The sequence below is a fragment of the Lactiplantibacillus sp. 3062 genome (assembly GCF_055413545.1).
On record NZ_JBVAYE010000002.1, the window covers coordinates 460819 to 518489 of the forward strand.

59 protein-coding genes and 1 other annotated feature (2 of these 60 only partly in view) are annotated in these 57671 nt (G+C 45.9%); of the genes, 17 read left to right on the forward strand and 42 right to left on the reverse strand.

All coding sequences use genetic code 11. The features are described 5' to 3' along the window. Together ACWQAU_RS05200 and gndA are read right to left on the reverse strand one after the other, a co-directional pair. Window positions 1-1319 carry the 5' portion of a replication-associated recombination protein A gene (locus ACWQAU_RS05200; protein ID WP_027822053.1) on the reverse strand. The gene continues 31 nt to the left of window position 1, outside the view, so 1319 of the gene's 1350 nt are visible here — the first part of the coding sequence; the start codon lies at window positions 1317-1319; its stop codon lies off the left edge, out of view. A gap of 168 nt (window positions 1320-1487) precedes the next feature. Beyond that, window positions 1488-2924 carry an NADP-dependent phosphogluconate dehydrogenase gene (gene gndA, locus ACWQAU_RS05205; protein WP_003645183.1) on the reverse strand — a complete coding sequence of 479 codons (1437 nt, stop codon included), beginning with the start codon at window positions 2922-2924 and terminating at the stop codon, window positions 1488-1490. Between the two features lie 394 nt (window positions 2925-3318). On the opposite strand from gndA, the gene ACWQAU_RS05210 reads away from it, so the two are divergent. Then, on the forward strand, window positions 3319-4281 hold the full coding sequence (locus ACWQAU_RS05210) for a cation diffusion facilitator family transporter (RefSeq protein ID WP_015380252.1): 963 nt from the start codon (window positions 3319-3321) through the stop codon (window positions 4279-4281). Between the two features lie 114 nt (window positions 4282-4395). Here ACWQAU_RS05210 and ACWQAU_RS05215 read toward each other — a convergent pair whose 3' ends face one another. The 12 genes from ACWQAU_RS05215 to ACWQAU_RS05270 form a co-directional block, all read right to left on the reverse strand. Continuing rightward, a complete protein-coding gene (locus tag ACWQAU_RS05215) occupies window positions 4396-4644 on the reverse strand; it encodes a PepSY domain-containing protein (protein WP_228403018.1) in 249 nt (82 codons plus the stop codon). Continuing rightward, entirely contained in the window at window positions 4599-4985 is a 387-nt protein-coding gene (locus tag ACWQAU_RS05220; protein ID WP_228403020.1) for a PepSY domain-containing protein, read from the reverse strand. The genes ACWQAU_RS05215 and ACWQAU_RS05220 overlap by 46 nt, the downstream gene beginning before the upstream one ends. A gap of 288 nt (window positions 4986-5273) precedes the next feature. Then, window positions 5274-5453, reverse strand: coding sequence for a 50S ribosomal protein L32 (gene rpmF, locus ACWQAU_RS05225; RefSeq protein ID WP_003638547.1), 180 nt, complete (start codon window positions 5451-5453; stop codon window positions 5274-5276). Window positions 5454-5512: 59 nt separating this feature from the next. After that, window positions 5513-6067, reverse strand: a complete 555-nt coding sequence (locus tag ACWQAU_RS05230) for a YceD family protein (protein WP_003640295.1) — start codon at window positions 6065-6067, stop codon at window positions 5513-5515. 124 nt (window positions 6068-6191) lie between these two features. Continuing rightward, window positions 6192-7343: a nucleotidyltransferase gene (locus ACWQAU_RS05235; RefSeq protein WP_027822054.1), complete on the reverse strand. Its 1152-nt coding sequence runs from the start codon at window positions 7341-7343 to the stop codon at window positions 6192-6194. 14 nt (window positions 7344-7357) lie between these two features. Beyond that, a complete protein-coding gene (locus tag ACWQAU_RS05240; RefSeq protein ID WP_027822055.1) occupies window positions 7358-8092 on the reverse strand; it encodes a class I SAM-dependent DNA methyltransferase in 735 nt (244 codons plus the stop codon). Continuing rightward, the gene (rsfS, locus tag ACWQAU_RS05245) at window positions 8089-8445 is read right to left on the reverse strand and encodes a ribosome silencing factor (RefSeq protein WP_003645187.1); all 357 of its coding nucleotides are present in this window, start codon (window positions 8443-8445) and stop codon (window positions 8089-8091) included. Before rsfS ends, ACWQAU_RS05240 begins: the two co-directional genes overlap by 4 nt. A 17-nt stretch (window positions 8446-8462) precedes the next feature. Further along, window positions 8463-9080: a bis(5'-nucleosyl)-tetraphosphatase (symmetrical) YqeK gene (yqeK, locus tag ACWQAU_RS05250; protein WP_003640291.1), complete on the reverse strand. Its 618-nt coding sequence runs from the start codon at window positions 9078-9080 to the stop codon at window positions 8463-8465. After that, a complete protein-coding gene (locus ACWQAU_RS05255) occupies window positions 9064-9699 on the reverse strand; it encodes a nicotinate-nucleotide adenylyltransferase (protein ID WP_003640290.1) in 636 nt (211 codons plus the stop codon). The genes yqeK and ACWQAU_RS05255 overlap by 17 nt, the downstream gene beginning before the upstream one ends. A 12-nt stretch (window positions 9700-9711) precedes the next feature. Beyond that, window positions 9712-10026, reverse strand: a complete 315-nt coding sequence (gene yhbY / locus ACWQAU_RS05260; RefSeq protein ID WP_003640289.1) for a ribosome assembly RNA-binding protein YhbY — start codon at window positions 10024-10026, stop codon at window positions 9712-9714. Between the two features lie 70 nt (window positions 10027-10096). Continuing rightward, window positions 10097-11233 carry a ribosome biogenesis GTPase YqeH gene (yqeH, locus tag ACWQAU_RS05265; RefSeq protein ID WP_003640288.1) on the reverse strand — a complete coding sequence of 379 codons (1137 nt, stop codon included), beginning with the start codon at window positions 11231-11233 and terminating at the stop codon, window positions 10097-10099. Continuing rightward, on the reverse strand, window positions 11230-11760 hold the full coding sequence (locus ACWQAU_RS05270; RefSeq protein ID WP_027822056.1) for a YqeG family HAD IIIA-type phosphatase: 531 nt from the start codon (window positions 11758-11760) through the stop codon (window positions 11230-11232). Before ACWQAU_RS05270 ends, yqeH begins: the two co-directional genes overlap by 4 nt. A gap of 688 nt (window positions 11761-12448) precedes the next feature. Here ACWQAU_RS05270 and ACWQAU_RS05275 point away from each other — a divergent pair. After that, window positions 12449-12931, forward strand: coding sequence for a hypothetical protein (locus ACWQAU_RS05275; RefSeq protein ID WP_003645189.1), 483 nt, complete (start codon window positions 12449-12451; stop codon window positions 12929-12931). 3 nt (window positions 12932-12934) lie between these two features. Next, window positions 12935-14248, forward strand: coding sequence for a glycosyltransferase family 2 protein (locus tag ACWQAU_RS05280; protein WP_027822057.1), 1314 nt, complete (start codon window positions 12935-12937; stop codon window positions 14246-14248). Between the two features lie 224 nt (window positions 14249-14472). Here the strand turns inward: ACWQAU_RS05280 and ACWQAU_RS05285 are convergent, their stop codons facing one another. Next, on the reverse strand, window positions 14473-15219 hold the full coding sequence (locus ACWQAU_RS05285) for an aspartate/glutamate racemase family protein (protein WP_003640284.1): 747 nt from the start codon (window positions 15217-15219) through the stop codon (window positions 14473-14475). Window positions 15220-15594: 375 nt separating this feature from the next. Further along, window positions 15595-15942 carry a winged helix-turn-helix transcriptional regulator gene (locus tag ACWQAU_RS05290; protein ID WP_027822058.1) on the reverse strand — a complete coding sequence of 116 codons (348 nt, stop codon included), beginning with the start codon at window positions 15940-15942 and terminating at the stop codon, window positions 15595-15597. A 164-nt stretch (window positions 15943-16106) separates the two neighbouring features. On the opposite strand from ACWQAU_RS05290, the gene ACWQAU_RS05295 reads away from it, so the two are divergent. Beyond that, complete coding sequence (locus ACWQAU_RS05295; RefSeq protein ID WP_003644290.1) at window positions 16107-17138, forward strand: zinc-binding alcohol dehydrogenase family protein; 1032 nt, start codon at window positions 16107-16109, stop codon at window positions 17136-17138. Window positions 17139-17546: 408 nt separating this feature from the next. Then, window positions 17547-18809: a replication-associated recombination protein A gene (locus ACWQAU_RS05300; protein ID WP_027822059.1), complete on the forward strand. Its 1263-nt coding sequence runs from the start codon at window positions 17547-17549 to the stop codon at window positions 18807-18809. A gap of 171 nt (window positions 18810-18980) precedes the next feature. Here ACWQAU_RS05300 and ACWQAU_RS05305 read toward each other — a convergent pair whose 3' ends face one another. The 19 genes from ACWQAU_RS05305 to sufC form a co-directional block, all read right to left on the reverse strand. Then, window positions 18981-19292 carry a hypothetical protein gene (locus ACWQAU_RS05305; protein WP_003645192.1) on the reverse strand — a complete coding sequence of 104 codons (312 nt, stop codon included), beginning with the start codon at window positions 19290-19292 and terminating at the stop codon, window positions 18981-18983. Between the two features lie 243 nt (window positions 19293-19535). Beyond that, window positions 19536-19892 carry a 50S ribosomal protein L20 gene (gene rplT / locus ACWQAU_RS05310; protein ID WP_003640279.1) on the reverse strand — a complete coding sequence of 119 codons (357 nt, stop codon included), beginning with the start codon at window positions 19890-19892 and terminating at the stop codon, window positions 19536-19538. A 36-nt stretch (window positions 19893-19928) separates the two neighbouring features. Continuing rightward, window positions 19929-20123, reverse strand: a complete 195-nt coding sequence (gene rpmI, locus ACWQAU_RS05315) for a 50S ribosomal protein L35 (RefSeq protein ID WP_003638526.1) — start codon at window positions 20121-20123, stop codon at window positions 19929-19931. A 21-nt stretch (window positions 20124-20144) separates the two neighbouring features. Next, window positions 20145-20645, reverse strand: coding sequence for a translation initiation factor IF-3 (infC, locus tag ACWQAU_RS05320; protein ID WP_003640278.1), 501 nt, complete (start codon window positions 20643-20645; stop codon window positions 20145-20147). 44 nt (window positions 20646-20689) lie between these two features. Further along, window positions 20690-20813: a sequence feature (ribosomal protein L20 leader region), on the reverse strand. Window positions 20814-20887: 74 nt separating this feature from the next. Beyond that, window positions 20888-22852 (reverse strand): threonine--tRNA ligase, encoded by a 1965-nt coding sequence (gene thrS / locus ACWQAU_RS05325; protein WP_003644287.1) that lies wholly within the window; start codon window positions 22850-22852, stop codon window positions 20888-20890. A 332-nt stretch (window positions 22853-23184) separates the two neighbouring features. Beyond that, complete coding sequence (gene dnaI, locus ACWQAU_RS05330) at window positions 23185-24120, reverse strand: primosomal protein DnaI (protein ID WP_003644286.1); 936 nt, start codon at window positions 24118-24120, stop codon at window positions 23185-23187. Between the two features lie 3 nt (window positions 24121-24123). Then, on the reverse strand, window positions 24124-25527 hold the full coding sequence (locus tag ACWQAU_RS05335) for a replication initiation and membrane attachment family protein (protein WP_027822060.1): 1404 nt from the start codon (window positions 25525-25527) through the stop codon (window positions 24124-24126). Window positions 25528-25548: 21 nt separating this feature from the next. Continuing rightward, a complete protein-coding gene (gene nrdR, locus ACWQAU_RS05340; RefSeq protein WP_003640274.1) occupies window positions 25549-26064 on the reverse strand; it encodes a transcriptional regulator NrdR in 516 nt (171 codons plus the stop codon). Window positions 26065-26105: 41 nt separating this feature from the next. Then, a complete protein-coding gene (gene coaE / locus ACWQAU_RS05345; protein ID WP_011101452.1) occupies window positions 26106-26699 on the reverse strand; it encodes a dephospho-CoA kinase in 594 nt (197 codons plus the stop codon). Between the two features lie 9 nt (window positions 26700-26708). Next, the gene (gene mutM, locus ACWQAU_RS05350) at window positions 26709-27533 is read right to left on the reverse strand and encodes a bifunctional DNA-formamidopyrimidine glycosylase/DNA-(apurinic or apyrimidinic site) lyase (protein WP_003640272.1); all 825 of its coding nucleotides are present in this window, start codon (window positions 27531-27533) and stop codon (window positions 26709-26711) included. A gap of 11 nt (window positions 27534-27544) precedes the next feature. Continuing rightward, window positions 27545-30193 (reverse strand): DNA polymerase I, encoded by a 2649-nt coding sequence (polA, locus tag ACWQAU_RS05355; RefSeq protein ID WP_027822061.1) that lies wholly within the window; start codon window positions 30191-30193, stop codon window positions 27545-27547. A gap of 262 nt (window positions 30194-30455) precedes the next feature. Beyond that, window positions 30456-31172 (reverse strand): Bax inhibitor-1/YccA family protein, encoded by a 717-nt coding sequence (locus ACWQAU_RS05360; RefSeq protein WP_003640270.1) that lies wholly within the window; start codon window positions 31170-31172, stop codon window positions 30456-30458. Window positions 31173-31711: 539 nt separating this feature from the next. After that, window positions 31712-32599: a helix-turn-helix domain-containing protein gene (locus ACWQAU_RS05365; protein ID WP_027822062.1), complete on the reverse strand. Its 888-nt coding sequence runs from the start codon at window positions 32597-32599 to the stop codon at window positions 31712-31714. A 23-nt stretch (window positions 32600-32622) separates the two neighbouring features. Beyond that, window positions 32623-32961, reverse strand: coding sequence for a metal-sulfur cluster assembly factor (locus ACWQAU_RS05370; RefSeq protein WP_003640268.1), 339 nt, complete (start codon window positions 32959-32961; stop codon window positions 32623-32625). 293 nt (window positions 32962-33254) lie between these two features. Next, window positions 33255-34661 carry a Fe-S cluster assembly protein SufB gene (sufB, locus tag ACWQAU_RS05375; protein WP_027822063.1) on the reverse strand — a complete coding sequence of 469 codons (1407 nt, stop codon included), beginning with the start codon at window positions 34659-34661 and terminating at the stop codon, window positions 33255-33257. Next, a complete protein-coding gene (gene sufU, locus ACWQAU_RS05380) occupies window positions 34658-35125 on the reverse strand; it encodes a Fe-S cluster assembly sulfur transfer protein SufU (RefSeq protein ID WP_003640266.1) in 468 nt (155 codons plus the stop codon). The genes sufB and sufU overlap by 4 nt, the downstream gene beginning before the upstream one ends. Beyond that, a complete protein-coding gene (locus ACWQAU_RS05385) occupies window positions 35112-36350 on the reverse strand; it encodes a cysteine desulfurase (protein ID WP_003645198.1) in 1239 nt (412 codons plus the stop codon). Before ACWQAU_RS05385 ends, sufU begins: the two co-directional genes overlap by 14 nt. Further along, window positions 36334-37635, reverse strand: coding sequence for a Fe-S cluster assembly protein SufD (sufD, locus tag ACWQAU_RS05390; protein ID WP_027822064.1), 1302 nt, complete (start codon window positions 37633-37635; stop codon window positions 36334-36336). Before sufD ends, ACWQAU_RS05385 begins: the two co-directional genes overlap by 17 nt. A 12-nt stretch (window positions 37636-37647) precedes the next feature. Further along, complete coding sequence (gene sufC, locus ACWQAU_RS05395) at window positions 37648-38445, reverse strand: Fe-S cluster assembly ATPase SufC (protein WP_003640263.1); 798 nt, start codon at window positions 38443-38445, stop codon at window positions 37648-37650. A gap of 255 nt (window positions 38446-38700) precedes the next feature. Here sufC and ACWQAU_RS05400 point away from each other — a divergent pair, with 255 nt between their 5' ends. The 3 genes from ACWQAU_RS05400 to ACWQAU_RS05410 are packed head-to-tail and all read left to right on the forward strand — an operon-like array spanning window position 38701 to window position 41096. Further along, a complete protein-coding gene (locus ACWQAU_RS05400) occupies window positions 38701-38925 on the forward strand; it encodes a FeoA family protein (RefSeq protein ID WP_003640262.1) in 225 nt (74 codons plus the stop codon). A 1-nt stretch (window position 38926) separates the two neighbouring features. Further along, the gene (gene feoB / locus ACWQAU_RS05405) at window positions 38927-40915 is read left to right on the forward strand and encodes a ferrous iron transport protein B (RefSeq protein ID WP_003640261.1); all 1989 of its coding nucleotides are present in this window, start codon (window positions 38927-38929) and stop codon (window positions 40913-40915) included. 16 nt (window positions 40916-40931) lie between these two features. Beyond that, on the forward strand, window positions 40932-41096 hold the full coding sequence (locus ACWQAU_RS05410) for a FeoB-associated Cys-rich membrane protein (RefSeq protein WP_003640260.1): 165 nt from the start codon (window positions 40932-40934) through the stop codon (window positions 41094-41096). A 288-nt stretch (window positions 41097-41384) separates the two neighbouring features. Here the strand turns inward: ACWQAU_RS05410 and murC are convergent, their stop codons facing one another. The 3 genes from murC to ytpR form a co-directional block, all read right to left on the reverse strand. Then, entirely contained in the window at window positions 41385-42695 is a 1311-nt protein-coding gene (murC, locus tag ACWQAU_RS05415; protein WP_003640259.1) for a UDP-N-acetylmuramate--L-alanine ligase, read from the reverse strand. A gap of 62 nt (window positions 42696-42757) precedes the next feature. After that, window positions 42758-45655, reverse strand: a complete 2898-nt coding sequence (locus ACWQAU_RS05420) for a DNA translocase FtsK (protein ID WP_027822065.1) — start codon at window positions 45653-45655, stop codon at window positions 42758-42760. A 32-nt stretch (window positions 45656-45687) separates the two neighbouring features. Then, window positions 45688-46329, reverse strand: coding sequence for a YtpR family tRNA-binding protein (gene ytpR, locus ACWQAU_RS05425; protein ID WP_013355484.1), 642 nt, complete (start codon window positions 46327-46329; stop codon window positions 45688-45690). A 168-nt stretch (window positions 46330-46497) separates the two neighbouring features. On the opposite strand from ytpR, the gene ACWQAU_RS05430 reads away from it, so the two are divergent. Beyond that, complete coding sequence (locus ACWQAU_RS05430; RefSeq protein WP_003640256.1) at window positions 46498-46821, forward strand: PepSY domain-containing protein; 324 nt, start codon at window positions 46498-46500, stop codon at window positions 46819-46821. A 143-nt stretch (window positions 46822-46964) separates the two neighbouring features. Here ACWQAU_RS05430 and trmB read toward each other — a convergent pair whose 3' ends face one another. The 4 genes from trmB to ACWQAU_RS05450 all read right to left on the reverse strand — a co-directional run bounded on the left by trmB (window position 46965) and on the right by ACWQAU_RS05450 (window position 50534). Then, window positions 46965-47609 carry a tRNA (guanosine(46)-N7)-methyltransferase TrmB gene (gene trmB / locus ACWQAU_RS05435; RefSeq protein WP_003644279.1) on the reverse strand — a complete coding sequence of 215 codons (645 nt, stop codon included), beginning with the start codon at window positions 47607-47609 and terminating at the stop codon, window positions 46965-46967. 85 nt (window positions 47610-47694) lie between these two features. Then, a complete protein-coding gene (locus ACWQAU_RS05440; RefSeq protein WP_003640254.1) occupies window positions 47695-48480 on the reverse strand; it encodes a phosphotransferase family protein in 786 nt (261 codons plus the stop codon). A 118-nt stretch (window positions 48481-48598) separates the two neighbouring features. Further along, window positions 48599-49804, reverse strand: a complete 1206-nt coding sequence (locus ACWQAU_RS05445; protein ID WP_003644278.1) for an ABC transporter permease — start codon at window positions 49802-49804, stop codon at window positions 48599-48601. After that, complete coding sequence (locus ACWQAU_RS05450; RefSeq protein ID WP_003644277.1) at window positions 49797-50534, reverse strand: ABC transporter ATP-binding protein; 738 nt, start codon at window positions 50532-50534, stop codon at window positions 49797-49799. Before ACWQAU_RS05450 ends, ACWQAU_RS05445 begins: the two co-directional genes overlap by 8 nt. 199 nt (window positions 50535-50733) lie before the next feature. On the opposite strand from ACWQAU_RS05450, the gene ACWQAU_RS05455 reads away from it, so the two are divergent. From ACWQAU_RS05455 to ACWQAU_RS05490, 8 genes are all read left to right on the forward strand, one after another. Continuing rightward, window positions 50734-51186: an HIT family protein gene (locus tag ACWQAU_RS05455; protein ID WP_003640251.1), complete on the forward strand. Its 453-nt coding sequence runs from the start codon at window positions 50734-50736 to the stop codon at window positions 51184-51186. A gap of 10 nt (window positions 51187-51196) precedes the next feature. After that, window positions 51197-51538: a YtxH domain-containing protein gene (locus ACWQAU_RS05460; protein WP_003640250.1), complete on the forward strand. Its 342-nt coding sequence runs from the start codon at window positions 51197-51199 to the stop codon at window positions 51536-51538. Window positions 51539-51770: 232 nt separating this feature from the next. Then, a complete protein-coding gene (locus tag ACWQAU_RS05465; RefSeq protein ID WP_003640249.1) occupies window positions 51771-52667 on the forward strand; it encodes a peptidylprolyl isomerase PrsA in 897 nt (298 codons plus the stop codon). A 473-nt stretch (window positions 52668-53140) separates the two neighbouring features. Then, window positions 53141-53845, forward strand: a complete 705-nt coding sequence (locus ACWQAU_RS05470; protein WP_003640248.1) for a WxL domain-containing protein — start codon at window positions 53141-53143, stop codon at window positions 53843-53845. Between the two features lie 18 nt (window positions 53846-53863). Then, the gene (locus ACWQAU_RS05475; RefSeq protein WP_003640247.1) at window positions 53864-54544 is read left to right on the forward strand and encodes a WxL domain-containing protein; all 681 of its coding nucleotides are present in this window, start codon (window positions 53864-53866) and stop codon (window positions 54542-54544) included. A gap of 9 nt (window positions 54545-54553) precedes the next feature. After that, window positions 54554-55600, forward strand: a complete 1047-nt coding sequence (locus ACWQAU_RS05480; RefSeq protein ID WP_003644276.1) for a DUF916 and DUF3324 domain-containing protein — start codon at window positions 54554-54556, stop codon at window positions 55598-55600. Between the two features lie 59 nt (window positions 55601-55659). Beyond that, entirely contained in the window at window positions 55660-56031 is a 372-nt protein-coding gene (locus ACWQAU_RS05485) for an LPXTG cell wall anchor domain-containing protein (RefSeq protein ID WP_003640245.1), read from the forward strand. Window positions 56032-56036: 5 nt separating this feature from the next. Continuing rightward, window positions 56037-57671: the 5' end (the start) of a WxL domain-containing protein gene (locus ACWQAU_RS05490; protein WP_027822067.1), read on the forward strand. Its footprint extends 1653 nt past the window's final position; the window shows 1635 of its 3288 coding nt (coding positions 1-1635); the start codon lies at window positions 56037-56039; its stop codon lies beyond the right edge, outside the window.

Here is a 57671-nt window from a genome sequence, read left to right on the forward strand (position 1 = left end):
GGATGTTGCTGGTGCCACTGGCGAATAGCAGCTAGGCGCTGTTGCCAGGCTTTCTCCTGTCCCTGGCTAGTCGGCTCATAGTACCGGTGCTGTTTTAACTCAGGTGGCATCGTCGTCATCGTGGTTAATTTGGCCGCTGTATCATGGGCATATTTGTAATCAGAACCATAACCTAAATCTTTCATTAATTTTGTCGGTGCGTTGCGAATCTGTAAGGGGACCGGTAAATTACCCGTCGCTTTGATATCTGCTTGCGCTGCCGATTTAGCCGCGTATAATGCATTGGACTTCGGTGCTAAGGCTAAATAAGTCACTGCTTCCGTCAAATTCACGTCACACTCAGGCATACCGATCAACTGGCACGCCTGAAAGACTGCTACCGTCAGTGGCAATGCCTGCCGGTCAGCTAGCCCAATGTCCTCACTCGCAAACCGAATCAAACGCCGAGCGATATACAGCGGATCTTCACCGCCGGCTAGCATCCGCATCAACCAGTAAATCGCCGCGTCAACATCACTATTACGCATTGATTTATGTAACGCGGAGATAATATTATAATGCTCCTCGCCATGCTTATCGTAGCGCAACGACTTAGTATTGATCAGTTGCGATAACCCGGCCGTAGTAATCGTAACGTGCTTGCCATCGCGGTCACCGTTCAAAACAGCCATTTCTAACGTATTGAGCGCCATACGAGCATCACCATTAGCAAATTCTGCGATCAATCTTAGTGTATCAGGCTGCATCGTAATCTCAATATCCGGAAACCCCTTCGGATTCTGCAAAGCGCCCTGCAAGACAGCTTCTAACGCATCAGGCGTCAATGCCTTTAAAACCAATACTTTGCACCGTGATAATAGGGCCGCGTTAATTTCAAATGAGGGATTTTCCGTCGTCGCACCAATTAACGTGATACTGCCGCGCTCAACATACGGTAAAAAGGCATCTTGTTGGGCCTTATTAAACCGGTGAATTTCATCAATAAAAACAATGGTCTTTTCACCAAAATCTCGATTAGCCTCCGCTTCATCCATGATTTGCCGAATTTCTTTAATGCCACTCGTCACCGCGCTAAACGTAATAAAGTGCGACTGGGTCTGTTGCGCAATAATTTCGGCTAGCGTGGTCTTACCGACTCCCGGTGGTCCCCAAAAAATCAGGGATGGTAACTGATCTTCTGCGATTAATTGTCGTAATAGTTTACCCGGGCCAAGTAGATGCTCTTGGCCCTTGAAATCCGCCAGCGTCACTGGCCGGACCCGGTAAGCCAACGGACTACTACTAGATTTATCCGGGTTAAATAATGATTCTTGTCGCATGGCGACCCCCACTTTCGCGTTTATTCATTACTCTCAATTTTAACGCAAACGTACGTTCTAATCCACTCAAACCAACGATCATTACCGCACAGCCACCCACAGCACAAAAAAACTGCGCCTAATCACGCGTAACGTCATTAGCCACAGTTTAGTTCATTCAAAATGATTTTATTGTTCTTCGTACCAACTGTAATGGTATAACCCTTCACGGTCAGTCCGTTCATACGTATGCGCACCAAAGTAATCCCGTTGCGCTTGCAACAAGTTAGCAGGTAACACTTCGGCCCGGTATGAGTCGTAGTATGACAATGCCGCACTAAATGATGGTACCGGTACACCAGCTTGGATTGCTAAGCTAAGCACTTCACGTGTTGATTGTTGATACTTGGCGGCGATGTCGGCAAAGTAGTCGTCCATCAATAAGTTATTTAAATCAGGCTTCTTATCAAAAGCATCCGTGATGTTTTGTAAGAATTGGGCCCGGATGATACAACCAGCACGCCAGATTTGGGCAAGTTCACCGAACTTCAAGTCCCAACCATAATGTTCAGAAGCGAAACGAAGTTGTTCGAAGCCTTGCGCATAACTCATAATCTTACTGAAGTAGAGGGCTTGACGAATCTTCTCAACCAATTCTTCCTTGGCTGGCAAGTCAACGTCAGCGGTTGGGCCAGCTAATTTCTTAGAAGCGGCAACCCGTTCGTTCTTCATCATTGAGATGTAACGCGCATAGACCGCTTCCGTAATAACGGATTGTGGCACTTGAACGTTCAAGGCATCTTCGGAACTCCACTTACCAGTTCCTTTGTTGTTCCCACGGTCTAAGATCATGTCAACGATTGGCTTAGTCTTATCCGCACCTAAATCATCCTTACGTGACAAAATGTCAGCGGTGATTTCGATCAAGTAACTGCTCAATTCGCCTTTGTTCCAGTCCGTAAAAATATCGGACATTTCATCAACGGACAAGCCCGCGACGTTGCGCATGATATTGTATGATTCATCGATTAACTCTTCATCACCGTATTCAATCCCGTTGTGGACCATCTTAACGTAGTGACCAGCACCGTTCGGGCCGATGTAAGTCACACATGGTGCACCGTCTTGAGGCGCTTTAGCAGAAATCTTTTCCAAGATTGGGGCAACTAAATCATAAGCTTCCTTTTGACCACCAGGCATCAATGAAGGGCCTTGTAAGGCACCTAATTCACCACCGGAAACACCCATACCAATAAAGTTGATTCCGGATTTATCTAAGCGGGCGTTACGCGCCATCGTGTCATTAAAGTTGGTGTTCCCACCATCAATCAAGACGTCGCCTTTATCTAATAGTGGTAATAATTCATCGATAACGGCATCGGTTGGCTTACCAGCCTTAACCATCATGATAATCCGTCGTGGCGTTTCAAGTGAAGCCACGAAGTCTTCGATCTTATAACTTGGTACTAATTGCTTGTCAGCATGGTCCTTAACGACCTTTTCAGTTTTGGCACCAGTCCGATTAAAAATCGCAACCTTGTAGCCGCGGCTTTCGATGTTCAACGCCAGGTTCTTACCCATGACGGCCATCCCAATGACACCAATTTGTGGTTTTTCATTACTCATTAGTTTATTGCCTCCCAATTTTTAATACGCAACTATCGTACCAAAAAACACGCTGTTAATAAAGTAAATGACCGCAAATTTTAAAATTAATTTCATATAATTTATCGCGGGAAGAAATTAATTTTCATAGAACCATCCAAAAAGGTTACTTGCCTTTCAAACAGCACCAACTGACAAAGTTAAAAACACCGTGCTAGGCTTACAGTAAAATAAACGGATAACCTTCATAGATCGGTTCGTGGTGTTTAGGCTAGTGTCCTCATTGTTATTATGACGTTCCGCACTTTTTTTATTCGTACATGCCCGCTGGTGGCCACTTTTACCAGAGAGACACCCTAGCACCACTAATCCTGACCAGCAGTCCAATTCAAGATGCGTAAGGAGGCCCCTAATCATGTCTATCCAACGACTGCCAGATTGGCATCAAATTGAACAACCCGTTGTTATTTCGCTTAAAACGGCCCGTCACCATCTCTGGGGCAACGTGGCCGTTTATTTGGGCTTATTTATTATCGAGCTTCTAGGGGCACGCTGGGGCCACTCACAGGCCCTACGTGCGGATGCCTTTAATAATTTATCTGGAATTTTTTCGACCGGGCTACTCATGACTGGTCTATTCATCGCCAGTCGCACGCACGATGACGATTTATTTGGCGCACCCATCGCACCCGCGGAGCAGCAGCAATTAGGACCCCGAATCCAGCAATCCCGCTTTCGTTTTGAGACGATTTTTAATTTACTAGCCGGCACCATCATGGCTGCCATTGGAATCGACATTATTATCAAAGGCGTAATGACATTCGCCACCCGTACCCCCTTCAAAAACCTCAGCAGTATCGCCGGCTTGGCCGCCGGGTTTTCCTTCGTGGTGCTACTGGTTTTATGGGCCTTCAATCATTATTGGAGTCGCAAACTTAACAATGCTGCCCTGACCGCAGCGAGCCGTGATACCTTCACGGACGCGTTGACCAGTCTGACTACCGTTCTTACGATCCTTGTCACGGTCAAGCTCCACCTTCAGTGGTTCGATAACCTGATTAGTATCGGCTTAGGGCTATACATCCTCAATACTGGCACCAAAATTTTTCGAGAAAGTAGTCTGAACCTAGTTGACTATTTCGATCCTTACCTTGAAGATCGCTATCAACGGCGAATTGCTGATTTAACTAGTGTCCGCAAAGTCATTTTTCTCAAGGCTCATTATGATGGTAATCTCATCATGCTGCGAGCCACGATCGGTGTGCCACCTCGGATGACGGCGATTGAAATCACACGTCTGATCGAAACCATCAATCAAATCATGTGGCAAGAATTCGGTGTGATGGAAACGGACGTGATGATTACAACTAACTATTGATCAAATCAATGATTTACAAAATAGGCGATACGTTTAGCCGGCTGACCATTTCAAGACTAGTTGCTGACAAAATGAGGCTACTTACCGCCCCTTTTCACCAGCAACCACATGGTACTAATCGTCGTGCTCAGTTTCCAAAATATGACCTTCATAGGCATCAATCTTAATATCGACTTGCTGCTTTCCTTGATGTACCTGGACCTCCCAGTAAGTGGTGCCATTGTCCTTATCGAGCTTGAGTTCGCTAGCATAGCCACCGTTACGATCATGGATGGCAATCGCCACCGCTTTACTAGGACTGATTACCTTGTTAAGATTCAGCCGGTCACCCTCAGCGTCAGCTTGATCATCTTGATCCAGCATCTCAGACTGCTTACTGATGACCTTCCCGGTTCGGTTCGCCCATTGAGTTGTAATTCATGTTCCTGGGTGCCGCCAACGCCTTCCAGCGTGTAAACCGGTCGACCGAGTTGGTCTTCTAACTCAATACTCGTCACACTGGCGTCTGGATATTGTTGCTGAAACTTTTTGATGGCTGCGGCTAATGACACTTTCGTTTTGGCTGTCACACTTTTGGTCGAATTACTTTGGCTGCTAGTTGATTGGCTTGTCGCCTTATTTTGCGTCGACTGTCGGGTGCCACATCCAGCTAACAGAACCACGGTGAGTAGTGCTAACCCGATCCCATATTTTTTGCTCATCATCTCCATAACCCCCTTGTCGCTGCGTCAGTAACACTTATTATGAATCCGTACCCATATTTGATAGTCTTAGTATACGGAAGGGAGACGCCTCATCGCAATCAATATGCAAAGCCACTCGCTTGACCGCGCTGGCAGCTCAGTCAAACCTTATTTCAAGAAGTGCTGGTCCCAACTCAAACTTAATTGAAGACAACAAAAAAGCCCACCTAAGCGGGCTTTTTGATCGTATTATGGTAACGAAAAGTTCCATGCGCCATGGCCGCAATGCAACTTTTCACCAACTAACAATTAGTTGTTTACTTTTACGACTTGCTTGCCGTTGTAGTATCCACAACTTGGGCAAACACGGTGTGATACACGTAATTCGCCACAATTTGGGCATGGTGCCAAATTTGGTGTAGCCAATTTAATATGACCACGACGGTTGCGTTTACGCATCTTAGATGTTCTTCTTGCTGGTACAGCCATCAACCTACACCTCCTTCAAGTGAATTCACATAATGTGTGTTTTGATACGCCTAGTTAACTTAATCCTTGTCTTCCTGATCAGGGAACAGGTTTTTTAACTTAGCTAAACGCGGATCAACAGTTTTAAGTTCTGCAGCTTGCAACGCTTGGTCGTCCTCGGAGAGAACTTCCCAGCCCTTACCAGTTGGCATCGGGGCACCGTCTTGTTCAGCTTCAGAAAGAATCTGCATGGGGATGTGAATTAAAATATTATCCTCCACAGCGACATCAAAATCTAAAATATCATCTTCAGGTAAAATAATTACCGTGTCAGTTTCTTCGTCAAAACGACTCAGATCGGTTCCCTGAGGAACATAATATTCCGTCATTTGAAAAGCCAATGGGACATCCACTGGCGTCAGCGAGCGACTAGACGGCAATGTTAACATTGCGTCAATCTTCGCCGTGATTAACACATTATCCTTATCATAACTCGCTAATCCAGTTGCGTGAACTGACTTAACATCGATAATTTCTGGATAACGGCTCATCAAGGAGTGTTTTAAATCCAATGCTTCATCAAACTGAAGTGGCGTTTCACGGTATGTTTTAAGCTGTGAAAGTGACCATTTCATTTAAAAACCTCCTAATGCAACGTGATAAATTATACCTGTGTAAAAATCCTTTGTCAATGTTTTTTCCTTGACAGTCCAAAATGCCCGTCATTAGACCTAACCATATCAAGAAAGCCCGCCGCGGTCAACCAATTGTTACCGGTAACCGCCATGGTTGTCGATATAAATCTTGCGATTGCCCATTAATTAATTGATAGACGCGCCCCGCCCGATAATCGAGATTCAGAGCATGCTGGCGTAAGTCTTGATTGATTTTCGTATACAGCGGCAACGGGAGCTGTTTCTTCACTTGATGCAAATAAGCCTGCCCCTTAGGTGTGAAGCCTAAGACGCGCAGATAATTATGTGCCTGTGCTTTCTGGACTTCTGCCTGAGTAAGTTGTAGTAGTGCGGCTGTCGCCACCCGCTGCAATCGTGTATACGTATAGCGTTTTGACTTGACCTGATGAATAAAGTCATCAAAAGTCGTGGCGTGTTGGGCCATCGCCTGCATCCGGTATTCCAAGCCTTCCGCCATCTGATCATACTGTCCACTACGGGCAACGTCAACGGTCAGCAATTGATACTGTAAAAACGGCCAAAAGTCGCTCCAGCGCTGCAGTCGTTGCGTAGTCAGCGCCGTGAACGTGTCGGCCGGGACAACTGGTTTCAGCGCCGCCCAATCCTGTGCAAGTGCCGCTTGGCGCACCGCTGTCCCACTGGCGTAGCGACTATCGGCCGCAATTGTCGCCGTCGCGTGATCCGCTTGGCAGCGTTTGATCGGCAGTAACTGCATCGGATGTGCCAGGGCCTGATTGGCAGCGTAATAACAGAAGCTCAGCATATCATTGGCTGCCGTCAACGTCACGCCCGTGGCAGCTTGCAAGGCCGCGTTAAACTGAGTGGCAAAAGTCGCATTATAATGGGTAAAGTCGCCCTGTTGCGCCGCAATTGCCGTGGTCAACCGCTGAAAGTCTAACTCAGGATGTTCCGCACCAAAAACAACACTCGTGCAGTCCAGTGCACTGAGCAATTCAATACCGCCCCGGGCAAATAAATGGGCTGGTTGGGTCGCAAAAAACACGGGCAATTCGATCACTAGATCCGCCCCGTTTTCCAAAGCCAGCTTCGCACGTGTCCACTTGTCTAAGATGGCCGGCTCCCCGCGTTGTAGCCAATTACCGCTCATCACAACCACGACACAGTCCGCATTGGTCAACTGTTGTGCTTGCTGCAAGTGGTAGCGATGCCCATTATGCAACGGATTGTATTCAGTTATTAACCCGACTGCTTGCATTCTTGTTCCTCCTACTACTTACGACACTTGAAGAACCACCGCGTGGTCTGATCATCCGGTTGTTGGCGGCCAAAATTGGCGCTGACCGTGACATGATTAAAACCGGCTGCCTGCAGAGCTTGTTGATAATCAGCCAACACATAAGTTTGTTCTTGATGTAATTCACTGACCTCGTCGAAGGCCTGCTTATCATCATTATAAATAAAGAACGTTAAATCGTGCTCAGCACTGTGCGGCTGTTCACCGGCATAGCTTGTCCACATAAAAGCCCGATCCTCATCGCGATAATTGTACATATAACCAGGATAGACCTCATCCGTCTGATAAGGTGTAATGACGTCGAATAAAAATTCGCCGGCCGCTGTCAAATGTTGAGCCACTTGTTCAAATGCACGTTGGACTGTCGTAATATCGGGCAAATAGCAGAACGAATCAGCAAAACAGGTAACCGCATCAAAGGTCCCAATTTCAGATAAATCGAGCATATCCCCTTGTAATAGCGGTAAGGTCACGGCTGCCTCGTCCGCATGGCGCTGTGCCAGTGCTAACATGTTCTCCGACAAATCTAAACCGGTGACCTGATAGCCGGCTTGGGCTAACAACACCCCTAAGCGTCCCGTCCCACAAGCTAATTCGAGCAACTGACCATCTTGGTTAGGATACTCACGACGGACAAAATCCAGCCATTGCTGGTACATGGCTGGATCAAAAAGTTCGTCATAAAGTTCGGCAAACGTCTGATAAATCATGCGTTTACCCATTGTGCAACGTCGACGATAGGCGCATCAGACCATAATTTTTCCAAATTATAGTGTGCCCGCGCATCCTTTTGGAAGACGTGCACGATGACATCACCGGCATCGATCAAGACCCATTCGCCCGCAGTCCGACCTTCGACGCTCTTAACGTCCGAACCGGCCTTGCGCACAAAGTCCACGATATTATCAGCAATCGCTTGAACTTGGCGCTTGGAATCCGCGGATAAGATGACAAAATAGTCCGCCATCAAACTGACTTCCGCAACGTCTAAGGCTACGATATCGTCGGCACGCTTATCGTCAGCGGCCTCAACAGTTAATTGTAAAAGTTCCTTGCTATCCATAAAACTCTCCCTTAAATTTAATTGGCAAATTGAGGGGCCACACCACCGACCCACGCGTTATAGGTTGCTAACGTTTGTGGGTAGACTGGCGCACCCTTCTGAATCAGATAATCTAGTGTATGTTGAATCTGGAAACGAACACCGTCAGCCAACGACTTGGCCGTCGCTTCACGAGCCGCTTCAACACCGGGGAAGTCCCGGGCTGGTTCAATAAAATCGGCCATGAAGATGATTTGGTCCAGTTTAGTCATATAAGGCGCACCGACCGTGTGTAACCGCACCGCATTCAAAATTGGCTCATTGTAGATGTGCAACTCATCTTTGATCAGTTCAGCGCCAACATAGCCATGCCAGACCCCGTTCCCATACGAAACCAGGTTGGGGTCCATGCCATGCGTCTTAATGAGCTGAATAAATGTTTGATCATCGCGTTGCTTGGCGTAGTCGTGTAATAACCCCGCAATTCCAGCTAACTCGACATCAACACCGTTGTCAGCAGCTAACTGCCGCGCAGTCTCCTCGACCCGTAAGCAGTGTTGATAGCGTTTGTCAGTCAACTGGGCGGCAACTTTTGCCATTAGCTCCTCGTGACGATATGGAACAATCGCTTCAGTATACTCAATCGTTTTGCTCATACAAATGATGCTCCTTAATATAAGCGGCCACGGCTTCCGGAACCAGATAACGGACCGAATGCCCATGGCTGATTTTTTGACGAATCTGAGTGGAACTAATATCGATCAACGGTGCGTCGACCCAAATAACCGGATATTGACTCGTCGTTGGGTACCCGGTTCGTTTGATACCAACAAAGGTGACTAATTTAACTAGCTCGTCAATGTGATACCAAGTATGCAAATAATCGACCATGTCGCCGCCAATGATGAAATAGTACTGCGTGTCCGGATGCTTAGCTTTCAAAAACTTCATCGTTTCGTAAGTATAGCTTTTGCCACCCCGCTCGATTTCCGCCGTCTCCAACCGAAATAGTGGATTATCAACAATGGCTTCTTGGACCATATTCGCACGATCTTCCACCGCAATCGTCTTCTTTTCGTCGACATGCGGTGGTTGAGCGTCCGGCATAAAGCGGACTTCATCCAAACCCAGTTGATCACCAACTTGCTGGGCCATGATCAAATGTCCCAAATGCGGTGGGTTAAACGTGCCACCTAAAATACCAACACGGCGATGCGGAATTGCCGTCACCGTTTCCGTCAGAACTTTTGTCGCTGTTTGATTAACCGTCTGCACCCGTCATTCCTCCTATAACTTAGCAACTTCCAATGAATAGTGCTGGTCTTCTTCATGACTAGCTGGCAAGTATAAGACTAACACCCGGCCAATTGTTTGAACGACCGTAATCGCGGTTTTCTGTTCAATTGCAGCTTTAACTTCAGCCGTTGTCACATCAGCATTTTGTAAAATGTTGACTTTAATTAATTCTCGCTTATCCAGCGCACCCGTTAATTGGGTCAACCATTCGTCAGTCAAGCCGTTTTTCCCGACAGCAAATAGTGGCCGCATGTGGTGGGCTTCACCACGTAAATAGTGTTTTTGTTTTCCACGTAAGTTTTCCATTAAGTTTGATTTACTCCTATAATTTTCTGTTTGATAATCGCGAATCAGATTCTACTCCGACCACAACTCATCAACGCTTGTTGATCATAGCTGGGCGCGTCAAGACTGCAACACCCTTTGGTGCCCAGGCTGCTACACGCGTATCCGCAGCCACCGTGACCCATCCGAGGCCTTCAAAGACAATATCACTGATTTCCGTCACTTTGAATTCGTGGCGAACTAGTGGTGGAAAGTCAGCGACAGCATCGCCAGTTGGGGGGGTAATCAGTTCACCCACATGCTTGGTATAAAAGTTGTCCGCATTCTCGGTCCGGGTTCGGTGCAAGGTCAAGTTATTATCAACGTAGACCGTCCCAGTTGCTTTTAACGTATCAACAATATCTAACCGTGCCACCCCACCTAAGAACAAAGTTTGACCGTTACCTAATTGGAAGCCCTTTGGTCGAATCTCGCGTTGTGGTGAGACTAACTTCAGGTCATCGCCTGATAACACGTGGGCCATCTGTTCAGGATGAATAATTCCGGGTGTATCAACCATCATATGACCATCATCCAACGGAATTTCAATCTTGTCTAACGTGGTCCCTGGGAACCGGGATGTCGTGATCAAGTCCTTCAAACCAGTATTGTTGGCAATAATCCGATTGATCAACGTTGACTTACCAACGTTCGTGACCCCTACGACATAAACATCGCGGCCACGACGATATTTTTCAATCATCGCCAAGAGCTCATCAATGGAATGCCCCTTCTTGGCACTCGTTAACGCAACGTCGACCGGTTTGATTCCCTGTGCACGAACTTGTTGATTCATCCATTCCCGCAATTTCGTCCGGCGTAACTGACGTGGCAACACGTCTTCCTTATTACCGACTAACAAAACGGGATTATCCCCAACAAAGCGCTGGAGACCAGGAATGATGCTTCCATTCAAATCAAAAATGTCGACAACGTACACAACCAGTGCGTTCGCATCTCTAATCGTGGCTAACAAATGACGAAAATCATCATCCGTTAAGCCAACCGGCACGATTTCGTTATAGTGCCGAAGCCGAAAACAACGTTGACAGTATAAATCCTGTGCGTCACTAGCTAATGATTTTTGTAACGCACTGTTCGGTGTGTAGCCGGCCGCCTTAGGATCGGTCGTTTGAATCGCCGCACCACACCCAATACAGTATAAAGTTTCTTCTGATGTTTCACTCACTTATTAAGGTCCTCCTGAAAATGCATTTCTGGATAAACATGTGCTAATCGTAATTTGATAAATCGTTCAAAGAAACGGTTTATCCGGGTATTCCACGCGTCCGTCTTCACGATTGGCTGTACTAAGATACTGGGCACGCCCGCAAGATGGGCCGCCCACATGTCGGTGATATACTGATCGCCAACCATGACCACTTCATTTTTGTGTAAGCCCAGGTCATGACGCGCCTTACTGATCCCCAGCGGTAGTGGTTTCAGTGACCGCGAAACAAATGGCAGTTCCAGGCTTTGCAGCGCCTTAACAATTCGCGCTTCGGAATTGTTCGACACCACCACTAACGGAATGCCCGCGTCTTGTAACGCGTGCAGCCACTTTTTCAGTTCCGGGGTGCCATCCGGATTGTCCCATGCGATCAACGTGTTATCAAGGTCGGTAAATACCGCCTTAATGCCCTGTGCTCGTAACTGCGCCGGTGTCACATTGTAGATTGCTGGTATCATCCAAGTTGGTTTAAATTGCTTAATCATCGTTATCCCCTTCGCTTCTCGCTGGATTTTTTGGTTATTGGCATAACCCCACTAGCCCATTTTATCATACTATTGGTGAAATACCGGACTAAATCAGGTCTGGAGCCGGATTTCACTAGGCAATTGTGCTAAATTTTAGTCATCATTATATAATAATTTGTTTTTTGAAAATAAGCAACGAAAATCCTTCCAAGTTGTCGTAACTTGATGACACCACCTGGATCAAATTTGACTAAGTTGATCGCACCCGCATTTATTTGATAGGTTGGGGCCCGAGTAAGACATTGAAAATAGCACTAAAAGTCGCCAGTAAATTCAGCGATGTTTTGCCGGTTGCCCTTTTCTCGCCAGTTTATTTGCAATGGCTAAACCACAATCTGACAATTGGCGCACTGACAATTTTGTCAAATTAGATTAACAAAGTATCCCATTAAGTGTATATTGATTAAAGATACGTTGCTTTTACTTATATCATGATACCGATATGTATATTGATTGCACATCAATGCAATCCTCATGTAAGCTTATTGGCATGGTTAAACGTTCAGATCGTTCTAAAACTGTTCATCGCAGTTAACGTTAGGCACCCTGGTGTTGTTCTATGTCGATAAACTGACAACATCAGTAATGATATAAACTATATGATCCGCACGATCACTAAACAATATGTCATCTCGGAGGTTCGTTTATGGAGAAAAAAGATGTTATGAAACAATACGTTACCGATAAATATTTTTCCAAGGGGCACTGGTGGACGAAACTTTGGCAAACCTTAGTCGCAATTATTACTTGGATCTGCGTTGCCGTACCTGTCTACTGGACTATCTCGTCAACGTTACTTGCGAATAATCCCCAGTTCATTCACGCCTGGAAATACGAAGAAGGTAAGACGCTGTTCTACTTCTTTGACCGGTTCTTTATTATTGCGTTTATCTTAATCGCCATTGTGGTCATTGTCTCCACGATTCACAATAATCACCGGGTCAAGCAGCATATCAGTAAAGAACGGCAATACAACGAAGACCAGTTAGATATTCGGAAGCGGCAACTAAATAACTTTTATACCCAGCGATTCGGGCAGGCCACTTTCCGGCAACACGTCAAGCACTACACAGTTGACCCCGAACAAAATCTCGATGTTAATGAAATCCACAGATTGTATGAGGACTAGCCAATGGAAATAATGCAAACACTTAAGCCCTTCGAAAGTATCTGGAACTTTGTTCTATTACTATTAGTCTCCTACCCAATTCTCGGTGCATTTGCCTGGTTTATCGGTGTACTCTGCTACCAGCTGATTTACCGCCATCGCCACAAAGACGATATTGAATTTCAACCGCTAACGCCTGAAGAACAACCCTTTATCACGATCATGATTCCAGCGCATAACGAAGAAGTCATGATTGAACACACAATCAACTATTTAATGAACAATTTAAATTATGAAAAATATGAAGTGCTGGTCACAGACGATGGTTCGACTGATGAGACCCCAGCTATTTTAGAACGTCTCCAGAGCGTGTACGACAACCTACGCGTGGTAACAATCAAGAAAAATCAGGGTAAGGCCCACGCGTTCAACGTCGGTGTCGGCTTTGCCTGTGGTGAATTCATTTTAAGTAATGACGCTGATTCCATTCCAGAACCCGATGCACTGTGGAAATATATGAGTTACTTCATGGGCGAAGAACACGCCAATACGGCAGCGGTCACGGCCAACATGGACGTTCAGAACCGAAGCACGATCATCGCTAAGTCGCAAACCGTAGAATTTTCAAGTATCGTTGGTGTTATCAAGCGGAGCCAAGTCAGTGCTTTAGGTAACATGTATGCCTATAGTGGTGCCAATACAATGTACCGTCGTGACGCTCTGATTGACGTCGGCTTATTCCGGCAAGATCGCGCGACCGAAGATATCAGTATTGCTTGGGATCACCAGTTGAATGGTTGGACGACCGTTTTCTCGCCAGACATTCTATTCTATATGAACGTCCCCGAGAATCTAGACGCCCTTTATCATCAACGCAAACGTTGGGCCAAAGGTGGTACCGAAGTGCTGTTGACCAACTTTAAACGGGTTGTCAGTCATCCCGGTAAGTATTTGAAGCAATGGGCTTTTATTACTGATCAAACACTGAGCATCATCTGGTCCCTATTCTTCTTCGTCTCAACACTGATCTTCCTGATTTCGCTCGTCACCTTCTTCTTTACTGGCAATTACGAGCGCGTCTATCATATGTTCTGCATGGCCTTCATCTTCGTGACCTTCGAAATGTTCGCCGGCGTCTTGCAGCTATTGTCCGCATTGATCGTTGACGACCGTGGCCGCAAGTTTAAATATCTGATTTTCATGCCACTCTACATGCTGATTTACTGGCAGGTTAACGCCCTCGCTCTGGTCACTACGCTGATTCCAGCCGTTAAAACCATCCTAGGTTACGGCAGCGGCACCTGGGTCAGCCCAGTTCGGAAGCACCACACTGAATAATCGAGAACACAAAGCGAGCCTTCAATTGAAGGCTCGCTTTTTTGTTGTGCGGGACTGTGTGGAGACGGACCCAACCTTGCATGTGCGAGAATAGGCTAGTTAGCAACGATTTGAGCGCTTACAATTTTACTATTCTTCATGTATACGAAAGTGGTGTTATAACAGCTACAATCACACGTACTAAATAGATCAAAAATCACTTTTATCCAGTTACCTGCACCCTCCTACCGCCTAATCGATGGCCGCCGACGAAGTATCAACGCTGGCTTAGTTGCCTGTGCGCGTTGGACGGTTGCTCGAGCTAGTTCATACTGTGCGTCAATAATTCGTTCAGAATCATATGGCGCAGCATCCTGAGCCACCGACAATTCGGTGCAGCCGAGAATGACGGCGTCACAATCAGCAGCATTCAATAATTGATCAATTAAGCCATGAAATTTGACCCGATCTACAAAATCACGTTGCTTGATGTCGTCATAAATTAAGGTCATCACTTGAGCTTGCTGCTGCTTATTGGGTATCACAGGAATATGTCCATTAGACCGAATAAGTTGTTGATAAAGTTGCGACTCTAGTGTTCCCGTTGTCGCTAAAATACCGATTCGTAACGGTCGCGGTTGCTGTGATCGACAGGCTGCTGTTACCGCTAAGGCCGGCATATTCAAAATTGGCACGTTAGAAAGCGCCGTCAATGCGGGAATGAAGTAATGTGCTGTGTTACACGTCATCACAATAAACATGACCCCTAATTGATTAAGTAGCTGCACATCCGCTTCCAATGATGGTAACGGGTTGGCACAGTTATGATCCAAAATATATGCGGTGCGATCTGGTATCTCAGCATCATTTAAAATGACGTAGTTTAAATAATCCTGGTCACGATGGGTAACGGTCAGCCGGTTCACGGTATGCACAAAGTCCTCCGTCGCCATTGTTCCCATCCCACCAATGATTCCAAAGCAATTTTTCATAATGGCACCCCCATTTAGCGAACGAGATTCACGGCCATGCTGCACTTCATTAAGTTGTTAATAATTATCTAACATGCACCTCCTAACAAGCAACTAATCCACAACCTATCTCAGACTTAATACGGTATCATTGCTTACTGCAAACCCATGATTATTCAAGAAATGCTGCCAAACAGTGATCTATCGGTGTACTTTTTACGTCAGACTCCCGTTTTATTAGATTAGAAAACAACTAGGCTAGTAAAGAATCACATCAATTCTTTACTAGCCTAGTTAAACAGTCACTATTAATGCGAGCAAGGCACCAAGCACAATCGCCCCTAACAAAACCGACAACAATTCCTTGAAACTCACACTATGCCCGTTCTCACATTCCTATTGACGAGGTTTTCCATTCACTGAATTATACTGTCGGCCCCACGTCTCCATAGCCACAATCACCGGTTTCAAGGTCTGACCAAATGGCGTGATCCAATACTCCGTTTTCGGTGGCACGACCGGATAAACTCGTTTTGCAATCACCCCGTCTTGAACCAATTCTTGTAACTGGCGAGCTAGCATCCGCCGCGAACAACCCGGCAGTCGTTTTTGCAAAATGCTGAACCGGCATGTTCCTGCCGTAAATAAATGATACAAAATCACGCTCTTCCACTTGCCGGCAATAACTTGCAAGGTACTTTCAACCGGACACCCCGGCGTACAATCGTATACTTGTCGCTGCATCTAACTTCCCCTACCTTAATTAAGTGTCTTGATTGTAGCACAACTTTGCCGTCAGACCGGACTAATAGGCGTGACAAATATGTCCCTATGTGGCAAATAATTCACGTCTTGTTTATTCCTCACTGGTAACCTATAGTAATGTCATGAAAGGGGTTTGATTAATAATGCATGCAATTGGTTTTACCGACCACTTACCTATTGAAGATCCTGCTAGTCTACGAGACGTGACGATTTCAAAACCTAGCGCTCAAGGTCATGACTTACTTGTTCAAGTTCAAGCCGTCGCTGTCAATCCTGTTGACGTTAGCGTTCGTAAAACGGGGCATGAGCACCTCATGCGACCCAAGATCCTCGGTTGGGACGCCACTGGTATTGTGACCGCTGTTGGAGAAGCTGTCACCCTGTTTCAACCCGGCGACCACGTCTTTTATGCTGGCTCATTTAGACGTCCCGGCTGCGACAGTGCTTATCACCTGGTTGATGAACGCCTTGTCGGTCACGCCCCCGCGACATTAACAACCGCTGCCCGTGCGGCCATGCCACTTACTTCGCTGACCGCATACGAGGCATTATTTGAACAACTTCACATTCCTTTTGACCCAGCTAAACCTAATTCCGAAAAATGCAATCAAACCATTCTCATCATCAATGGCGCTGGTGGTGTCGGTTCAATTGCTACTCAGTTAGCAAAATTAGCGGGGCTCACAGTTATTAGTAGTGCTTCACGACCTGAAAGTATCGCTTGGACGCAGCAACACGGCGCCGATTTAGTCGTCGATCATCATCATGATTTGGTTAGTGAAGTACATGCTTTAGGTATTAAAGATGTCGATTACATCCTCGGATTAAGCGATCTTGACAGTCACTGGAATGAGATATGTACGCTCATTAAACCCGGTGGCCACATCGCATCAATTACCGAAAATCGGCGTCCAATCGACCTTAAAAAACTAACCAAGAAACGCGGGACATTTGCTTGGGAATGGATGTACTCAAAATCCTACTACCACACGGCCGACATGATTAGTCAGCACGATATCTTAGAAACCATTGCGGATTTACTTGACCGTGGCTTGCTTCAAAGCACGCTATCGCAGACACTACGGCCAATCAACGCGCTTAACTTGCGGCAGGCCCATCAACTTATCGAGCAACATCATATGATTGGCAAGGTAGTTATTGAAGGATGGAAATGAGTTGACGGGTATTACGGCTCGCGCGATAATGATCAACTTTAACTCGCCAAATACGCTGTCCTTTTCTGTCTTTTAGTGCTTACAACTGATGTTGCACTCCCCGGGATTCGTTTAATCTGTTTTCCGTATACACGGGGGGTAATTCCAAGCTATTAATCTCCCCAAGCTGACTCAATACCATCTACGAAACAATATCGCCTTTCTCATTCATCAACAAGCATGAAAACTTAAATCAATACGCCTTCAACCCATCACTCGAGCCAACGTCAAACCTATGGTATCAGACTCACTCATTTCAGCATCGTTCCCCGCTAACCTGCCAAACTTTCTTTTTCAGTTTCCAAAATATTAGTGCTATGATGATAGCATCAATTTGACTAAAACACTTAATCAGAAAGGACTTTGAAATTGGCATTTAAAACACCACTGGCTGATCAAATGCGCCCGCAATCACTGGAACAGATGGTCGGGCAACAGGATCTGTTGAAGGCAGGCCAGCCATTACGCCAGATTATTGATCAACATGTTAATATTCCCCTCATTCTGTGGGGGCCGCCGGGAACTGGCAAAACTAGTTTGGCGCAGATTATTGCGAGTCAAGACGATTATCCATTCGTGGCTTTTAATGCTTCGACCGAAAATAAGGCACAGCTGACGAAAGCCATCGCACAATACCCAGAGCAATCGTTTGTTCTATTAATTGACGAAATTCACCGAATGACTAAAACATTGCAGGATTTTTTGTTGCCCTACTTAGAGAATGGGCACGTGATGCTAATTGGCTCAACGACCGAAAATCCGATTATGTCAATCGTTCCGGCCATTCGTTCGCGCTGTCAAATTTTTGAGTTTCAACCACTGAGCGATGCAGATATCGAGATTGCTTTACGCCGTGCGATAACCGACATTTACAACCTAACCGACGATCAGGTGGACGCTAAAGCCCTCAACCTGATCGCTATTTCGGCCGAAGGGGATCTGCGAATTGCGTTAAATATCTTGGAAACGCTCCACGCTATTGACCAGAAGCAAATCACTGTTGCTGCGGTACAACACTTTGCCCAGCAACAACATTTTAGCTACGACCGGAAGGCAACTAAGCATTATGACTATCTGTCGGCTTATTCGGATTCGATGGCTGGCTCAGATACTGACGCGGCGCTCTACTACTTAACCATTTTGTTAAAAAATGATGATTTACCCTCAGTGGTCCGCCGGTTACGTGAAATTCCATACACTTATATCGGCTTAGCTAACCCGGAACAGGTCACACAAATTGTGGTCGCCGCCAACCAAGCCGAAAAGATTGGCATGCCCAAAGCAAAATATCCACTAATGTTTGCCACCATGCTGATGTGCATTTCACCCAAGTCTGGTTCGTTTGACCAATCTTGGGAAAAACTAGACCAGGACACACAAAATCCAAGCCAGCACCCCATGCCCCGTGGATTGCGCGATATGCACTACAAACACTCCGAGGAAATTACAGGTGGTGGCCTGATCGATAATCCATTCCAAATGCCACATCAGATTGCCCAACAAAACTACATGCCTAAAGGATTGGCTGGTCGTCGTTATTATTACCCTAAAGACAATGAAAATGAACGCAAACTCGGTGCACAATACCTAAAACTGCATCGCTTTATTTATAACGAAGATTATCACGAATAGACTATGGCAGACTGGCTTAACCAATCAGAAAGCACACTCGATTTTCATAAATCAGAATCGCGCACTAAATGGCTCACTTAGGCCGTTACCCACGTAAACTCCAAGCGGCATCAAAAAATGGACTCAGTCAAATGACCAAGTCCATTTTTATTTGGCAGCATCTTTTATGAATCAGTGCACGCCAGAGACCAAGTCAATTCGCGTCACACTATTATGCCAAAGTTCTTGGGCCGTATAAACATCCTTTTCGAACAACACGACAGTGCCATCCGATTCAATCCGAGCATTGGCACCCAACCATTCCCAAGATGGCATTAACCACAAATTGCGCCGCTTTCCCTTACCCTTTTTGGGTGACCACGCAGAAACATAGTCATCAATGAAATGTGTACGCATGTATCGAAACTCCCCATTATCAAACTCAATCTGCAAGATGTTGGCGCCCATCCAGACCTTAACTGCTTTAGGTAAAACTGTTGCCATGGTGACACCCCTTCTCCAAAGCTCCCAGCTAAATAATTAATCAACACATAAGCAAGCGCTTACATCGTTACTATATCACAATAATGTGTCAAATCAATCTCAAGATTCAGTAAGGACGTCAACACACCGAACCATCTTGTCCAGGAATCGTGCCCCTTAATCAAGCGTCAAAACAAAACGACCGCCACCCATACAGGATGACGGTCGTTCAAACATTAGAGCAAGCCCTAATTAAGTTTTAAATTAAGCAAGTGCCTTTTTAGCAGTGTCAACCAATGCCTTGAAAGCATCAGCATCGTTAACAGCTAAATCAGCTAACATCTTACGGTTAACGTCAACGTTAGCTAACTTTAAACCGTGCATTAATTGACTGTAGCTGATGTCGTTGATCCGGGCTGCCGCGTTGATCCGGGCAATCCAAAGACGACGGAAGTCACTCTTACGCCGGCGACGATCGCGGAAGGCGTATAGGTATGACTTCATTACTTGGTCCTTAGCAACCTTAAATTGGATGTGCTTAGCACCACGGTAACCTTTAGCTAATTTTAAAATCCGTTTGCGACGTTTACGTGTTACAGTTCCACCTTTTACTCGAGCCATGTTATTTCCTCCTAGATTTAACTAAAACGTTGTGAATTATTTTTGTAATAACTTGTGGTATGTCTTGACCATTGGCTTTTCGATAATAGCCGTACCACGTAATTGGCGACGTTGTTTCTTAGTCTTACCATGGAAACGATGACTAGTAAAAGCGTTGGCACTCTTAATCTTACCCTTAGCAGTTACCTTGAAACGCTTTGCAGCAGCGCGGTTTGTCTTTTGTTTTGGCATAATCAATAATCCTCCTAGAAATTACTTATCTGTTTTTGGTGCTAGTACTAGGAACATACTCCGACCATCCATCTTAGGATAGGCTTCGACCGTAGAAAATTCCTTAGTAGCTTCAATCATTCGATTTAAGACTTGGCGACCAATATCCTTATGGGTAATAGCGCGGCCCTTAAACCGGATGGAGACGCGAACCTTGTCACCTTTTGACAAGAACTTTTCAGCATGTTTCAGCTTCGTGTTAAAGTCATTGGTGTCGATAGCTGGGCTCAAGCGGACCTCTTTGATGCTGACCACTTTTTGCTTCTTACGGGCTTCCCGATCCTTCTTTTGTTGCTCGAAACGGTACTTCCCATAATCCATAATTCTGGCCACGGGTGGTTTCGCTTTCGGCGCAACCAATACTAGATCTAAACTAGCGTCTTCAGCAATCTGCATTGCTTCTTGTCGTGACTTGACACCTAATTGTTCACCATCGCTGGCGATCAAACGTACTTCGCGAGCACGGATGCCGTCATTAACCATTGAATCTTTAGCTATGGTAATTCACCTCCGAAATATTTTAGAGAAATTCACAAAAAGAGCGGGCGCATAGTACGCCCGCTCAACCCCGTTAATGGGAATCAATTCATCGTTCATCTGCCCGATGACTCTGGTCACCAAGGCGAGAAGCGGGTGCTTCTGCTTTTTTTCTCAACTCCAATATATTAACAAGAACCACGGCCCTTGTCAACCCATCAATCAATATTGATGCCATTGGCTGTTAATTATTTGCTTGCACCACGACTGTAATGCTTGATTTCTTGCGTGATGGCACCAATGAACATGTCAACGGCTTCGGATTCAGTCCGTTCTTCACCGTACTTCCGAACTGAAACACTCCCGTTAGCAACTTCTTGGTCACCGACAACTAACAAGTATGGAACCTTCTTCGTTTGTGATTCGCGAATCTTGTAACCCATCTTTTCGTTACGGTCATCGATACTTACCCGAACACCTTCAGCCGCCAAACGACGACGAACGGTTTCAGCGTAGGCACCGTGCGCACCATTGTTAACTGGGATGATCGTTACTTGCTTAGGTGCTAACCAGGTTGGGAAAGCACCCTTGTAAATTTCAGTTAAGTAAGCGACGAACCGTTCCATCGTTGAAACAAGACCACGGTGAATCATGACTGGACGATGTTCTTCACCATCAGCACCAACGTACTTCAAGTCAAAGCGTTCTGGTAACAAGAAGTCCAATTGGATAGTTGATAAGGTTTCTTCACCACCAAGGGCCGTCTTAGTTTGAACATCCAACTTAGGACCGTAGAAAGCAGCTTCACCTTCAGCTTCGAAGTAATCCAAGCCCATATCATCCATAGCGGACTTCAACATCTTTTGACTGCGTTCCCACATAGCGTCATCATCGAAGTACTTTTCCTTGTTTTCAGGATCACGGTAGCTCAAACGGAACCGGTAATCAGAAATGTCAAAGTCTTCGTATACTTCAACCATCAAACTCAAGATCTTTTTGAATTCTTCTTCAATTTGATCCAACGCAACGAAGGTATGACCATCGTTCAAAGTCATTTCACGAACCCGTGATAATCCAGTTAAGGCGCCAGACTTTTCGTAACGGTGCATCATGCCGAGTTCAGCGATCCGCAATGGTAATTCACGGTATGAGCGAATGTGATGGTTGTAAATCTGGATATGTGATGGGCAGTTCATTGGCCGTAATTCCAATTGTTCGCCGTCACCCATGTCCATTGGTGGGAACATGTCCTCACGGTAGTGGTCCCAGTGACCAGATTGCTTGTAAACGTCCAAGTTAGCCAAAACTGGCGTGTATACATGTTGGTAGCCATTTGCAACTTCCTTGTCGATAATGTAACGTTCGATTTGGCGACGAATCGTTGCACCATTTGGCATCCAGTAAGGCAAGCCATTCCCGACCTTAGGATCAACGAAGAATAAGTCTAATTCGTTACCAATGACCCGGTGATCACGTTCGCGGGCTTCTTGACGCCGCTTGAGGTCAGCATCTAAGTCTTTTTGCTTTAAGAAGGCCGTCCCGTAAATCCGTTGTAACATTGGATTGCTGGACTTACCTTGCCAGTATGCACCGGCAACGGATAATAACTTGAAGACCTTGACTTTCCCCGTTGAAGCTAATTGGGCACCGTCAGATAAATCAACGAAGTCCCCTTGCTTGTAAACAACGACTTGATCATTGTTGGCGGCGGCACGTTCGTTAACTAAGTCTTGTTGGTAAGGGTTGTCACCAACTAAAGCTAAAGCGTCAGCCTTTGATAAGACTTCGCGTTCGATTGGTAAATCTTGTTTGATAATTGCAGCCATCTTATCACTGATGGCTTCCAAATCATCTTCACTGACTTGTTTACCGTCTTCGTCAGGATTGTCGGTATCAAAGAAGAAACCGTTGGCATTCCCTTCACCACTCCCAAAATGAATGTTAGGGAATAATTGTTTAACCGCGTTAGCTAATACTTGGGCAGCCGTTTGCCGTAAAACATTGAGGCCGTCTTCACTATCAGCAGCGATAATTTCGATACTACCATCGGTTGTCAGTGGTTGGCGATAGTCCACGATCTGATCGTTGAACTTACCAGCAACCGACCGTTTAGCCAATGAAGGACTAATTGACTTTGCAATTGCTTCCGTCGTTACGCCGGCATCAAATTGCTTTTCAGCACCATCTGGGAACTTAACATTAATACTTGCCATATACTTGACACTCTCCTTAAAATTTACCCACTCACCAAAACACCGCGCCGGGAAGACAAAAAAGTCCCTAATGCCAGACTGAACTAGCATTAGGGACGCCATTGACGTGGTTCCACCCGATTTCTCAGTGTCATCAAAGACACTGACTCATTAGCGCTAATAACGGAAGCGTTCCGGCTCAATTGAGCATGTTCACAAAAGTGGTATCTTCGTAAACCCGGTCCAAGACTTCCAGAACAAGGTCTTGGTCTCTGCAATCCATGGTAAACAAAGCGTGTCTTTTGCATCTGTTTTCATTAAACCACTTTTAAACTAAAAGTCAACTCTTGATTTTAAGCATCGGGATTGAGTCGTCGATTACGACCGACCATCTCAATCTCACTCGCAAGGTAACGTACCCGTTGCATGATTCGCTGCGCTTTGACTGGTTCTTCATCACCCTTTTGTGAGAGCGTCAAATAACCATCTTGCAATTCTTGCATCGAAAAATTAGACGAGAAACAAGTTGGCAGTTCCTCCTGCATTCGATACTCCAGAATAACCCCGAGCACATCGTCCCGAATCCAAGTCGACGAAGCATCCGCACCGATATCATCAATCATGAGAATCGGTGCCCGTTTAATCGCATCGACCTTATCCGCCGACGTATTGTTACTAATTGAGCGCTTCATCTCGACCGCAAAACTCGGAAAATGAATCAAGGTCGTATTGAAACCCTTAGCAGCCAACGCGTTCGCCATCCCACCGAGTAAATAAGTTTTACCGACACCAAATGAGCCATAGAGATATAAGCCCCGGTGAAAACGCTTGGGCGCTTGTGTATAGGCATCAATAAAATCAAGTGCTGCCATTAATGCTGTCGCCCGGTCACCATCTTGATCATACGTCTTTAAGTCCGCCGTCTGAATATTTTTCGGCATGCTGATTGATCGAACCCGCTGTTGCAATGCGTGAGCAGCTTGCTGTTCTTGCATTTGTGGTGTTGGCTGATAAGCAATGTCAATCAAGTGATTACTCATCACTAATGTCGGCTGATACCCAGGTGCTTGAGTTGGCTCGTGCCGCGCAATTTTACGTTTCTCTTCACAAAACTCATATAATTTAGCCGCTGAACGTTCTAGCGCATCCGAAGATAATTCGTTTTGATGAGCAGCTAAAAACTGGCGAACATCTGGATCTTGGTACACAGCTGTCATTAACGCCTCATACCGATGATTCAAGTTTTTCCGATTCATTAACGTCCGGAGTGTTTCTGAGATATTCTCCATGTTTTAGTCCTCCTTTTCCGAATTTGTCTCAAGCTTTGCTAGTCGATCAGCAAGCTGTTTGCGTTGGGCAGCAGTAATTTGTTTACCGGTCTGAGCTGGTTGCTTACCACTCTCAGTCTGTTGCTGTTGTTGGGCCCACTTTGGCATAATCTCCTTACGCGCCGGCCGATTATTCTTGCGCCGTGTTGGTGTTGATTTCGGCTGTTTACGTTGCTTCAAATACATCAAAGCCGCTTCCGGCGTCGTAATGCCGTGTTGTTGCCAATCATTGGCGACTGTTTCTAGCAAATTACGATTAAGGGCAGCTAACTCCCGATTTTGCAATAAGTAGTAGATCACCATGTTGATGACGGCATTGGGTAATACCCCCCGACCAATTAAATCATGAACTAGTCGGTTCTCACCGCTCGTCACAAAACCATGTTTCTCCTGCTTCAAAGCTGATAAAAAGTCATACGGTGCTGTCTGCTTAGCATACGTCACGAGTTGCTGCTCAGCTGTTGAGAGTTGTGCTGAAGCCTTGGTATCCTTAGCGGTCGTCGTTGCAACCGGTGCTTCCGTAGCGACCTGCTGACTCGAAACTGCGGGCCGTTCATAGCGCCGCGCAATCAATAATTTCAATTGATTTTCATCAAACTGACCCGTTGTTAAACTAGCCACTTCACTGATTAACTTAGCCATCTCAATCTCACTGATGCCGTAGACCCGACTTTCCGTAATGATCAGTTGCCGTGAACTCGCAACCTGTTTGAGATCAACATAGTTCTGCTTCAAAATTTGCCCCAACAGTTGCCAGTCAAAGTCATCGTCACTGAGCACGGGCGAGTGATCCTCGGCCGGTTCATTGGCCGCCAATTGGGCGCGCACCTTTTGCACTGAAAGAGGTGGCGTCGTAACTTTTTGACTATCAACGTGAAACACATCTAAGATATTTGCCGTCACGTCTTTGGCAGCCGTCAAGTCAATCGGCTGTGCTGCAAAATCGCCAGCAAGTTGTTGATAACGTAACTCACCGACCGTATCTAACAATAGGACACTCAATAGATCATCCGCAAAGAATTGTAACGCCAGTAATGGTGCTTGTAGTTGATAAATGTACATGGCACCCAATTCATCTTGTTGATAATAGCTGCGCAACAAGCCAGTTGCTTCAAGTTTACGCCGAGCCGCTAACACCGTCGGCAAGTCCACATTTAGGATGCCAAGCAGTTCCGCGTGACTGCGTCGATTGCTCAGCTCATTCTCGCTACTCTGTAAGCTACGTAACGCCGCGTACAAGCTATATGCCAAGGGCCCCATCAGTGGCAAGTATAATTCCGCCAATACAGCTTGTTGCGCCGCACTAAGCGCTGGTGCTTGCGGGACCACTAACCCAGTTTTGGGTGTTAAGGGTTCATCATTTGGCATGTTGTTCACCATTCTTTTTCACTAATCTTTTTTTCGTTTAGGTGCGTGGGTCGTCTTCGCTGACGGTTTTGCCAGTTTGACCTTATCACGCTCCATCATATCTTGGAGCTCATTCAAGAAGACGTGCATATCCTTGAATTGCCGGTAAACACTGGCAAAACGAATGTACGAAATTTCGTCAATATCTGCCAATTGCTCCATGACATACTCACCGATAACTTGGCTTGAAATTTCATTTTCGCCCAGTGACCGGACCTTATTTTCAACATCATCAACGACGCCCGTCATGGTTTCCATGCTAACGGGTCGTTTCTCGGCCGAGCGAATAATTCCGCGCAAGACTTTTTCACGATTGAATTCTTCGCGGGCACCATTTTTCTTAATGACTAATAATGGCGTGGCTTCGACCCGTTCAAATGTTGTGAACCGGAACCCACAGTTTTCGCATTCCCGGCGCCGTCGAATCACGCGACCATCATCAGTTGGTCGACTGTCAACCACGCGGGAGCCATTATGATGACAATGTGGACATTGCATAGACTTCTCACCCCTTGTAACAACTAACAATCAGTTTTTCTTTATTTAGTAATAGTTTTCAGCCATTTTAACACGGCTGCTTTAGTTTTATCAATGTTGGCCCCGTTATCAATGACAACGTCAGCCCTTGCGACCTTCTGTGCAAGTGGCATTTGGCTGTCAATTCGTGCCTGAGCCGCCTGTTGCGATAAGTGGTTACGCGCCATCAACCGCTGCAATACTACGGCGGGTGATGCCGTCACAACCAACACTTGATCACAAACGTGTTGCCAGCCACTTTCAAATAACAACGGCACATCTAAAATAATTGCGTCTGGCTGTTGCTGGTTCGCCGCGACAATCGCTTCGAACATCGCGTACTGAATCGGTAACCGTGTAATTGCGGTTAAGGCTTGTAAAGCTTGAGCATCGTTAAAAACCAACTGGCCAAGCCATGGCCGATTCAGCCGCCCGTCTGCCAGCACTGCTTGCTGACCAAAGTGCGCCACAATCTTTTGGGTCGTCGGTTGGCCTGGTCCTTCAACCTGCCACGCGATTTTATCCGCATCAACGATTGGTAACTTAGTTGCCAGCAGCTTAGAAACAGTCGACTTACCAGTGGCAATGCCACCAGTCAATCCAATCAACTTTGTCATCTTGATCACCTACAACCGTTGTTCTAACGGGCAAAAATGGGTCCCTCGCTGTGCCACTTTGATTTTCTCAATAATTGTGCCACACCGTTCGCAAGGTTCCCCTTCACGACCATAGACGTGTAAGTGATTTTGAAACTGACCGGCTTCACCAAATGCCGTTGAAAATGAATGAACAGTGGTGCCGTGACCTTTAATTGCCATCGCCATTTCATCAATAATGTTTTGGCGCAATGTTGCAATCTCATCAGTAGTTAGTGAATTAGCAGGCCGCATTGGATGAATCTTACTCATCCATAGCGTTTCGTCCGCGTAAATATTCCCAATGCCCGCAATCTTACTTTGATCCAACAATAGTGGCTTGATCATCTTTTTCGACTTGCCAAAAGTGGCCGTCATATAAGCCAGTGTTAACTGTTCAGCAACGGGTTCCGGGCCAATTGTCCGCAATCCCGCCACCGTGTTTTCTTCACCGGTCGGCACGAGCGTCATTCGCCCGAACTTACGCGTATCGTTGTACAGCAAATCACGATCATCGGTCAGATGGAAGATCACGTGCGTGTGTTTACCTTGATCTTCACCACGCGGTACAACATTATACTTGCCTTCCATCCGCAAATGCGACACCATCGTCAGACCATTGCTAAAGCGAAACAACAAATACTTCCCCCGCCGATCAATGGTCTGGATCGTTTGGTTGGCTAAACGCTGTTTGAAACTATCGACATCATTATTAATAATTTTCGGCCAAAAAACCTCGATACTAGCAATCGTTGCCCCGCTAACCAGACGATTTAAGCCGCGACGAACAGTTTCAACTTCAGGTAATTCAGGCATGGTGGTTCCCCCTATTTTGCATCGTACCAAGTATCACCGTAGTGGCTCTCAACCTTTAACGGTACGGCTAACTGTACGGCGGAATCCATCACGCTTGGCACTAATTTTTCTAAAACTGGAATTTCTTCTTTTGGCGCTTCAAAAATCAATTCATCATGAACTTGTAACAGCATGGTTGCTTTCAAACCCGCAGCCTGTAACTTATCTTGCATCTTAATCATCGCAATCTTGATAATATCAGCCGCACTCCCTTGGATGGGGGTATTCATGGCTGTCCGTTCAGCGAATGAGCGTTGGTTGAAGCTCTTGGAATTAATATCTGGCAAGTACCGGCGTCGATGTGAAATGGTTTCCACATAACCTTGTTTTTTCGCCGTTTGGACAATTTCATCCATATACTTTTTGACACCCGGATATTCTTTGAAGTAAGCGTCAATAAAGCTGCGAGCCTGTTTACGCGTAATGCCGATATTTTGTGACAAGCCGTAATCACTAATTCCATAGACGATTCCAAAGTTAACCGCCTTGGCTTGCCGTCGAATATTTGGCGTCACCTCTTCAGCTGAGTTCAAATGAAAGATTCGCATGGCCGTTGCGGCATGAATATCATCACCCGCTTTAAAAGCGGCCTGCATATTTTCATCATCAGTAATATGCGCGAGAACCCGTAATTCAATTTGCGAATAATCAGACGAGAAAATCTGCCAACCTTCATGACTAGGAACAAAGGCTTGTCGAATCTTACGTCCTTCTTCCAAGCGCACCGGAATGTTTTGTAAGTTTGGATCAACGGACGACAACCGGCCGGTTTGGGTCAACGTTTGCAAATAGCGCGTATGCACCTTTTGATCAGCAGAATGAATGGCATCTAACAAACCGACAACGTAGGTCGATTGAATCTTCGAGATCTGACGATATTGTAAAATATTAGCGACGATTGGTGCTTCCGGTGCTAACTTTTCTAGAACGTCTACGGCGGTAGAATACCCTGTCTTGGTCTTCTTGATTACGGGTAATTTCATTTCTTCAAACAAGATGTGACCTAGTTGCTTAGGTGAATTAATATTGAACTCTTCACCGGCTTCTTGATAAATCGTCTGTTCAATTTCACTCAACCGTTCTGTAAACTGACTGCCCATGGCTTTAAGTCGACTGCTGTCGACCGTAATGCCGGCGATTTCCATCTGAGCTAAGACATTAGCCATCGGTTTTTCGATATCATCGTAAAGTTGATCCTGCTCATTGGCTGCCAATTCCTTTAATAACTGTGGCTTCAAACTAGCGATTGCGGCCAATTTCCGGGCGAGATGACTAAAGAAGACGTCATCATCTTCAGGAATAGCGCGCTTAACGCCCTTACCATAAACGGTCTCGTCACTCGGCAAGTCAGTGTACCCGTGTTGCTCAGCTAAACTTCCCAAGTCGTTACTGTTATCATTTGTATCTAATAAGTATGAAACGAGTAAAAGATCAAAATCGACTTTACCTAGCTGAATACCCAAACGATTAAGCCCGACCGTCGTGCGTTTCATATCAAAAACGTCCTTGGTAATCGTTGTGCTACTCAAGAGATCAGCCACAGTCGGTTGCATTAATAATTCCACATCCCGACTGATGTACCAGTGATCATCCGCTCCGATGGCAAAGCCAGCAAAGGCCGACGTGTGGTAGTTCGGCGTTGGCATCTCCAAATAAAAGTCCACGTGATCGGTAAATTGTTGCAATTCCGTCAGGTTAGCTTTCGTCAAGACGGTATAATCAATGGGCGTTGCTGGTTCGTCCGACTGTAGGTGTAATTTCTTCAAAAATGATTGAAAGTCCATCTTCTGATAAAACGCGGCCAGCTGGTCAAGATCCGGGCCATCATAGGATAAATCAGCCAATTGAACATCAATCGGCGCATCCCGCTTGATTGTTGCTAGCACCTTAGCCTGCGCCGCTTGTTCGCGATCCTCAATCAGATGTTCCTTCATCTTGCTCTGCTTCATGGCATCGATGTTTTCATAAATGTCTTCCATCGTACCATACTGTTTGAGTAATTTAAGGGCGGTCTTCTCACCAACCTTGGTGACACCCGGATAGTTATCCGAGGTATCACCTGTCAACCCCTTCATGTCAATAATTTGTGCCGGTGTGATGCCCAGCTTTTCTTCAACGTGCGCCGGCGTATAGTGTTCCACTTCAGAAACACCTTTAACGGTCACGGCCACCGTGGTATGCTCGGTCGTCAACTGCGTCAAATCACGGTCACCAGTGACGACCGTCGTGGTGTAGCCGGTTTGATCCGCTTGAGCGGCCAGTGTGCCAATAATGTCATCGGCTTCGTAGTCTTTTAATTCATAATGTTTGATACCATACGCGTCTAATAGCTGTTTGATATACGGCATTTGTTCAGAAAACTCACTAGGCGTCTTAGCCCGGCCACCCTTGTAATTATCGTACATGGCTGTTCGAAACGTGGTCTTACCCGCATCAAAAGCCACTAACATATCCGTGGGTTCGACTGCCTTGATCATGTGGTCAAGCATTGTATTGAAGCCATAAATGGCGTTGGTATGCAGGCCGTCTGGATTTACGAACCGTTCCAGTTGACTATGCAACGCAAAGAACGCCCGAAATGCCACACTGTTACCATCAATCAGTAATAATTTTTTTGCCATTAGTTTGCTCCCCATCTCTTAATTTAAATCATCATTTTTATGAAAATCCGTCACTCAGACCATTAATACCACTCGATTGACGGTCTGATTCGCAGCGCCTGTCAGTACAGGCTGAACGACTAATTATTTACCCTTATAATTGTACCAAACAATTAAGTAAAACGGGAGTTCGGTCCACCGAAAACCCGTGAAATAACTCATTTTCGGTAAATTAAAAGGATTATGACATCTTGGTCATAATCCTTAATAATTATCTTAATGATTAGTCGCGGCTTGAGCCACCGAAGATTTGGACGAAGTAGAGGAACAAGTTAACGAAGTCCAAGTATAATTGTAAGGCCCCAGTAACGGCCAAACCAGTCGATGAAACCTGGTCACCATATTGTAAATACATGTTGCGCATCCGGTTAGCGTCCCACATGGATAAGCCGGCGAAGATCAATACACCAATGTATGAAAAGATGTAACTAATCATGGCACTTTGTAAGAACATATTGACCAGTGAAGCGACAAACAACCCGATTAAAGCTGCAATCAAGTGCGTCCCAATACGTGAAATATCACGCTTAGTCGTCGTCCCAATCACCGCCATGGTCGCAAATACAGCTCCAGCTGCAACGAACGCACCGGTGATAACGGCACCCGTGTATAAGGACAAGGTCACTGACATTTCAACCCCAAAGATGATGGCAAAGAGCATCAGTAAGGTGAAGCTCATCGCTGGATTGCGTGTCGCGTTGACTTGAATCCCACCAATCATCACAAACATGCTGACAATGAAGATCATCAAGAAGATGAATGGGTGTTGTGAAAAGGCGGCATTAATTTGTGCTTGGAACGTGGTCATCGCTAAGTAAACGGTAAAGGCCGAAACTAACACGGCGATTGTCATAAACCCATACATTTTAGTTAGGAAACTACGGAGGCCAACTTGTGTGTTGATGGTCCGTGGTTGTGGGTCATTTTGAAAATTGTTCATAAAATCCCTCTTTCACCTAAAAATTGACTACTCGTTACTTTTTCCGAGTTAAGATTAAAAATTGAGTTTGTGCATCGTTACTAACGCGGACTGCGCTAGTAACAACACCACACTAGTTTGTCAATCATTTGCCTATGACTAGCCATCTCAATCAGTCACCTCAACTTTCTTAACTTAAGTCTATCAAATTAGTCAAAGAAGGTAAAATAGTTTGTGCCTGTGAATTTAATAAGAATTTCTTATGTTTAATTGAATCCTATTCAATCATTGTCTTTAATGGATTACCGCTACATTAGGATTTTCCGGAATGGGACACCATAAGCGTTTATAATAGAACTTCAATCGGTAGGACTTTTTGCGGGACATCCGGGGAAGATTTTTTAGGGGCGGGCGGCGTCATACATAACTTTCTAAATAAGAAGTCCCACACTAGTATTGACTTGCTAGTGTGGGACTTCTTATTATTTAATGTACAAAGCATTGATTAGTTTTAGCATGTTGGAAACTACAATAAAACACTAAATCTAGCCATTGTCTTGTTAATTGTTTTCTGAAGCAGAAATACCCTGCAAATATCGTTGTCGCAATGCAGCTACCTTAACCTCAACAACTTGATTATGATTAATCCGTGCAAAAGCTTCTGTTTCACTCATTAACCGCTTAATCAATTTATCCGAAAGTTGTTGCTTAACAGCATTCTCGGTCGCTAAGTATTTCAATCTTGGTAAGTAATACGTGACATGTTCATCTGAGCAAAGCGCTACCCCATCATCTATTAGACGATTACTTGTGACGAAATCACCACTAATTGCGTAATACTCTGCCGTATAAAAGATTAGGGTTAACAGCCGTAAGTAATCATTTGCATATCCTGATGAGCCAGCGTGCTCGACATAGTATCGTACTCTCCTGAAATAAAATTGAGCTTTCTCAGGCTCAGCTAACCGGCCATACATGACACCCAGACCGACATAAGCTAGCGGTGTGAAAATTGTTTGGTGAGCCCTATCCAAATCATCAACGATTTGCGAGAAGGAAAAACAAATATCACTGGCTGTTCCATTAACCAACGAACTTAGCATGCCACATAAATAGTAATATTGCATCCGTGAAGGTACCGCATCAATTTGCTCAACTTTCAGGTCTACCAATGATTGCAGGACTGATTGATAATCTTCCATCATCAGTCGTCGCTCAATCTCATCAAGTTGCTGTCGAATTTGGGTCACTGAATTAGCCTGGTTTTCACTTAGATCATCAACTGTCAATCCCAGACGAGCGCAGAGCTGATTTAAAATTGCTAATGCTGGTACTCGCCCACGCCGTTCAAACTTACTTAAAGTCGCCTGCGTACAAATTCCGTTTGATAATTTGACTTGTGAAATTTTTAAAGCTTTTCGCCGGGTAATAAACTTTTCAATATCCATCGCACACCACCTTGTCTCACCCGTTAGCCATGAATGCCAAGGGCAACCTTAGCAAAACGACTCATTTTATCAATTCCCCAAGCAGGTTCCCAGACCAAGTCAAGTTCACAATTCTTAACACCATCCACACTCATAATTGCTTGATTAATTTGACTTGCCAATAAATTTCCTAATGGGCACCCCATCGTCGTCAACGTCATCGTTACCGTGCAGCTACCATTATCGTCTACGTCAACACCATAGATCAAACCAAGGTTAACCATGTCAACGCCCAGTTCTGGATCAATCACCTGCTCTAACGACTTCATGACCGCGTCTTCAACGGGTGAGAGGGCCTTATCCTCGCCAAGTTCGTCTGCCATTCTGCCACACTCCTGTCTGTTTAAAACTGTTTTTAATTATACCATTGTTAGAATATACGTTAATAATCCTAATTTATAATAAAGTACGTCGCCAATATTAACGAAAAGGCGAATCAGCATGATAAAAACACTAACCGAGATACAATTTTAAATTACTACAATTATCAACCATCCTAGCTGGCACGATTATAATGGCTAACATTCATCAACAATCATTTAACCAAAAAACTCGAATCGCAATCTCGCATGCCACTCAAGTTTTATTTTAACATCAGCTTGACCAATCCCCCTTACTACCCGATTGAACCTTCCATCTCAAAGCTGATTAACCGGTTTAATTCAACAGCATATTCCATCGGTAATTGCTTCGTAAATGGTTCTACGAATCCCATGATAATCATTTCGGTTGCCTTAGCTTCTGAAATTCCTCGGCTCATCAAGTAGTAGAGCTGTTCTTCTGAGATTTTGGACACCTTAGCTTCGTGTTCCATCGCGACGTTAGCACTGTCGATTTCATTATACGGAATCGTGTTGGAAGACGACTGGTCATCCATGATGATCGTATCACACTCAACATGCGCTTTGGAACCGTCTGAATGCTTGGCAAAACGCACGGTTCCACGGTAATCAGTCGCACCACCAGTCTTAGCGATGGACTTCGAAACAATCGAACTGGAGGTATTCTTAGCATTATGAATCATCCGAGCACCAGAATCTTGGTGGATGCCATTGCTGGCAACCGCGATCGATAACATGGTCCCGCGGGCACCTTCCCCATTCAAATAAACGCTTGGGTACTTCATCGTAACCTTCGAACCTAAATTCCCATCGACCCATTCCATCGTGGCATTTTCGGCCGCTGCAGCTCGTTTAGTTTCCAGGCTATAAACATTGTCAGACCAGTTTTGAATCGTTGTATAACGGCAGTAAGCGTTGGGCTCAACATTGACTTCAACAACGGCCGCGTGCAAACTATCTGAAGAATAATTAGGGGCCGTACACCCTTCGACATAGTCGACACTGGCACCATCTTCCACGATAATCAAAGTCCGCTCAAACTGACCCGAGTTTTCAGCATTTAACCGGAAATATGACTGAATTGGCGTCTTCGTCTGGACACCCTTAGGCACGTAAATGAAGGACCCACCTGACCAGACCGCCGCGTTTAAAGCCGCAAACTTGTTATCGGTTGGTTTGACGAGTTTCCCAAACCACTTCTTGAACAGTTCTGGATAATCGTGAAGCGCCGTATCGGTATCGGTAAAAATAATACCTAACTTTTCAAAATCTTTACGCATATTGTGATAAACGACTTCAGATTCATACTGCGCCGATGAACCGGCTAAGTATTTCCGTTCAGCTTCAGGCACACCTAACCGGTCGAACGTCCGCTTCAAGTCAGCTGGGACTTCTTTCCAGTCACGGAACTTTTTATCGGTCATCTTCTGATAATACAGCATGTCCTTCAAGTCGAGTTTCGTGAGATCCGGGCCAAACTTAGGCATCGGCATCTTTAAATACTCATGATAGGCATTTAACCGATAATTCAACATCCATTGTGGCTCATGTTTTGCCGCGGAAATTTCGCGCACCGTGGCTTCCGTTAATCCTCGCCCAGTTGAATATGCTGGTTTGACATCGTCATGAAATCCATATTCATAATCACGGTCATTTTTTACCACGTCAGGTACTTCACTCATACTTCTGATTCCTCCTCATTGCCATTTTCAGCAAGCAATGCCCGTTGCAAAGCCCACCAAGCTAGCGTGGCACATTTGATTCGTGCCGGAAATTGCATAATATTCGATAAAATTGCGGCGTCTTCTAAGGCATCCATATCGGCCTGCGGGTGTTGCTTGCCAATCGCCATATCCGAAAATGTCTTAGCCATTGCCAATGCCTGTTCTTTCGACTTACCCATCACCGCATCCGTCATCATACTGGCCGATGCTTGACTGATGGTACAGCCCTCACCCGTAAATCCAATATCTTCGATTTGATCATGCGCATCCAATTGAATAGCCAAATTGATGACGTCGCCACAAGTTGGATTTTTCAACGTAATGGCATGTGTTGCGTTTGGCAACGCATTTTTATGATGCGGATGATCACCATGATCTAAAATCACTTCGCGATATAAGCCACTTAATTTAGACAGTCCCATGTTCGAAAAACTCCTTTGTTGCTTGGAGTGACGTTAATAATTGATCAGCGTCCGCTTGTGTATTGTAAATGTAAAAACTAGCCCGTGCAGTTGCTACTAAGCCGAGCGCTGCCATCAGGGGTTGTGCACAGTGATGACCCGCGCGAACGGCGACACCTTCCATATCCAACGCGGTAGCCGCGTCGTGCGGGTGCAAACCGTCGATATTAAAGGCGATGACGCCCGTATGATGTTGGGGATCTTGGGGACCGTAGACCGTGACACCAGGCATTGCAATCAACTTAGGCAATAAGTAATTGACTAATTGCTGTTCGTGTTGCTGAACTTGATCCATACCGAGTTGCGTCAAATAATCAACCGCCGCGCCCAAGCCGATCGCACCGGCAATGTTCTGAGTGCCCGCTTCAAACTTCCACGGTAGTTCCGCCCAGGTACTGTCATCACGGTGAACAAAGCCAATCATCTCACCACCAAATTGATACGGTGGCATCGTAGCTAATAAATTCTCACGACCATATAGAACGCCAATACCGGTTGGTCCTAGCATTTTATGCCCTGAAAATGCGTAAAAATCAACATCGAGTGCCTGGACATCGACCGGCATATGAGGGGCTGCTTGCGCCCCATCCGCAATCATCACGGCACCGTGTTGATGCGCCAATCGTGCTAACGCCTTGATTGGATTGACCGTTCCCAATACATTACTAGCATGGGTCACTGAAACAATTTTTGTTCGATCCGTAATCTTGTTGGCAGCATCGGCCATGTCCAATTCACCAGTCGCCGTTAACTCAATATATTTCAAGGTGGCGTGCTTACGCAATGCTAACTGTTGCCACGGAATTAAATTACTATGATGCTCCATAATGGAAATGACGATCTCATCACCCGCTTGAATATTGGCTTCGCCATAAGTACTGGCAATCAGATTGAGACTATCCGTCGTCCCTTTGGTGAAGACGATTTCATCCGTTTTTGCAGCATTGATGAACCGTTGCACCTTGGCGCGCGCAGCTTCGTATTGACTAGTGGCCCGCTCTGCTAAGGTGTGCACACCGCGATGAACATTGGCATTATCGTGTTGATAAAAGTGAACGAGCGCATCCACGACTTGGTTGGGGCGCTGCGCAGTCGCCGCATTATCCAGGTAGACAAGTCGTTCATCATTCACTTGTTGGTTTAGAATGGGAAAATCTGACCGTAACGTCTCAAAATTGGATGCCATCTTCAAGCTTCCTTTCAATCGTGTTCGTTAAGCGAGTCCGGACAGTCTTCGATGGGATCGCACCAATCACGGTACTTAAGAAGCCCCGAATAACCAACCGTTGGGCCTGTGGTTTATCAATCCCGCGACTCATCAAATAGTACATTTGATTTTGATCAATTTGACCAACACTTGCTGCATGTCCAGCTAACACGTCATTTTCATCGATCAATAGAATTGGGTTCGCGTCACCATGGGCATCATCAGACATCATCAAAACCCGATTTTCCTGTTCAGCATGTGCACCGGAGGCCCCGTGAATAATGTGACCGATTCCGTTAAAAATCAGGTTAGACTTTTCCATAATGACCCCACGTTGTACGATATTGCCGTCAGTCTTCTTACCACGGTTAGTGACCCGCGTATTAACACAGACATCCTGGGCCTTGGTCGTCACTGTGATGACCTTGGCATCGGATTTGGCGCCTTCACCGATCAGTTCCGAGTCAAAGTCCCCGAAAGTGTTACCGTTATTCATCATCCCGATAGCCCAATCGACTTTGGCTCCCCGACTGATCGCGGCCCGCCGATTCAAATAAGCAGTCGTGTTGGCCCCGAGTTCATCGAACGCTGAAAAATGCACTTCACTGTCAGCCCGTGCCAAAATTTCTACAACACAGTTGGCGATATTATCGACGTCACCCTTCGTTGTCAGGTGCTGAGTTACTGCGAAATGACTGTCTTGTTCAGCCACAATCAAGACGTGACTAATTAACGGTTGCACTCGGGTACTATCCTGAATCGTGGTGATCTCAATTGGTTCTTTGACAATAACCCCTTTAGGAACATATAGGAAGACCCCGGCGTTCAAAAACGCGGTATGGTAGCTGGTCAACCGGTCCTCGTCAGTTTTGACGACTTTGCCCATAAAATGTTTTTCAGTTAGCTGTGGATGTTCGCGAAAAGCCGTGAACATATCGGTCAAAATGACACCCTGATCATCTAGTTCATCAGGCAAATTGACGGTCACCGTTGTCTGCCCAACTTGTACGATTTGGATATGACCAGCTTCAGCCGTTACATCAGTTGCTAAAGTTCGATCCGAACGACTGAACTTTAGTGGTTGGTCGGTGGGCGTCAGTGGCCAGTCGCGAATACTAAAGCGATCAGCTTTGGGAACCGCTAGGCCTTGCATCGCATCTAAAGCCGCTAAACGGCGTTCAACGAGCCAGTGCGGTTCACCATGTTCGTTAGCAGCCGCAGCTAGCGTTGTTTTGATAGTTTCATAATCAGCAGTTGCTTCCATTACTGCCACCCCCTAATCTTCGTCGTCAACAAGTTTGACATCAATGTTCAAATCGTCACGTAAACCAGCATAACCTTCTTTTTCAAGGGTCTTTGCTAAGTCGGCGTTACCAGTCTTCACGATTCGACCACCCATCATCACGTGAACGACATCGGGCACAATGTAGTTTAACAGCCGTTGATAATGCGTGATAATCAATGAGCCGAAATTATCGCCCCGCATCGAATTAACACCCTTAGAAACCACTTGTAACGCATCGATATCAAGCCCGGAATCAATTTCGTCCAATAAGGCGAATGATGGCTTGATCATCAATAATTGCAAAATTTCGTTACGCTTCTTTTCACCACCGGAGAAACCTTCGTTTAGGTAACGTTCCGTCATGGATTCGCTCATATTAAGTAGTGCCAAGTTCTTGTCGAGTTCTTTAAGAAAGGCCATCACTGAGATTTGATCATCAGCTGGTCGACGTGCGTTCATTGCTGCCCGTAAAAATTCAGCGTTGGTGACCCCTTGAATTTCAGCTGGATACTGCATGCCGAGGAAGAGTCCCTTACGTGCACGTTCATCAACTGGCATGTTTACGATACTTTCGCCGTTCAACAAGATATCACCCTGAGTAACGTGATAAGCCGGTTGGCCCATAATAGTTTGTGATAAAGTGGACTTACCAGTCCCATTTGGTCCCATAATGGCATGAATTTCACCAGTTTTCATAGATAAATTGACGCCTTTTAAAATCTCACGAGACTTTTTTTGCTCATCATCCGTCACTTCAACGTGTAAATCTTTAACTTCCAAGGTTGCCATTTAAATCATCCTCCAACAATTGAATTTATTACCCAAGCCGTTATTCCTTCCGTATATAATGATTAGTCAACGGCTTCAACAAAAATAGCGTAACATCGGCCTTTTTGTATTCTATACTTAGAGTATAACCGTTTTCATTTCAAAAGAAAATAAGGCTTTTCCCCATATTAATAAAAGCCCTTTCATGCTATGATGTAGGTATAATATTTTTGATGAATTATTCACTATTGGAATATTCAGAAAGGACTGAGCCTTATGCTAAGTCAATCCGTTACTAATACATCACAACTACATATTCAACAATTCACAGGTTTGGATAATCAGACCGTTCAACGATTGCACAGCTTAGGGCTACATGTCGGCAGTCCGCTGGCCGTTGTCCGCTACTATCCGTTTCACGGACCAGTAATTGTTCAGATTGATCAACAACGGATTGGGATTCGGTACACCGTATTTCAAACGTTGATTGGAGGCCATTAAGATGACGACGGTTGCATTGCTCGGAAATCCCAATACTGGTAAGACCACGCTATTCAATGAACTGACGGATAAATACGCGTACGTCGGTAACTGGACCGGCGTGACCGTTGAGAAGAAGATGGGCCGGATTCGGCACTCTGAAGTTGAAATGGTCGATTTACCCGGAGTCTATTCACTTAATCCAATCACCAAAGATGAAGCAGTCGTCACCAACTATCTGCTACATAACCACCCTGATCTAATTCTGAACGTGACCAACGCGAGTCAGCTCAAGCGTAACTTACTACTGTCGATCGAAGTGTTGGAATTTGGCGCACCGGTGATTATCGCACTCAACATGATTGATGACCTCAAACGGACGGGCCATTATTATGATTTTGACACGCTAGCTGAACAACTTGGCTGTCAGATCAAAGCGACTAACGCCCGCAATAAAGAAGGGCTGCATCAGCTACGCGAAGACTTATTGGCAGGTCCCCATCCGGCCGCGACACCGCTCAAACTCAACTATCCTTTCATGATTGAGCAAGCCATTCGTCAGGCTAGCCAACAGCTCATCAAAAAATTTGATTTGACAGCAGACTTCGCACGGTGGCTGACGATTCAATTTATTAATCAAAATAAGCCAATTCGAGCCTACGCGAAACACATGGGATTGACACCACTCACTAGTCAAGCCGCTTATTACGACGCTCAAAAATTCGACGAGCAGATCTTCCAAACCCGACTAGACTTTATTGAGCAAACCTTAGCCAGCGCTAGTCAAAACTTGGCAAGCACCAGCCACGTCGAGATGACTGCTAAAATCGACAAGTGGGTCACCAATCCGTTCTTAGGGCTACCCGTCTTCGTGGGAATCTTCTACTTGATGTTCAAATTATCCTTTGATTGGGTCGGCACGCCCCTGTCAGATTTGTTAGATAGCTTCGTCTCCGGACCACTATCCACCACCGTGAGTCACTGGTTGACCATGGCTGGAGCCATCCCGGTCTTGCGCTCACTGATTGTTAACGGCCTAATTGCAGGGGTCGGTGGCGTGCTCGTCTTTATTCCCCAAATTTTTGTCTTGTTTGCCTGTATTTCAATCTTGGAAGATTCAGGTTACATGGCACGAGCAGCACTAGTTACGGACCGCTTGATGCAGATGATTGGACTCAACGGGAAGGCATTTATCCCCCTAATTATTGGATTTGGATGCAACGTCACTGGTATTATGGCCGCCCGGACAATTGAACAACCTAAAGAACGCTTAATTACAACGCTGATTTCCCCATTTATGAGTTGCTCCGCCCGTCTGCCAATCTACAGCCTATTTGTGGCCGCTTTTTTCCCGAAAAATCAGGCCCTAATTGTCTTGTCGATTTACTTTCTTGGCATTGCGGTCGCCCTCGGTATGGCTAAATTTTATCAACTGATTTTCAACGTCGATGATAGTTCCGTCTTCATCGTTGAGTTACCACAGTATCATATTCCCCGGGCTGACATTATTTGGCGTGGCACCTGGGATAAGGGTAAAGGGTTCATCAAAAAGGCAGGTACTATCATTTTTGCCGGTACGGTCTTGATTTGGTTACTTTCCTCATTCGGCACTAGCGGCTTAGTCAGCGACATCGACAACAGCTTTGCCGCGACACTTGGCAAAACACTATTACCGCTGTTCGCGCCACTCGGTGTGACTGCTTGGCAAGTTATCTCAGCCCTCTTTACTGGGATTCTAGCCAAAGAAGTCATCAGCTCTAGTATGATGGTAATGTTCCACAGCGCAAATCAGGCCGGCTTGATTGCCATGATGGGGCGCTTTTTCACACCGTTATCCGCATACGCGATGCTCGTCTTCATCTTGCTATATGTCCCGTGCTTCGCCACGATTGGGACCATCAAGTCCGAGACTGGATCGACCAAGTGGGCTGTTTACGCCGTCTGCTCGAGTTTGGTCATTGCTTACACCTTGGCCTTCGTCATTTACCAAGTTGGTCAATTATTTATCTGAAAGGAGTTTGATTCACATGGCATTATTCGTTAATTTCTTAATTATCGCACTAATTATTGGGGCTGCTGGCTATCAGATTTATCGCGTGGTCAAACGTGCTAAAAAGGGCAAATGTGCGGCCTGCGACTATGATTGTGAAGCTAAGAAAATGTTAAACAAAGCCCAGAAGCAACAAAACTAAGACTACTGCACCTGCCTCACTAACCACGTGGTTAATCCTTAGAAATCATACACACTAATAAAACACCAATGACGGAGATTCTAGTGAATTATCCTCATTGGTGCTTTATTTATCGACTGCATAAGTTCCATTAAAACTTGTAAGGTCAAAATAGGTCGCACAACTGTTGTCTAGCAATAATCTAACATCTCTCATAGGGTTTCATCTTGGATGCTAACGCCGGTTTACGCTAAATCAATTTAAAGACGGACTAAAAAAGCGGCCCTGCTGGGGCCGCTTTTTTAAGAATTATTTCATTTGGTCTTCATAAATTTTTTCGTACTTTTGAATGTCACCAGCACCCATAAAGACAGCGACGGCATTGTGGTAAGCCGTTAAAGCAGACATGTCATCGGTCGTGATAATTTCACCACCATTGGGTAACTTAGCAGCTAAGTCTTTGGAGGAAACATCACCAGATTTTTCACGGGCAGAACTGAAGATATTGGTCAAAAAGACGTGATCTGCCTTGCTTAAGCTGGCTGCAAAGCCATCCATCAATGCTTTCGTCCGTGAGAACGTATGTGGTTGGAATACGGCCAAGATTTCCTTATCCGGATACTTTTGGCGTGCAGCATCCAATGTTGCTTTAATTTCTGATGGATGATGTGCGTAGTCGTCGATCATGACCATATCGCCAACTTGATGTTCTGAGAAACGTCGTTTAACCCCACTAAAGTCGAGGAGTTCCCGCCGAATTTCGTCCAAGTTCACCTTTTCAAAGTAAGAAACCGCAATGACAGCCGTGCTGTTTAAGACATTGTGTTCACCAAACAATGGGATTTCAAATTCCCCTAACGATTCATCGTGATACTTCACTTCAAATGAAGACCCCTTAGTCGTTCGTTTGATATTAACCGCTTGAAAGTCGTCACGGTCATTCGTCCCGTAATAGTAAATTGGGGTATCAACATCGAGGTGTCGTAAACTTTCATCGTCACCCCAAGCAAAGATGCCCTTCTTCACTTGATTGCCAAATTGTTGGAAAGCGGATTGAACGTCAGCTAAATCCTTGTAGTAATCAGGATGGTCAAAGTCAACGTTCGTCATGATGGCATAATCGGGATGGTAAGCAACGAAGTGCCGCCGATATTCATCCGCTTCAAAAACGAAGAAACGCGCGTCAGGGGTGCCTTTACCGGTCCCATCACCAATCAAGTAACTGGTGGGAGCGATATGACTCAAAACGTGGGACAACAAACCAGTTGTCGACGTCTTCCCGTGAGTCCCGGCCACACCAATACTCGTGAAGCCTTCCATTAATTTTCCAAGAAATTCATGATAGCGATAAACGGGCAACCCCATTTCACGCGCCTTTTTGATTTCAGGATGGTCATCAGTAAATGAGTTCCCCGCAATCACTGTGAGGCCTTCGCGAATGTTATCTTCGGAAAACGGTAGCATCTTAATGCCAGCTGCAGCTAGACCTTTTTGCGTAAACGTATATTGTTCAATATCTGAGCCTTCAACTTGGTAACCCTTGTCATGTAAAATCAAGGCTAGTGAGCTCATCCCAGAGCCCTTGATCCCAACAAAATAATAAACCGTTGCTTTATCCATTATGCTAATAATCTCCCATATTCACAATTCATCAATCATGAGGTGAATCGCTTTATTTTTAATTATGAATTGGCTTGTAATTTAGTTAAATCTGCCGCTGTGAAATAAACATCTCGTGGTTTGGAACCCTTAGCTGCTGAAACGTAGCCGCGACTTTCCAAATCATCAATAATATTGGCCGCCCGATTATAGCCAATCGAGAAGTTTCGTTGCAACTTCGATGTCGACATGGTATCTTCATCAGCAATGTAAGCCAATGCTTCAGGCATCAAGTCATCTTCATTGCGTGCTGCTTCCTCGTGCTTCACTAGGCTGTCTGGTTGAAATTCATAGTGCGGTGCTGCCTGATCACGGACAAACTGAGTGATACTGTCGATCTCACTGTCCACGAACGTCCCCTGCAACCGAATCGGTGCGGGTTGACCGTTGCCAAGATACAACATATCACCGCGTCCCAACAGACGTTCCGCCCCACTCGCGTCCAGAATCGTCCGCGAATCGATCTGGCTGGCAACCATGAAGGCCACCCGCGTTGGGATATTATTCTTGATCAAACCAGTGACCACATCAACACTTGGCCGCTGAGTCGCAACTAATAAATGAATCCCTGCCGCACGGGCTTTCTGGGTGATTCGGGCAATGTAATCCTGGACCTCACTAGAAGCAACCATCATCAAATCAGCTAATTCGTCGATTACAATCACGATATACGGCATTTTTAGAGCCGGCTCGTCATGTTCGTCGGCCAGTTTGTTGAATTGCTCAATGTTCCGGGCACCACCAGCGGCAAGTTTATCATACCGGTTGTCCATTTCATCAACGACCCATTTCAGCGCTGCCGAAGCGGCTTTGGGTTCTGAAATCACGGGTGCTAATAAATGTGGAATCTCGTTGTATGGTGCTAGTTCTACGGCCTTCGGATCAATTAACAACAATTTAACTTGTTGTGGGTTCGCTTTGTACAGAATCGAAACCAAGATACTATTGATGAAGACTGATTTTCCAGAACCCGTAGCCCCCGCAATCAAACCGTGCGGCATCTTCCGCAGGTCAGTGACTTGTGGTTGCCCGAATAAATCGACACCGAGTGCGACCGTCAATGGTGACTTACTGTCGCGGAATTTGTCAGAATCTAAAACTTCAGACAGCATCACCGGCCGCGATTTCGCATTTGGAATTTCAATCCCAATCGTATTACGGCCAGGGATCGGCGCTTCAATTCGAATATCTTTTGCAGCCAAGGCCAATTTCAAATCATCATTTAAGTTGGTAATCTTGCTGACCTTGACGCCACGAGCAGGTTTTACTTGGAACTGAGTCACAGTTGGTCCAATCGTCCAATCGACAACGTTGGCATTGACACCAAATGCGTCCAGAGATTCATCTAACGCACTGGCCTTCTGCTCGATCCAATCATCCATCTCAGATTCATTGGCCACGATCGGTGCTTTCAACAGATTCAGCGGTGGCAAATGATAAGCCGCTAATTCTTTATCCTCAAGGACGGGGGCCGCTGAACCGCCACTATGAACTAACTCAGGTTGTGAAGCCACTGCAGATGTCTCTGACAAAGCGGGACTAGTTGTAACTGCAGAAGTAGCCGCCTGTGACGGTGCCATAGTCACACTAGTCGCTTCCCCACTTTCTTGTGAAGGGACCGTGGATGATGCCACAACGCTGACTGGCGTGGCCGTTGCTGACGTCACAGCAGGACTTGTGCTAGTTGGCCGCATGCCAACCGGTTGATAAGGTTCTTCGTTAACGTGTGAACGAGTCTGCGCAGTACTTGACTGTGGTGCTGCAGAAGCCGCCGTTGTTGGCTGATCCTTAAATAACGCTAAGTCCGCCTGGGCATCGTGCTCAGCGGTCATAATATCCCCTAAGGATAGTCCTAGCCCATGTGCTGACTTGGGTGTCGCACTAGTCGCAGCAGATTCTATTTTATCATGATCAGCAGCCGCATTAACAGTTGCAGCAGATTCAGCAAGCGCGGGATCAGTTGGTTCAAACACTTCTGTCGGCCCTGCCGATACTGCCAAACTTACCGCGCTAGGCGCATTTATGGCGGCCGCCGACGCTGCTAAGCTTGGGTCAGTGGGCTCAAATACTTCCGTGGGGCCTACCGATATTGCCGAACTTACCGCGCTAGGCGCATTTATGGCGGCTGCCGACGCTGCTAAACTTGGGTCAGTGGGCTCAAATACTTCCGTGGGAGCCGTCACTACCACTGAATCATCGGTTTTAGGCGTATTAATTGCCGCAGCCGACACAGCTAATTCAGGAGTGGTAGGTTCAAACACTTCCGTTGGTCGCACAACCGTCGCCGAAGCTGCGGACACCGTGGAATCACTGCCGGTCTGTGACGTGTTAGCCACGACCGTTTGAGCAGCCACGCTCGATGCTGCCTGACTAGTTACCGTTGTCGGGTCAACACTTGAAGCCATCTTCCGTTCCGCTTGACTAAGAACTGCCGAATCACTCGGGTGTTCAACTTGACTCGTGTCCGTCCCACTATCAGAAAGCGGTTGTTGCAAATCAACAGCCGGTAAATCATTAGCTGCTGCATCCGCAAACAATAAGAAGGTCTCGGGCCGCTTATGCAAGCTCGCTTCAATTTCTAAATAATTACGGTCATCGTGATCCTGAATGATACCGCCATTTGTCAGCGCCGCACTAAGCTGGGCTGGTACCCGGGATGGGTGAAAAGTCCCATGGGTGCCACCGTTAAAGAGGGTCGCACTAGTTGCAGCACTGCTACTCGAAGTAGTTGCCTGACTCGTCACCTGCTTGGCGCTAGTTTGACTGGCTGGCCGTTTTGGCGCCGCACTAGGTGCACCAGCAGTCGATTGTGGACTAGCCGATGCCGCTACAGGAGTTGATTGACTGGCCGCTGAATTATTCACTTGTGGTTTGTTAAATCGATATTTCCGGAAAAATGCCGGGCCATCATAATGGTTCATTTTCAATCATCCTAGTTTTTAATATCTGCAAATTAAGCGGTAAATAACGTCTGAGCGCGTTTGAAATCAAATGGCGCACCCACTGGCTGATAATCGGCGGGCAAAATCAAAGCCCCTGGCCGTTGTGGCGCGTTCGGTAATTGTAATTCTCGGCCTGAAACAATCATGCCATCACTCTCAACGCCCCGTAATTCGCCCGGCCAAATAATTAAGCCACTGGGCATCATTGCACCGACCTTGGCAACAACAACCAAAATATCCGCCTGCATATTAGGTGAACCACTCACGATTTGAAGTGGTTGATCCAAACCAACATTCGTCTTGGTAATCTGTAAATGATCAGACTTCGGATGTGCTTCGGCTGATTCCACATAGCCGACCACAAACTTAGGGTCAGTGTCTAAAACTAATTCAGGTTCAAAATCATTGGTTTTTAATAAATTATTTAATTGCTCAACTTGTTCGGCCGTTAAGTGAACTTGACCATTGGCATCTAAGTCGCCTAACGTCTTGGAAACGTCAAAGAAATTATAGCCCAAGGTTTCCCCACTGTCAGCATCGCTAATACGCGTCACATTGGCATGTGTTTCAATCGTTTGGGTGGCCGCATCTGGTCGTAAAATGGTGATTAACGTGTCACCTAATTCGGATGGATTATAACTTGTAATTAACATGTGAAACCCCTTTACTCTCATTTTAGCGTTCAACACTATATTATAGCGTATTTTACTTAAATCATACTGATTAATTATGACTTTTCTTTGTATTCTCGTCAATCATTGGTATACTAAATTTAAATAAAACATTTCCTAGTCAAGTTAGCTGAAAGGAGACGCAACATCATGAATAAACAATTACAATATGGCGGCTTGTTAGCGGTTGGGATGGCTGGTATCGCCGGGGGCTTTTCCGTTGGCGGCCTGTTCAAGCGGTTGCGCCGCCCCACCCCTAACCAAATTCTTAGCCAAGTCAAGCGCGCGTTTTTGAAGGAAGCACCGATTGAAGGCTCGTGGATTGAAATGAAAAAATCCCCATTACAAAAGTTCGCATTGCGCACGGATGTCTACTATGGCGGCATTACCCGCTATGAAGATGGTCAGCTGGTACAGTACGAGTTTTTGGCCGATGCCAATACTGGTAGTATTTTAGACATTTACCGGCTTTAATAACTCACAATTGACTATCCGCATCAAAAATCAAAAATGAGCTTCTGGAATTAAAATTCTGGAAGCTCATTTTTGATGTTTCCGACAATTACACTCAATTAAAAAACAGCGATCGCCGACGCGTTTCGCTGTTCTCATTCAGTCTATTTTGCTGGGAAAGTTGCAATAATCTTATAAATTGGGCCCGCCGCACTGAACTTCTGTTCATATTCAGTCTCGACGTTATCCTCAGGTGTGGCAACTGCATGCAAGTCTAACCAAACTTGTTCAAATTGCATCCCAAAGTTATTCATGCTCGTTAATGAAAATTCGAATAGCCCCCGGTTATCAGTCTTAAATTCGATCTGACCGTTGGGTTTTAAGACTTCCCGGTAACTGCTCAAAAACGACTTGTAGGTCAAACGCCGCTTTTCATGACGCGACTTCGGCCACGGATCAGAGAAGTTCAGATATAAGCGATCAACTTCATGGGGTTCGAAAAAGGCAGTCACCGCTTGACCGTCCGCATGTGCCAATTGCAGGTTAGGCAACGGGGCCTCGACTAGCTTTTTCAAAATAATCGCAATCACCGAGGTCTGAATTTCAATGGCAACGTAATTTATCTCAGGATGACGCTTAGCCATTTCAATGATGAACTGGCCCTTTCCACTCCCCACTTCAATCTGGAGTGGCTGGGGTTTGGCAAAACGGCTTTGCCAGCGGCCTTTTAGCTGAGTTGGATCTTCGGTAATAAGTTCGGGATGGGCGGCAATTAACTTTGGCGCCCACGGTTTATTTCTGACACGCATCTTGATTGACTCCTTCTTCATTTGCTTACTCAACAAAATCGCCGCGAATTCCATCTGGGACTCGCGGCGATTTTGTTGCTCGTCGTTACACTTCGTACTGCGATAATTCTTCTAAAAAGATAATTTCATGGTTCATCTGATGGTACTGATTCCGATAATAATTATCTTTGATATTCAATAGTAAATTGATCTTAGCATACCAGACCACTCGCGTCCGTAAGGCGGTCGTCATAGTCTCACCGTATTCACTAAGCCACTGTTGCCAATCACTTAACGGGACATATTCGCATAGTAGCATACTAATATCTGACGCCGGATCCGCAAATCGTGCGGAATCCCAGTCAACCAAGTACAGTTGTTGGCGATCAGATAGTAACCAGTTCTTGTGGTTAAGATCACCGTGACAAACGCGATAATCAGTGGCCGGTAAAGTGGGTGCGGTTCCTCTTAATTCATCCAGAACCCGGGCCATTAACGGATGGTGCCGTAAATCATCTGGTAAATCTTGTAAGTATTGCTGAATAAAGTCTTGTGGGCGGACACTCTGACCACCGACTTTTCTTAACATCCGGTGAAGCAACTCGGAATTGTGCACACGTGCCAATAAATGCGCCACTTCAGGCAGCCGCATTTGTTGCTTCGTTAAAGTTTGACCATTCAACCACTCTTGGGCTGTCAGCGTATCCCCGCTTGAGATACGCTTCGTCCAGATTAATCGCGGGGTAATTTCTTCCATCGACAGCGCCGCTAGGAACGGCGAGGCGTTTCGCTTTAAGAACAATCGTTGGTGATTTTTTTTGCCCATGAAAGCTTTATTCGTATTCCCATAGATCGGGTAAACGTCCCAGCCATCATCAAGTTCGAAATCCATCAGCCCCACTCCTCTCAAAATTTATTTAATGACTCATTATTATTTGACTTAACAATCACATTTTATAGACGAAAGTTGAATCCGTCAAGTCCTTTTTAACCCTTGATACATCAAGGTTTTAAGCTAATCTTAATTTTAAATACCAAGTAACTAAGAGATAGATTTCAATCACGTTAATGATGAGCAAAATCCCAACTTGAGCTAACGGTGCGTTGCTTAACCAGAACGCAACTAAAAAGATTAATCCCGTCAAACTTAACACGTTTCGCAATAACCGCTGAAAGTTTTTCAACCGCTGTTTAGTTGCCAGCGGATAAATGTGCGTAAAAACTATATTATCGTATTGCTTGTAAAACGGCAACAATTGAAACCCAATCAAGTAAATAAATAAGGCGTCCAACGCCATCGCTAACCAACCGTGCCCACTAAAGTACAGTAGCACCGCACCAATAACTGTCAAACGAACCACTAACCCGCTAAACTCCGTGCCGCGCAACATGCCACGTGTATATAGGTAGCCAAACGCATGCTGCTGGTCCTTAGGTAACCACCGTAGTAACCAATCCAGGTACCGACGACGTTTGACACTGCCTTGCACCATTGGTACATCCGTAAATAAATTAAAGAATCGATAAATCCCTAACATACGGTTGGCTTCGGCTTTGATGTCGTCACGCCAAGCAATCACCGTGGTCGACCAAATTCGTTGGTGCAAATAACGTTGTCCCACCGCAATCGCGATGGCCATTGCGGCACTCAACCACGGCGTCACTAATAGTCCCACTGCCAACGTGACGAACGCGCCGGCCCAGTTCAGGGGGCGCAACCACCGCTTCATGCTTGGCTTCACTTGATAGAGATGCGTCACGCTCAGCGTTAACTGGGCATCCTTTAACGCCAACTGGGTGATGAGTAACGCCAGCAACGACCAGCCCGTCATCTGATCAACGATCATGAGCAACGGCACGGTCAAGCCAACAAAAATCACTTGGACTGCTTGCGCCAACCACCAACTGTAGCGCCACGCTTTCACGAAGTACGCATGCACATCCCGTTCACGTGGTAACAGGAAAACGGTATCGGCCGGTTCTAATAACGTTGCGATATGACTGACACTTAGACCCGCCCATAATAAGAGACCGAGCACCCAGACGATCCACGTCTGCTGAGGGCCAAGCGTCTTGAGCCAATTGGAATAAGCCAGCCCGAGTCCGCCGACAAAAAACATTAATGCAATGACAAAGTGATCATTGAACACCAATCTTAGGTAGCGCAACATCCGACGCAGATGCCGCTGCAACCGCGTTTGAAATAACTCATTCATCACGGGTCACCCCGGTCAATGAAAGATAAATATCGTTTAACGACTCACCCGCATCCGGATAATTCGCTTTGATTTCAGCAAAAGTCCCCTGTGTCTGTACTTCACCAGCATGCAATAATACAAACTTATCACAAGCTTTTTCAGCCGTGTCCAAAACGTGCGTCGACATAAGGACAGCGGCTCCCTGTGCTTTGACTGTCGCAATCAATGCCAACAAGTCGTGCACCGCCAAAGGATCCAGTCCTAAGAAAGGCTCATCAATAATGAACAACTTAGCGTTAGTGATGAACGCACAAACAATCATGACTTTCTGTTTCATTCCCTTTGAGAAGTTCGCGGGGAACCAATCCAACTTGTTAGCCAATCGGAAAGTTTTCAATAAGTCATGAGCCCGTTGCCAAGCCTGTTCTTGGTCTAAACCATACGCCAGCATCGTCATTTCTAGATGTTCTTTTAATGTTAACTCTTCATATAAGATAGGTGTTTCTGGAATGTACGCAATTTGGCTTTTATAGCTTTGAGGATCTTGTGCTAATGTCACGCCATTGAGCGCAATTGATCCTTTCATGGGCGTCAACAAACCGATAATATGATTAATGGTCGTTGACTTACCGGCCCCGTTAAGTCCGATCAAGCCCACTAATTCACCGGGCTCAACTTGAAAACTAATATCTTTTAAGACGGGAATTTGCGAATACCCACCAACTAAGTGTTGTACCGCTAATGTCATAACGTTAACCTCTTTCTGTGTTGGTATAAGTGCTCCCATTATAGCATAGCCATCACGACACCCTCTATTTGGTTGGCTCATTGATCCCCGACTTTACCGAAACTTCAGTAATTTGTCGTCAATCAAGCTACCTAGTTTTGATTGCCGCAACATCGATAGTGTATAATGAACCCAACTAATAAATAAAGAAGGTTATCACATGACAGCTTTTGAACCAAAACTCGATGACGATTGTATCTTTTGTAAAATAATTAAGGGCGATATTCCGAGCTATACCGTTTATGAAGACGACATGGTCAAAGCCTTTCTTGACATCTCGCAAGGTACTCCTGGTCACACCTTAGTCGTACCGAAGACGCACGTTGCCGATATTTTCGGTTACGATCGTGATCTTGCCAGCATCGTGTTTGCGCGGATTCCTGAAATCGCCCGCGCTATCAAAGCAACTGACGAGAATATTATTGGCATGAATATCGTTAACAATAATGGTGCGGTCGCTTATCAGTCCGTCTTCCACTCCCATTTTCACCTCATCCCCCGCTACAGCGATAAAGATGATTTTCGGATGATCTTTAAGGACAACGCCAAAAAATATGACGAAACCGACTACACTCGCTTACAGAACGCCATTAAAACTGAATTAGCTAATTAGGAGGTCTCCCATGGCAAAGTTTATTCGTAACAGCCTGATCGGTCTGGGTCTCAGTGCTGCTACCTACATGTTGATCAATCAGAAAACACCTAAAGCGCTCTACACAGACATCAAAAGTTACGTGCAAGACGTTTTAGATGCTGCTGATAACTTACAAGACGCACGTGAAGAGTTTAGCGATGCCCAGAGCAATCTCAGTGTTCAAATGGCCCACGCTGCGGAAGTTTTTGATGACATTCAGACTGAATTGGATAAATTTCAATTTAAGATTGAACCCCACGTAACCATCATGAAAAAACGTGCGGATCACTTACAAGACACTTTAGACCATTTAACCAAGACAACCGACTGAGCAAGTAATCGTGAGGTCGCATTAGGCCCACGATTCTTTTGTTTGCTATCTTAACAAGCTGATTTCGTTTAAATTCACTGACGCATTAGGTAGAATTTATGAAGAGGCTGTGAAATCTCTGAAAATTTTGTAAAGATTTCCATATGCATGCAGAAGCTTTAATAGATATGGTATAGTAGTCGTTGAAGTCTGCTAACGCAGAACGATTTCAAGAATAGGATGTGTTTTAGGAATGAAGAAATGGCTCATTGCCCTTGCTGGTGTCTTACTAACCTTCACCTTAGCTGGTTGTGGTAGCAAGACCGTTGCATCAACTTCCGGTGGTAAGATTACCGAAAGCCAATATTACAGTAGTATGAAGGGAACCTCTTCAGGTAAGCAAGTCTTGCAACAAATGATCCTGAATAAGGTGCTCGAAAAGGATTACGGCTCAAAAGTTTCGACTAAGCAAGTGACGAAGCAATATAATACTTACAAGTCACAATATGGTAGTTCTTTCTCAACCGTCTTATCGCAAAATGGTTTGACGACCAAGACCTTCAAGGAACAATTACGTTCTAACTTATTATTGAAGGAAGCCGTTAAAGACAAGGTCAAGATTACTGATAAAGCTTTGAAGAAGCAATGGAAGTCTTACGAACCTAAAGTCACGGTTCAACATATCCTAGTTGCCAAATCAGCAACTGCTGACAAAGTCTTAGACGCTTTGAAGAAGGATTCTAGCCAAGCCAACTTTACGAAGTTAGCCAAGAAGTATTCAACTGATACAACGACTAAGAATGATGGTGGTAAGTTATCAGCCTTTGATAACACTAACACGAGCTACTCATCTAAATTCTTAACGGCTGCTTTCAAGCTGAAGAACGGTGAATACACGACTTCCGCTGTTAAGACCAGCAACGGTTATGAAATCATCCGGATGATCAAGAACCCTGGTAAGGGTAAGATGTCTGATCACACCGCTGATTTGAAGAAACAAATTTGGGACAATGATATGAGCGACTCCACTGTCTTACAAAACGTTGTTTCTAAAGTGCTTAAGGGTGGGAACGTTTCAATCAAGGATAACGATTTGAAGGATATCTTATCGTCATACCTTTCAACCTCATCTTCATCAAGCTCTAACTAATTAAATTAATTAAGCCACCCTGACGTTTAACATGTCAGGGTGGCTTTTTTTGCGTCGTACTAAGTCTAGCGCGTCAAGCATGAATTATTATTGCGCTAGAAATATACGTCTCTATTTAGCAGATCAATCAGCTGACAAGTTAATTATGATTAATCATTTCACGCACACTTCGCTAGTCAGTCTAATTATTCAAAGTCATCAATAAAAATTTATGATTTTATTATCCCCTATCGCCAGCATTGGCGCAAATATCAGTGCTATCACAATAAATTCAGAACCCCCTCGGAACATAATAAGCTAAGACTAATTGCTAATCATTAAATATATGCATAAAAATAGCCGCAACCTAATAGATTATGCTAGCCTTATAGCAACGATAAACGCAAGACAATCTTCTGGCCAGGAGTTGATTATCGTTACCAAACATTTGTTGATCACCGCAGGCACGGACAACCAAAAAGGAGCGATCCATCATGAAAAAAACAGTGCTTACCGCGACCATGTTGTTAAGCTTACTAGGAATGCCCGCCGTCATGGCAACCGCCGATTCAACTGCGAACACAACTACTAATTTGGAATTGACAGAAAATACTGGACCAACTATCCCAGTAGATCCCACTAACCCGGCCAATCCACAAGTTCCAGAAGATCCAGACAATCCAGCTACTGGTAATACTGGTGCTCTAACATTAGACGTGGCTCCTCGAACTTTCGACTTCGGCTCCGTTCAAACTTATGCCGCCGAACACACTTATAAGGCCACGACGACCACTAATGGGCAACAATATTTACAGGTCACCGATAACCGTGGGACCGATGAACAGGGTTGGACCGTAACCGTCGAGCAAGATCAAGATTTAACCGAAACTAGTGGAAGTTCACCGCATGTTTTGACCGGTACCACCATCCACGTACCAGCCGGGATTGCACGTAATAGTCTGGCAACTGACCCTACGGCGGTCGATACCAACCTGACGACTACAGCTGCCGATGTTACCAATACGAGTGGTGCCGTGACCGTTTTTAATACAACGGCCACTACCGGCGCTGGTAAAGGCACTTCGGTTAAAGTTTGGGATCCAAGTGATGTCACTTTGACGATTCCCAAAAACACGGCCAAACCAGGAGCCTACAGCAACACTTTGACATGGACCTTGACCGCTGCTACCCCTAGCTAACCATAAGGAGGGATTGCCATGTTTAACCGCTTTTGTCTTAGTACGGGGTTAGCGATTTTAGGGTTAATGGCAACCAGTTTGACGGCTCTCGGGGCAACGACTAATGGTACCGTGACTTTTCAAGATGATACTAGTGCCACGGCCCCAGTTGATCCCACTAGTCCCAACGTCCCGTTGACAACCACCGATCCGAATAATCCGGCAACTAACAATACCGGAACATTGACCCTCGATGTAGCCCCAAAAACTATCGACTTTGGTACCGTCACTACGTCCAACGCAGCCAAAACTTACACTGCAATTGGCAACTACAATCAATATCTACAAGTCTCGGACAAACGCACCACTGCCAACGGCTGGCAAGTCAACGTTAAGCAAGACCGGACGTTAACTAACGCTAGTAATAATCACGTGCTGACTGGTGCGGTGATTCACCTACCCCAAGGAACTGCGCGTAATTCGCTAAACGAGCCCGCCTCAGTAGCCGATTCCAATTTAGTTGTTGCCCCCAGTGTAAGCGTCACCACCGCTGACCAAGTCGTTTTCAGTGCCCCCAACCGGGCGGGTGTTGGTAAAGCCACTTCCACAAACACTTGGAACGCGGGTGCCGTGACCCTTTCAATCCCCAAGCTGACAGCCCAAGTCGGTAACTACACGAACAACTTAGTTTGGACGTTAGTCGCCGCTACCACTAACTAGGAGGTAATCATGAAAAAATTGATGTGCTTATTCGGCGTAATTGGTGGCTTGGTTTTCATGAGTTGGACCTCACCAAGCGTCCAGGCCACCGCTACCAATGCCGAAGTTCAATATAGTGTTAACAAAATCAGTCCCGGCCAAGAAGTCGATGCTAGCAGTCCGTTTTTCGACCTTAAGGCCAAGGCGGGCACCACTCGTAAAATTCAGGCGCGGGTCTATAACCCGACTGACCAATCAATTACGGTCAAGACCCAGCTACTCACGACATTTACGAATGATTCAGGCCAAATCGCTTACACCCAAACAGCCAAACGATACGATGCCAGCTTAAAATATCGTTTTGATCAAATTGCGACTTTGGCAGCCGGTTCCGATAAAGTCACGGTCCCCGCCAAAAGTAACCGGGTCGTCAGCGCCACAATCAACATTCCCAAAGGATTCGATACCGGTGTAATCTTAGGCTCATGGTACTTCGAAAAAATGGGGCAAGGCGCGAAAAAAGCATCCAAGGGCGTCAATATTAACCAAAAATATAGTTATGCGTTAGCGGTTAAACTGACGGCCAAAGAAATTGCACAGCCTAAGTTGACTTTGGGGACGGTCACTCCCGGATTACGCAACTATCGCAAAGTCGTGCTCGCGACCATTCGGAACCCAGAACCAGCAGTGGTCTCGCAATTAAAACTGACCACTAAGGTCACGAGAAAAGGCAGTTCCAAGGTACTCTATCAGAACAGTAGCGACAACTTGATCATGGCCCCCAATTCGAACTTCACTTACCCCACTTTTTTAGACGATCAAGTCATGCGGGCGGGTGATTATACCTTATCCGTCACCGCAACGACTAACGACTCCAAATGGGCCAAAAAAACTTGGCATTGGTCCCGGGACTTTAAGATTACGACTGAACAAGCACGTCAAAATAATCAAAAAGCCAAGAATGACCCGGCCGCCCCCATCAGTATCTGGTGGTACGTCCTAATCGTCATTGTAATTGCTGGCTTATCCGCCGGAATCGTTTATCTAATTATGAAACGACACAATCGCAGAACCTAAATAAGCAGTTAATTTTAGATTATCTTCTAACTTGGTACTCAAACAAGGAGGTTATCGTTATGGCTAAATTCAGGCGGCTAGTTTTACTATCATTAAGCCTTGGACTAGCCCTCGCTGGTGGCTGTCGGAGTCCCGATGCCCTAGCGGCTACCCCAACTGACACTAGTGTGACATTGACCGACTGGCAAGCCGGGACGGACCTGACAAACTTCCAGCACCCCCGTCCCTATCAATATCTAGCGGTGCCCAACATCATCGCCACTGCTAATCAACAGGCTTCGACTCAGACACCATCATCCGCGGCAATACGTCCAGATAAATCAGTGCTACCACAAACGAATGAAGCCCGCCAACTGTTAGTCTGGTTAGGTCTGTTGACAGCTGTCTTAGCCGGTTGGCTCGTGTGGCTCATGCAACGCCGAAGGGAGTGAGCAATTTGCAACGACCACGAAGATTAATAACGGCTTGGCTCGGGTTACTCGTTCTCTTAATGAGTCTACTCGTTGTCAACGGCGGTGCCATTTATGCGACAGCGACCACCACGGCCACACCAATCAAATTCGAGGAACCACCCACGGAATTAGTGATTGGGCAACCTTTTACACTTCAGTTGGCCGTACAAGGTTCCCAGGAACACCAAGTCATGGTCGCTATTCCTGAGGCCCTCACCGTTGACCAAACTAAAACCCGGCAAGCCAACAGAGCGAGCCTCGCTGAGCTGGATTTTGATGCTGACAACCGGAAACTAACTTTGACGCCATCTGATCCGACAGCCAGTACCACGTTCGATTTGGTATTGAGTGCCAGTGAAGCGAAAACCTACAAAGTGACCGCGGAAGCACTGATTACTGGGCCAGCATTAGCGACCACTACCGCTTCAGCTGTCGCCAGTAGTGAAAAACCGACGACCCACACCATGACCGCTGAACCAATAACTTTCACCGTGGCCGCGGGCTCCGCAGTCGACTCACCTCCTGAAGAAGCCGGCACTGAATCAGCACGTGAGGTCAGCAATGATGCCGAAAGCACCTCTTCGGCCAGTCAAGACCCGACCACTGACGATTCGTCAGCAACAGCAACACAAGCGGCTACCACGAAACGTGATGACAACAATGCCACAAGCAAATCGTCCGAACAGTCGTCTAGTACCACCGCGACATCGGACCCAACTGCTGACAACGACACTGCTACTAGTCGCACAGCGCAGGCTGATTCGGAAGTAGAACGGACACCGAAAGCGACTAAAGCGACTGCCACCAAAGCCGCTAATGATATCACGACCGCCGCAATCGTGGTCAATCCAGATGGTAGCACGACCGTCTCAACTTACGATGATTTAAAATCAGCGTATACCAATACCGCCGTCACGACGATTAAATTGGGGGCCAACATTACCCACACGTCAACAAGTGCTACAGAATTAGGCACTCGTACCACCAGCCTGACAATCGACGGGCAAAATCACAGCCTTGATTTCGGCATCGGCAACTTCACATTGGGTTCCACAACCACCGCCCAGACAATGACAGTAAAAAACTTCAGTAGTATTCGTGGCGCAATTGCGAGTGGAACGAGTAGTGGTGGCGCCGCCGGAATCATTCAAAGCGGGACCGATGGTGGGGCTAATGCTGGTGGTGCCCGTTGGACGATTACAGTGACCGATTTAATCACTACCAGCGACGTTTACCGCCTAGTCAACGCTCCTGGTAATCAAGTCAATGTCAGTGGCGCAGTCACCGCAACAACTGTCGCTGAAAACATGATTACTGGTGGAATGACCTTTGCCGCCAACAGCACGTACATCGGTCGCAAGGCTAATAGCAGTGCCGCCAACAAAGCTTTCTTCAACTTCACGGCAACTAGTACAGTCGGGACTGGAGACCGTAAAGTCACCATTGGCAGCGCAGCCAATGTTAACTTGCTAGGCAGCGCATCAGACGCGACTCGGGGTATTTTCTATGACCAGTATGATGCCGTCACGGTGGGTACCAATGCTATCCTAACCGCCAAGATGTACGGTAACGTCTATCGGGCAGAAACAGCAAACGCGTTTACCGCCAACGCTGGCAGT

Coding starts and splice junctions, on each gene's coding strand:
- gndA (WP_003645183.1), bottom strand. CDS start 2,924: ATGAGTAATGAAAAACCACAAATTGGTGTCATTGGGATGGCCGTCATG.
- ACWQAU_RS05210 (WP_015380252.1), top strand. CDS start 3,319: ATGTCTATCCAACGACTGCCAGATTGGCATCAAATTGAACAACCCGTT.
- ACWQAU_RS05215 (WP_228403018.1), bottom strand. CDS start 4,644: ATGCTGGATCAAGATGATCAAGCTGACGCTGAGGGTGACCGGCTGAAT.
- ACWQAU_RS05220 (WP_228403020.1), bottom strand. CDS start 4,985: ATGATGAGCAAAAAATATGGGATCGGGTTAGCACTACTCACCGTGGTT.
- rpmF (WP_003638547.1), bottom strand. CDS start 5,453: ATGGCTGTACCAGCAAGAAGAACATCTAAGATGCGTAAACGCAACCGT.
- ACWQAU_RS05230 (WP_003640295.1), bottom strand. CDS start 6,067: ATGAAATGGTCACTTTCACAGCTTAAAACATACCGTGAAACGCCACTT.
- ACWQAU_RS05235 (WP_027822054.1), bottom strand. CDS start 7,343: ATGCAAGCAGTCGGGTTAATAACTGAATACAATCCGTTGCATAATGGG.
- ACWQAU_RS05240 (WP_027822055.1), bottom strand. CDS start 8,092: ATGATTTATCAGACGTTTGCCGAACTTTATGACGAACTTTTTGATCCA.
- rsfS (WP_003645187.1), bottom strand. CDS start 8,445: ATGGATAGCAAGGAACTTTTACAATTAACTGTTGAGGCCGCTGACGAT.
- yqeK (WP_003640291.1), bottom strand. CDS start 9,080: ATGAGCAAAACGATTGAGTATACTGAAGCGATTGTTCCATATCGTCAC.
- yhbY (WP_003640289.1), bottom strand. CDS start 10,026: ATGGAAAACTTACGTGGAAAACAAAAACACTATTTACGTGGTGAAGCC.
- ACWQAU_RS05270 (WP_027822056.1), bottom strand. CDS start 11,760: ATGATTAAGCAATTTAAACCAACTTGGATGATACCAGCAATCTACAAT.
- ACWQAU_RS05275 (WP_003645189.1), top strand. CDS start 12,449: ATGGAGAAAAAAGATGTTATGAAACAATACGTTACCGATAAATATTTT.
- ACWQAU_RS05280 (WP_027822057.1), top strand. CDS start 12,935: ATGGAAATAATGCAAACACTTAAGCCCTTCGAAAGTATCTGGAACTTT.
- ACWQAU_RS05285 (WP_003640284.1), bottom strand. CDS start 15,219: ATGAAAAATTGCTTTGGAATCATTGGTGGGATGGGAACAATGGCGACG.
- ACWQAU_RS05290 (WP_027822058.1), bottom strand. CDS start 15,942: ATGCAGCGACAAGTATACGATTGTACGCCGGGGTGTCCGGTTGAAAGT.
- ACWQAU_RS05295 (WP_003644290.1), top strand. CDS start 16,107: ATGCATGCAATTGGTTTTACCGACCACTTACCTATTGAAGATCCTGCT.
- ACWQAU_RS05305 (WP_003645192.1), bottom strand. CDS start 19,292: ATGGCAACAGTTTTACCTAAAGCAGTTAAGGTCTGGATGGGCGCCAAC.
- rplT (WP_003640279.1), bottom strand. CDS start 19,892: ATGGCTCGAGTAAAAGGTGGAACTGTAACACGTAAACGTCGCAAACGG.
- rpmI (WP_003638526.1), bottom strand. CDS start 20,123: ATGCCAAAACAAAAGACAAACCGCGCTGCTGCAAAGCGTTTCAAGGTA.
- infC (WP_003640278.1), bottom strand. CDS start 20,645: ATGGTTAATGACGGCATCCGTGCTCGCGAAGTACGTTTGATCGCCAGC.
- thrS (WP_003644287.1), bottom strand. CDS start 22,852: ATGGCAAGTATTAATGTTAAGTTCCCAGATGGTGCTGAAAAGCAATTT.
- dnaI (WP_003644286.1), bottom strand. CDS start 24,120: ATGGAGAATATCTCAGAAACACTCCGGACGTTAATGAATCGGAAAAAC.
- ACWQAU_RS05335 (WP_027822060.1), bottom strand. CDS start 25,527: ATGCCAAATGATGAACCCTTAACACCCAAAACTGGGTTAGTGGTCCCG.
- nrdR (WP_003640274.1), bottom strand. CDS start 26,064: ATGCAATGTCCACATTGTCATCATAATGGCTCCCGCGTGGTTGACAGT.
- coaE (WP_011101452.1), bottom strand. CDS start 26,699: ATGACAAAGTTGATTGGATTGACTGGTGGCATTGCCACTGGTAAGTCG.
- mutM (WP_003640272.1), bottom strand. CDS start 27,533: ATGCCTGAATTACCTGAAGTTGAAACTGTTCGTCGCGGCTTAAATCGT.
- polA (WP_027822061.1), bottom strand. CDS start 30,193: ATGGCAAAAAAATTATTACTGATTGATGGTAACAGTGTGGCATTTCGG.
- ACWQAU_RS05360 (WP_003640270.1), bottom strand. CDS start 31,172: ATGAACAATTTTCAAAATGACCCACAACCACGGACCATCAACACACAA.
- ACWQAU_RS05365 (WP_027822062.1), bottom strand. CDS start 32,599: ATGGATATTGAAAAGTTTATTACCCGGCGAAAAGCTTTAAAAATTTCA.
- ACWQAU_RS05370 (WP_003640268.1), bottom strand. CDS start 32,961: ATGGCAGACGAACTTGGCGAGGATAAGGCCCTCTCACCCGTTGAAGAC.
- sufB (WP_027822063.1), bottom strand. CDS start 34,661: ATGAGTGAAGTACCTGACGTGGTAAAAAATGACCGTGATTATGAATAT.
- sufU (WP_003640266.1), bottom strand. CDS start 35,125: ATGGGACTGTCTAAATTAAGTGGCTTATATCGCGAAGTGATTTTAGAT.
- ACWQAU_RS05385 (WP_003645198.1), bottom strand. CDS start 36,350: ATGGCATCCAATTTTGAGACGTTACGGTCAGATTTTCCCATTCTAAAC.
- sufD (WP_027822064.1), bottom strand. CDS start 37,635: ATGGAAGCAACTGCTGATTATGAAACTATCAAAACAACGCTAGCTGCG.
- sufC (WP_003640263.1), bottom strand. CDS start 38,445: ATGGCAACCTTGGAAGTTAAAGATTTACACGTTGAAGTGACGGATGAT.
- ACWQAU_RS05400 (WP_003640262.1), top strand. CDS start 38,701: ATGCTAAGTCAATCCGTTACTAATACATCACAACTACATATTCAACAA.
- feoB (WP_003640261.1), top strand. CDS start 38,927: ATGACGACGGTTGCATTGCTCGGAAATCCCAATACTGGTAAGACCACG.
- ACWQAU_RS05410 (WP_003640260.1), top strand. CDS start 40,932: ATGGCATTATTCGTTAATTTCTTAATTATCGCACTAATTATTGGGGCT.
- murC (WP_003640259.1), bottom strand. CDS start 42,695: ATGGATAAAGCAACGGTTTATTATTTTGTTGGGATCAAGGGCTCTGGG.
- ACWQAU_RS05420 (WP_027822065.1), bottom strand. CDS start 45,655: ATGAACCATTATGATGGCCCGGCATTTTTCCGGAAATATCGATTTAAC.
- ytpR (WP_013355484.1), bottom strand. CDS start 46,329: ATGTTAATTACAAGTTATAATCCATCCGAATTAGGTGACACGTTAATC.
- ACWQAU_RS05430 (WP_003640256.1), top strand. CDS start 46,498: ATGAATAAACAATTACAATATGGCGGCTTGTTAGCGGTTGGGATGGCT.
- trmB (WP_003644279.1), bottom strand. CDS start 47,609: ATGCGTGTCAGAAATAAACCGTGGGCGCCAAAGTTAATTGCCGCCCAT.
- ACWQAU_RS05440 (WP_003640254.1), bottom strand. CDS start 48,480: ATGGATTTCGAACTTGATGATGGCTGGGACGTTTACCCGATCTATGGG.
- ACWQAU_RS05445 (WP_003644278.1), bottom strand. CDS start 49,804: ATGAATGAGTTATTTCAAACGCGGTTGCAGCGGCATCTGCGTCGGATG.
- ACWQAU_RS05450 (WP_003644277.1), bottom strand. CDS start 50,534: ATGACATTAGCGGTACAACACTTAGTTGGTGGGTATTCGCAAATTCCC.
- ACWQAU_RS05455 (WP_003640251.1), top strand. CDS start 50,734: ATGACAGCTTTTGAACCAAAACTCGATGACGATTGTATCTTTTGTAAA.
- ACWQAU_RS05460 (WP_003640250.1), top strand. CDS start 51,197: ATGGCAAAGTTTATTCGTAACAGCCTGATCGGTCTGGGTCTCAGTGCT.
- ACWQAU_RS05465 (WP_003640249.1), top strand. CDS start 51,771: ATGAAGAAATGGCTCATTGCCCTTGCTGGTGTCTTACTAACCTTCACC.
- ACWQAU_RS05470 (WP_003640248.1), top strand. CDS start 53,141: ATGAAAAAAACAGTGCTTACCGCGACCATGTTGTTAAGCTTACTAGGA.
- ACWQAU_RS05475 (WP_003640247.1), top strand. CDS start 53,864: ATGTTTAACCGCTTTTGTCTTAGTACGGGGTTAGCGATTTTAGGGTTA.
- ACWQAU_RS05480 (WP_003644276.1), top strand. CDS start 54,554: ATGAAAAAATTGATGTGCTTATTCGGCGTAATTGGTGGCTTGGTTTTC.
- ACWQAU_RS05485 (WP_003640245.1), top strand. CDS start 55,660: ATGGCTAAATTCAGGCGGCTAGTTTTACTATCATTAAGCCTTGGACTA.